At 45.6% G+C, this 57,671-nt stretch carries 51 protein-coding genes and 1 pseudogene (1 of these 52 cut by a window edge); 42 read left to right on the top strand and 10 right to left on the bottom strand.

The window, feature by feature from the left end; translation table 11 throughout:
- Nucleotides 1–36: 36 nt before the first annotated feature.
- Nucleotides 37–561: a type 1 glutamine amidotransferase domain-containing protein gene (locus tag MHH50_RS12170; protein ID WP_076189861.1), complete on the bottom strand. Its 525-nt coding sequence runs from the start codon at nucleotides 559–561 to the stop codon at nucleotides 37–39.
- Between the two features lie 209 nt (nucleotides 562–770).
- On the opposite strand from MHH50_RS12170, the gene MHH50_RS12175 reads away from it, so the two are divergent.
- From MHH50_RS12175 to MHH50_RS12185, 3 genes are all read left to right on the top strand, one after another.
- Nucleotides 771–1,235 (top strand): hypothetical protein, encoded by a 465-nt coding sequence (locus MHH50_RS12175; protein WP_076279819.1) that lies wholly within the window; start codon nucleotides 771–773, stop codon nucleotides 1,233–1,235.
- Between the two features lie 252 nt (nucleotides 1,236–1,487).
- The gene (ccpA, locus tag MHH50_RS12180; RefSeq protein ID WP_036686140.1) at nucleotides 1,488–2,498 is read left to right on the top strand and encodes a catabolite control protein A; all 1,011 of its coding nucleotides are present in this window, start codon (nucleotides 1,488–1,490) and stop codon (nucleotides 2,496–2,498) included.
- 92 nt (nucleotides 2,499–2,590) lie between these two features.
- The gene (locus tag MHH50_RS12185; RefSeq protein WP_340034379.1) at nucleotides 2,591–3,286 is read left to right on the top strand and encodes a 5'-methylthioadenosine/adenosylhomocysteine nucleosidase; all 696 of its coding nucleotides are present in this window, start codon (nucleotides 2,591–2,593) and stop codon (nucleotides 3,284–3,286) included.
- A 3-nt stretch (nucleotides 3,287–3,289) separates the two neighbouring features.
- On the opposite strand, the gene MHH50_RS12190 is transcribed toward MHH50_RS12185, so the two are convergent.
- Nucleotides 3,290–3,922 carry a GNAT family N-acetyltransferase gene (locus MHH50_RS12190; protein WP_076305210.1) on the bottom strand — a complete coding sequence of 211 codons (633 nt, stop codon included), beginning with the start codon at nucleotides 3,920–3,922 and terminating at the stop codon, nucleotides 3,290–3,292.
- A gap of 159 nt (nucleotides 3,923–4,081) precedes the next feature.
- On the opposite strand from MHH50_RS12190, the gene acsA reads away from it, so the two are divergent.
- Complete coding sequence (gene acsA, locus MHH50_RS12195; RefSeq protein ID WP_076129125.1) at nucleotides 4,082–5,806, top strand: acetate--CoA ligase; 1,725 nt, start codon at nucleotides 4,082–4,084, stop codon at nucleotides 5,804–5,806.
- A gap of 83 nt (nucleotides 5,807–5,889) precedes the next feature.
- Here acsA and MHH50_RS12200 read toward each other — a convergent pair whose 3' ends face one another.
- Together MHH50_RS12200 and rpsD are read right to left on the bottom strand one after the other, a co-directional pair.
- Entirely contained in the window at nucleotides 5,890–8,805 is a 2,916-nt protein-coding gene (locus MHH50_RS12200) for a transglycosylase domain-containing protein (protein WP_076308141.1), read from the bottom strand.
- 244 nt (nucleotides 8,806–9,049) lie between these two features.
- Complete coding sequence (gene rpsD, locus MHH50_RS12205) at nucleotides 9,050–9,649, bottom strand: 30S ribosomal protein S4 (protein ID WP_036686147.1); 600 nt, start codon at nucleotides 9,647–9,649, stop codon at nucleotides 9,050–9,052.
- Between the two features lie 400 nt (nucleotides 9,650–10,049).
- Between rpsD and MHH50_RS12210 the strand changes: the two genes are divergently transcribed.
- The 5 genes from MHH50_RS12210 to MHH50_RS12230 all read left to right on the top strand — a co-directional run bounded on the left by MHH50_RS12210 (nucleotide 10,050) and on the right by MHH50_RS12230 (nucleotide 15,810).
- Nucleotides 10,050–12,053, top strand: a complete 2,004-nt coding sequence (locus MHH50_RS12210; protein WP_076219420.1) for a sensor domain-containing diguanylate cyclase — start codon at nucleotides 10,050–10,052, stop codon at nucleotides 12,051–12,053.
- Nucleotides 12,054–12,842: 789 nt separating this feature from the next.
- Nucleotides 12,843–13,748, top strand: a complete 906-nt coding sequence (locus MHH50_RS12215) for a hypothetical protein (protein ID WP_076129129.1) — start codon at nucleotides 12,843–12,845, stop codon at nucleotides 13,746–13,748.
- 95 nt (nucleotides 13,749–13,843) lie between these two features.
- A complete protein-coding gene (locus tag MHH50_RS12220; RefSeq protein WP_036686152.1) occupies nucleotides 13,844–14,959 on the top strand; it encodes an aminopeptidase in 1,116 nt (371 codons plus the stop codon).
- Nucleotides 14,960–15,065: 106 nt separating this feature from the next.
- Nucleotides 15,066–15,311 (top strand): HPr family phosphocarrier protein, encoded by a 246-nt coding sequence (locus MHH50_RS12225; RefSeq protein ID WP_036686154.1) that lies wholly within the window; start codon nucleotides 15,066–15,068, stop codon nucleotides 15,309–15,311.
- A gap of 202 nt (nucleotides 15,312–15,513) precedes the next feature.
- Entirely contained in the window at nucleotides 15,514–15,810 is a 297-nt protein-coding gene (locus MHH50_RS12230; RefSeq protein ID WP_036686156.1) for a YlaN family protein, read from the top strand.
- 87 nt (nucleotides 15,811–15,897) lie between these two features.
- Here the strand turns inward: MHH50_RS12230 and cax are convergent, their stop codons facing one another.
- The gene (gene cax / locus MHH50_RS12235; protein ID WP_036686157.1) at nucleotides 15,898–16,968 is read right to left on the bottom strand and encodes a calcium/proton exchanger; all 1,071 of its coding nucleotides are present in this window, start codon (nucleotides 16,966–16,968) and stop codon (nucleotides 15,898–15,900) included.
- 154 nt (nucleotides 16,969–17,122) lie between these two features.
- Here cax and MHH50_RS12240 point away from each other — a divergent pair, with 154 nt between their 5' ends.
- Entirely contained in the window at nucleotides 17,123–17,488 is a 366-nt protein-coding gene (locus tag MHH50_RS12240) for an Asp23/Gls24 family envelope stress response protein (RefSeq protein ID WP_019911482.1), read from the top strand.
- Between the two features lie 88 nt (nucleotides 17,489–17,576).
- Here MHH50_RS12240 and ftsW read toward each other — a convergent pair whose 3' ends face one another.
- Both ftsW and MHH50_RS12250 read right to left on the bottom strand, forming a co-directional pair.
- A complete protein-coding gene (gene ftsW, locus MHH50_RS12245) occupies nucleotides 17,577–18,818 on the bottom strand; it encodes a putative lipid II flippase FtsW (RefSeq protein WP_081387320.1) in 1,242 nt (413 codons plus the stop codon).
- A complete protein-coding gene (locus MHH50_RS12250) occupies nucleotides 18,815–19,162 on the bottom strand; it encodes a YugN family protein (protein WP_036686159.1) in 348 nt (115 codons plus the stop codon). The genes ftsW and MHH50_RS12250 overlap by 4 nt, the downstream gene beginning before the upstream one ends.
- Before the next feature lie 239 nt (nucleotides 19,163–19,401).
- On the opposite strand from MHH50_RS12250, the gene MHH50_RS12255 reads away from it, so the two are divergent.
- From MHH50_RS12255 to MHH50_RS12300, 10 genes and pseudogenes are all read left to right on the top strand, one after another.
- Nucleotides 19,402–20,583: a M20 family metallopeptidase gene (locus tag MHH50_RS12255; RefSeq protein WP_340034381.1), complete on the top strand. Its 1,182-nt coding sequence runs from the start codon at nucleotides 19,402–19,404 to the stop codon at nucleotides 20,581–20,583.
- Between the two features lie 63 nt (nucleotides 20,584–20,646).
- On the top strand, nucleotides 20,647–21,078 hold the full coding sequence (locus tag MHH50_RS12260; protein ID WP_076129131.1) for a CBS domain-containing protein: 432 nt from the start codon (nucleotides 20,647–20,649) through the stop codon (nucleotides 21,076–21,078).
- Between the two features lie 119 nt (nucleotides 21,079–21,197).
- The gene (locus tag MHH50_RS12265) at nucleotides 21,198–22,910 is read left to right on the top strand and encodes a DNA repair helicase XPB (RefSeq protein WP_076280364.1); all 1,713 of its coding nucleotides are present in this window, start codon (nucleotides 21,198–21,200) and stop codon (nucleotides 22,908–22,910) included.
- Complete coding sequence (locus tag MHH50_RS12270; RefSeq protein ID WP_340034382.1) at nucleotides 22,907–24,832, top strand: helicase-associated domain-containing protein; 1,926 nt, start codon at nucleotides 22,907–22,909, stop codon at nucleotides 24,830–24,832. Before MHH50_RS12265 ends, MHH50_RS12270 begins: the two co-directional genes overlap by 4 nt.
- Nucleotides 24,833–24,852: 20 nt before the next feature.
- The gene (locus MHH50_RS12275; RefSeq protein ID WP_076129134.1) at nucleotides 24,853–25,290 is read left to right on the top strand and encodes a YlbF family regulator; all 438 of its coding nucleotides are present in this window, start codon (nucleotides 24,853–24,855) and stop codon (nucleotides 25,288–25,290) included.
- A 40-nt stretch (nucleotides 25,291–25,330) separates the two neighbouring features.
- Nucleotides 25,331–25,594, top strand: coding sequence for a YlbG family protein (locus MHH50_RS12280; RefSeq protein WP_036686170.1), 264 nt, complete (start codon nucleotides 25,331–25,333; stop codon nucleotides 25,592–25,594).
- 164 nt (nucleotides 25,595–25,758) lie between these two features.
- Entirely contained in the window at nucleotides 25,759–26,196 is a 438-nt protein-coding gene (locus MHH50_RS12285) for a hypothetical protein (RefSeq protein WP_340034612.1), read from the top strand.
- A 160-nt stretch (nucleotides 26,197–26,356) separates the two neighbouring features.
- Nucleotides 26,357–27,256, top strand: coding sequence for a selenium metabolism-associated LysR family transcriptional regulator (locus MHH50_RS12290; RefSeq protein WP_076129135.1), 900 nt, complete (start codon nucleotides 26,357–26,359; stop codon nucleotides 27,254–27,256).
- Nucleotides 27,257–27,279: 23 nt separating this feature from the next.
- Nucleotides 27,280–27,732, top strand: a pseudogene (locus MHH50_RS12295) (GNAT family N-acetyltransferase); the annotation flags it as partial.
- A 72-nt stretch (nucleotides 27,733–27,804) separates the two neighbouring features.
- The gene (locus MHH50_RS12300; RefSeq protein ID WP_076129160.1) at nucleotides 27,805–28,692 is read left to right on the top strand and encodes a PHP domain-containing protein; all 888 of its coding nucleotides are present in this window, start codon (nucleotides 27,805–27,807) and stop codon (nucleotides 28,690–28,692) included.
- Nucleotides 28,693–28,779: 87 nt separating this feature from the next.
- Here the strand turns inward: MHH50_RS12300 and MHH50_RS12305 are convergent, their stop codons facing one another.
- Nucleotides 28,780–30,669, bottom strand: a complete 1,890-nt coding sequence (locus tag MHH50_RS12305) for an NFACT RNA binding domain-containing protein (RefSeq protein ID WP_340034383.1) — start codon at nucleotides 30,667–30,669, stop codon at nucleotides 28,780–28,782.
- 291 nt (nucleotides 30,670–30,960) lie between these two features.
- Between MHH50_RS12305 and MHH50_RS12310 the strand changes: the two genes are divergently transcribed.
- The 5 genes from MHH50_RS12310 to MHH50_RS12330 all read left to right on the top strand — a co-directional run bounded on the left by MHH50_RS12310 (nucleotide 30,961) and on the right by MHH50_RS12330 (nucleotide 38,886).
- On the top strand, nucleotides 30,961–33,777 hold the full coding sequence (locus MHH50_RS12310; RefSeq protein WP_076129137.1) for a calcium-translocating P-type ATPase, SERCA-type: 2,817 nt from the start codon (nucleotides 30,961–30,963) through the stop codon (nucleotides 33,775–33,777).
- 137 nt (nucleotides 33,778–33,914) lie between these two features.
- Complete coding sequence (dapF, locus tag MHH50_RS12315) at nucleotides 33,915–34,751, top strand: diaminopimelate epimerase (protein ID WP_076183380.1); 837 nt, start codon at nucleotides 33,915–33,917, stop codon at nucleotides 34,749–34,751.
- Nucleotides 34,752–34,897: 146 nt separating this feature from the next.
- Nucleotides 34,898–36,559: a spore germination protein gene (locus tag MHH50_RS12320; protein ID WP_076183382.1), complete on the top strand. Its 1,662-nt coding sequence runs from the start codon at nucleotides 34,898–34,900 to the stop codon at nucleotides 36,557–36,559.
- A complete protein-coding gene (locus MHH50_RS12325; RefSeq protein ID WP_081388258.1) occupies nucleotides 36,477–37,763 on the top strand; it encodes a Ger(x)C family spore germination protein in 1,287 nt (428 codons plus the stop codon). The genes MHH50_RS12320 and MHH50_RS12325 overlap by 83 nt, the downstream gene beginning before the upstream one ends.
- A gap of 22 nt (nucleotides 37,764–37,785) precedes the next feature.
- On the top strand, nucleotides 37,786–38,886 hold the full coding sequence (locus tag MHH50_RS12330) for a GerAB/ArcD/ProY family transporter (RefSeq protein ID WP_076308137.1): 1,101 nt from the start codon (nucleotides 37,786–37,788) through the stop codon (nucleotides 38,884–38,886).
- Here the strand turns inward: MHH50_RS12330 and MHH50_RS12335 are convergent.
- On the bottom strand, nucleotides 38,859–39,116 hold the full coding sequence (locus tag MHH50_RS12335) for a hypothetical protein (protein WP_036686181.1): 258 nt from the start codon (nucleotides 39,114–39,116) through the stop codon (nucleotides 38,859–38,861). The genes MHH50_RS12330 and MHH50_RS12335 overlap by 28 nt on opposite strands.
- Before the next feature lie 185 nt (nucleotides 39,117–39,301).
- Between MHH50_RS12335 and MHH50_RS12340 the strand changes: the two genes are divergently transcribed.
- From MHH50_RS12340 to spoVM, 16 genes are all read left to right on the top strand, one after another.
- Complete coding sequence (locus MHH50_RS12340) at nucleotides 39,302–41,170, top strand: bifunctional homocysteine S-methyltransferase/methylenetetrahydrofolate reductase (protein ID WP_076308136.1); 1,869 nt, start codon at nucleotides 39,302–39,304, stop codon at nucleotides 41,168–41,170.
- 38 nt (nucleotides 41,171–41,208) lie between these two features.
- A complete protein-coding gene (locus tag MHH50_RS12345; protein WP_076308135.1) occupies nucleotides 41,209–42,102 on the top strand; it encodes a YicC/YloC family endoribonuclease in 894 nt (297 codons plus the stop codon).
- A gap of 48 nt (nucleotides 42,103–42,150) precedes the next feature.
- On the top strand, nucleotides 42,151–42,411 hold the full coding sequence (locus MHH50_RS12350) for a DUF370 domain-containing protein (RefSeq protein WP_006209218.1): 261 nt from the start codon (nucleotides 42,151–42,153) through the stop codon (nucleotides 42,409–42,411).
- 19 nt (nucleotides 42,412–42,430) lie between these two features.
- Nucleotides 42,431–43,000, top strand: a complete 570-nt coding sequence (gmk, locus tag MHH50_RS12355) for a guanylate kinase (RefSeq protein ID WP_076129144.1) — start codon at nucleotides 42,431–42,433, stop codon at nucleotides 42,998–43,000.
- A 51-nt stretch (nucleotides 43,001–43,051) separates the two neighbouring features.
- A complete protein-coding gene (gene rpoZ, locus MHH50_RS12360; protein ID WP_036686188.1) occupies nucleotides 43,052–43,252 on the top strand; it encodes a DNA-directed RNA polymerase subunit omega in 201 nt (66 codons plus the stop codon).
- A 216-nt stretch (nucleotides 43,253–43,468) separates the two neighbouring features.
- Nucleotides 43,469–44,704 carry a bifunctional phosphopantothenoylcysteine decarboxylase/phosphopantothenate--cysteine ligase CoaBC gene (coaBC, locus tag MHH50_RS12365; protein WP_076280821.1) on the top strand — a complete coding sequence of 412 codons (1,236 nt, stop codon included), beginning with the start codon at nucleotides 43,469–43,471 and terminating at the stop codon, nucleotides 44,702–44,704.
- Nucleotides 44,704–47,235, top strand: coding sequence for a primosomal protein N' (priA, locus tag MHH50_RS12370; RefSeq protein WP_076275857.1), 2,532 nt, complete (start codon nucleotides 44,704–44,706; stop codon nucleotides 47,233–47,235). Before coaBC ends, priA begins: the two co-directional genes overlap by 1 nt.
- A gap of 85 nt (nucleotides 47,236–47,320) precedes the next feature.
- Entirely contained in the window at nucleotides 47,321–47,800 is a 480-nt protein-coding gene (gene def, locus MHH50_RS12375) for a peptide deformylase (RefSeq protein ID WP_036686193.1), read from the top strand.
- Nucleotides 47,801–47,805: 5 nt separating this feature from the next.
- Complete coding sequence (gene fmt, locus MHH50_RS12380) at nucleotides 47,806–48,741, top strand: methionyl-tRNA formyltransferase (protein ID WP_076129147.1); 936 nt, start codon at nucleotides 47,806–47,808, stop codon at nucleotides 48,739–48,741.
- A 137-nt stretch (nucleotides 48,742–48,878) separates the two neighbouring features.
- Entirely contained in the window at nucleotides 48,879–50,210 is a 1,332-nt protein-coding gene (gene rsmB / locus MHH50_RS12385; RefSeq protein WP_256715957.1) for a 16S rRNA (cytosine(967)-C(5))-methyltransferase RsmB, read from the top strand.
- A 151-nt stretch (nucleotides 50,211–50,361) separates the two neighbouring features.
- Nucleotides 50,362–51,402, top strand: coding sequence for a 23S rRNA (adenine(2503)-C(2))-methyltransferase RlmN (gene rlmN, locus MHH50_RS12390; RefSeq protein ID WP_036686196.1), 1,041 nt, complete (start codon nucleotides 50,362–50,364; stop codon nucleotides 51,400–51,402).
- A 6-nt stretch (nucleotides 51,403–51,408) separates the two neighbouring features.
- The gene (locus tag MHH50_RS12395) at nucleotides 51,409–52,182 is read left to right on the top strand and encodes a Stp1/IreP family PP2C-type Ser/Thr phosphatase (protein WP_312148741.1); all 774 of its coding nucleotides are present in this window, start codon (nucleotides 51,409–51,411) and stop codon (nucleotides 52,180–52,182) included.
- Nucleotides 52,182–54,428 carry a Stk1 family PASTA domain-containing Ser/Thr kinase gene (pknB, locus tag MHH50_RS12400; RefSeq protein ID WP_076179563.1) on the top strand — a complete coding sequence of 749 codons (2,247 nt, stop codon included), beginning with the start codon at nucleotides 52,182–52,184 and terminating at the stop codon, nucleotides 54,426–54,428. The genes MHH50_RS12395 and pknB overlap by 1 nt, the downstream gene beginning before the upstream one ends.
- Before the next feature lie 96 nt (nucleotides 54,429–54,524).
- Nucleotides 54,525–55,430, top strand: a complete 906-nt coding sequence (gene rsgA / locus MHH50_RS12405) for a ribosome small subunit-dependent GTPase A (RefSeq protein ID WP_036686201.1) — start codon at nucleotides 54,525–54,527, stop codon at nucleotides 55,428–55,430.
- A gap of 4 nt (nucleotides 55,431–55,434) precedes the next feature.
- Nucleotides 55,435–56,100, top strand: coding sequence for a ribulose-phosphate 3-epimerase (gene rpe / locus MHH50_RS12410; RefSeq protein ID WP_076179561.1), 666 nt, complete (start codon nucleotides 55,435–55,437; stop codon nucleotides 56,098–56,100).
- 178 nt (nucleotides 56,101–56,278) lie between these two features.
- Nucleotides 56,279–56,359, top strand: a complete 81-nt coding sequence (gene spoVM, locus MHH50_RS12415; protein ID WP_020431362.1) for a stage V sporulation protein SpoVM — start codon at nucleotides 56,279–56,281, stop codon at nucleotides 56,357–56,359.
- A 102-nt stretch (nucleotides 56,360–56,461) separates the two neighbouring features.
- On the opposite strand, the gene rpmB is transcribed toward spoVM, so the two are convergent.
- Entirely contained in the window at nucleotides 56,462–56,650 is a 189-nt protein-coding gene (gene rpmB / locus MHH50_RS12420) for a 50S ribosomal protein L28 (RefSeq protein ID WP_036686205.1), read from the bottom strand.
- A gap of 190 nt (nucleotides 56,651–56,840) precedes the next feature.
- Between rpmB and MHH50_RS12425 the strand changes: the two genes are divergently transcribed.
- Nucleotides 56,841–57,671 carry the 5' portion of a DAK2 domain-containing protein gene (locus MHH50_RS12425; protein WP_076308130.1) on the top strand. Its footprint extends 954 nt past the window's final position, so 831 of the gene's 1,785 nt are visible here — the first part of the coding sequence; its start codon is at nucleotides 56,841–56,843; the stop codon falls past the right edge of the window.

Consider the following 57,671-nt stretch of genomic DNA (forward strand, 5'->3'; position numbering starts at 1 on the left):
AGGGCTTGTTTGATTTTAAACTATATACCTACTGTTTTATTCCCCAGCGAGTGCATCGCAAAAGGCTTTCCCGTATGGCGGAAGATCTGGCGGGCGGCGAGCAGAAATGATATGTCCATCCGTAACCACAGCTTCATCCTTCCAGATGGCTCCGGCATTCTCCATGTCATCACGGATGCCTGGCGTGGAGGTGACGGTTACACCTTCCAGAATTTTAGCGGAAATTAATACCCAGCCTGCATGGCAGATCTGCCCAATCGGTTTTTTAGCCGCATTAAAATCCTGTACGAGCTTTAGAACGGCACTGTATCTACGGATTTTATCAGGAGCCCAGCCGCCTGGAACCAAAATCCCATCATAATCTGCGGCATTAAGCTCGTCCCAGGAGTATTCTGCTTTAGCAGGTACGCCATATTTACCGATGTACGTCTTATCTTTTTCCAGACCTGCCAAATGAACCTCAGCACCTTCTTCTCTCACCCGATACACGGGATACCAGAGCTCCAAATCTTCAAATTCATCGTCTACGAGTGCTATGACCTTTTTACCAGCTAGTCTCATTTAGTTAAGCTCCTTTCGATTCCCATGATTCTTTCATTATTCTATCAAATTTAAAATATGAAGTCATCTTTAGGGATGCAAATTATAGACAAATTGCCAATTTAATCATTATATGCAATAAAGGAGGGTTTTAATCGAGTGGAGTCGAATATAGAAGTTGAAAAAGTCAAACTTTGTGCTTTATTAATTTTGTGCAAGAGGTGTAGAAGATGTATAAAGATAATTTGATGGAGAAGTTGTGCAGTTGTGGTGGCCTCATGAACTTACATATGCATTCTTTGATTTTTAATACGAAGATGAAGATTACCCATGTTCCTGTCTATACCTGCCCAGAATGCGCTAGTTATGAACCTTTGCAGTTTATTAAAGCAGATCTAGGCAAATTAGTAAAAGAACTCAGTGGAGAGGATCCGGGAAAAGATTTTTTGTTTACGGAGAGAAATGAATTGGCCAGTGTATTAAAAGAATCCTTGTCAGAAACTATAATAGGGGGAATATCAGAACTAGAGACAATAATCCGAGAGAGGATTCAGAGTCGAGTCGATATGCTTCTCGATATCTATCGTTTAGCTGAGAAGCTGTCAGACCAGCATTGGATGGAAGAAACTAGTCGAAGATTGTCTCAATTAACCTTCCAAATGGCTGAAAATGAAGATTATAAAAAAATTGTGTGAAAATAATGAAAATTTTTCACGGAATGTTGGATTTTTCACTCACTTTTTGTTACGATAGATAGAAGTTACATTATTGATGCTCTTGGACAGGTTAACCAGCACTGGTCACAATTTTAATCCAGGGTGACGTTTTCAGCCTTGAAAGAAATTTTGAAAGGAAAATGAAGCGTTATCATTGCACAAATGTACAAAGTGTCGTATCATATTTTTAATTAGTCGAACGATAAAATTTATCGCAATGGAGAGAGTAATTTGACGGTAACCATTTACGATGTAGCTCGAGAAGCAGGCGTATCTATGGCTACGGTATCACGGGTTGTGAATAATAACCCTAACGTGAAACCGCAGACCCGGAAGAAAGTTTTTGAAGCGATTGAACGTTTGGGATATCGTCCCAATGCCGTGGCAAGAGGTCTTGCCAGTAAGAAAACGACAACCGTTGGGGTTGTCATCCCTGATATTTCAAACTCGATTTTTGCAGAAATTGCACGCGGGATTGAAGATATCGCGAACATGTATCATTACAATATCATATTGTGTAACGCGGATAAGCGTAAAGAGAAAGAAATTCGTGTCATTAATACCCTTTTGGAGAAACAGGTCGATGGTCTGCTCTTCATGGGGGGTACAGTAACTGACGAACATATTCAAGCTTTCCAGACTTCTGCAGTTCCGATTGTTCTATGTGCTACACGGGATGAGAAGGGAACTTATCCTTCCGTTGACATCGATCATGAAACCGCTGCTTTTGATGCTGTGAACACATTGATTCGTCACGGTCATCGTGAGATCGCTATGATCAGTGGCACACTGCAGGATCCTGCAAATGGATATGCACGTTTCCATGGTTACAAGAAAGCATTGGAACAGGCAGGAATCGAGTACCAAGAGGATTTGGTACGCATCGGTAACTACCGCTATGAATCTGGTGTAGAAGCAATGAAGTATTTCCTTGGACTCAAGAAGAAACCAACCGCTATTTTTGCGGCAACGGATGAAATGGCTATTGGTGCCATTCACAGTATTCAAGATGAAGGTCTGAAGGTACCGGATGATTTCTCCATCATTAGTGTGGATAATATTCGTATGGCTTCGATGGTTCGTCCTTTGCTGACAACCGTAGCTCAGCCTATGTACGATTTGGGCGCAGTTGCGATGAGACTTTTGACCAAGCTTATGAAGAAAGAAACCGTTGAGAATCCGCGGGTTATCCTGCCTCATGAAACGATTCTCCGCTTGTCGGTTAATCATCTGAATAAGTAATTTAAGAACTGAACAATTATTCCGTAAAAAGCTCCTTATGGAGCTTTTTATGTTTTTATTTACTAAATAAATCATCAAAGGAGGTATTTACTGTGAGTGAAATCATCGGATTAATCGGAGCGATGGATGAAGAAATCAAGCTGCTTCTAGAGGGTATGGAGGACAAGCGGACAAAAGTTAAAGCAGGTATACAATATTACTTAGGAAACATATTAGGCAAATCCGTAGTGCTCTGTAAATCTGGCGTGGGTAAAGTAAATGCAGCAGTTACGACTCAGATTCTAATTGATAATTTTGGCGTATCCCGTGTGTTGTTTACGGGGGTTGCTGGAGCAGTACATCCTGAATTGAATATTGGAGATATTGTTATATCGTCTACATGTGTACAACATGACATGGATGCTACGGGGCTTGGATTCGCAAGAGGCGAAATTCCTTATCAGGAGACTTCCGTCTTTCAGGCAGACCCTGCGCTAGTACAGCTTGCTGAGAAGGCATGCAATGAGCTAGGTCAAAAGTACTTGATAGGCAAGGTGTTATCTGGTGATCAATTCATTTCTAATGCGGAGATTGTAGCTGAATTAAGAGAGCAAATGGATGGAGCTTGTGTGGAAATGGAAGGGGCGGCGGTTGCCCAAGTCTGTCATATGAACGCCACACCCTTTGTCATCATTCGCTCCATGTCAGATAAGTCTGATGGATCAGCTGAGGTGAATTTCAGGGAATTTACAGAACAATCCTCACAACGCTCGCATTCCATATTAGAATTTATGCTGCAGCATATTTAATGATCAATACATAAAGCGTTGTCTAAAACGTACTCTGTCAAAGGTCTCCTGGGAGGACATGGGCACCTCTTGTCCAATGCGAACCATTAGGCAGTTAGCGGGATGTGAACAAATTTCTGGATCATCCGTAGCATACCAAACCATATTAACCGTCTTCATCAGCCGTTCCATCATCTGGCGATAGGCCCATACGTCCAGCCCACTGCCTTTTAAATCCCAGTGCCAGTAATACTCTGTTGTAAAAACAATACAATTCTCCAATTGCTCCCGCTCAAAAGCAGTAGAAACCAGCAGCCGGCCTAGTCCGGCCCCTCTATAATCATTACTCACCTCTATCGCTCCAAGCTCAATAAGATCCTCCATACCACCCTGTGACCATAACTCCATTTCATCTGGATAATGGAAGGTCACATAGCCTACTATAACGTCATTCTCTACTGCGGTAATTACACGGCCCTCTGGCAAGCTGGCGATCTCTACGAGCGCCTCTTGCTGCTCTAAGGGCCTGCGGAAAGCATCAAGGTCCTGATGCATATGCAGGACTTCAAGGTCCTCGGGAGATCGGGGTCCGCTCACAGTTATCGTTCTACCCATATAGCAGAGAGTATGGGAAATAGGGATTTTGCGATGCTCCATGACAGTGCTCCTTTCAGATCAAAAAAATGGTATGTAAACGCTTGCTATGGTATACTAATTCAGACATAAAAAATTCACATTCATTGCATTGACATCATTATTTAAAACATGAGTCTTACCCTTAAAGCTTAAATCAAACGAGTGAGGGAGGCAAGAGTGATGGGTCAAGTCCATAGCGAAATTTTGCCGGGTCGTGTGCAGAGCTCCAATATGTCTGATTATGCGGAGGCAGTAGCCAATTTTGAGTGGGAGGATGTTGAACGTAATTTCTCATGGTATGAAACCGGCAAGGTTAATATGGCCTATGAAGCCGTTGATCGCCATGTGGATGAAGGGCGGGGAGCGGCAACGGCCCTACTCTACAGTGACACTGTACGGGAAGAATCCTATACATTTGCCGATCTGCAGGAGCGGTCGAACCGGTTCGGAAATGTATTGCGTAAATATGGCATCGGTAAAGGAGATAGGGTATTTATTTTTATGCCTCGCCAACCGGAACTGTATTTCAGTCTGCTAGGTATTCTCAAAATCGGAGCCATAGCAGGACCCTTATTTGAAGCCTTTATGGAAACAGCAGTTAAGGATCGTTTGGAGGATAGTGGGGCTGTTGCGCTGGTAACTACGCCTGAATTGCTGCATCGGGTCAAGCGAGAAGAGCTTCCTGAGCTGCGTCATATTTTTCTAGTAGGTGGAGCAACTGATATTGAGCAAGGAAACTTAGGATTCGCAGAAGAGATGGCTAACGTTTCTGCTGATCTTAATTTAGAATGGCTTGATTTGGACGATGGCCTTATTATGCATTATACTTCTGGTTCTACAGGTAAGCCAAAAGGCGTTTATCATGTGCATAGAGCAATGATTCAACATTATTATACAGGTAGAGTAGTGCTAGATCTACGTCAAGACGATATATACTGGTGTACGGCAGATCCTGGCTGGGTGACCGGAACTTCATACGGCATATTTGCCCCTTGGTTAAACGGGGTGACCAATGTAGTCAGAGGCGGCCGCTTTAGTCCTCAGGATTGGTATAAGACAATCGAACGGAATAAGGTATCTGTATGGTACAGCGCACCTACAGCTTTTCGTATGTTGATGGGTGCAGGGGAGCACTCTTTACAGGGGATTGATTTAAGCAGTTTGCGCCATGTTCTATCGGTTGGTGAACCGTTAAATCCGGAAGTAGTACGTTGGGGAGATAAATTTTACAATCAGCGTATTCATGATACTTGGTGGATGACTGAAACAGGGGCACAATTGATTTGTAATTATCCGTCAATGGATATCAAACCAGGCTCGATGGGCCGTCCGTTACCGGGGATTGAAGCAGCGATTCTGGATGACCGGGGAAATGTTCTCCCGCCTTTTTCTATGGGGAATCTTGCGATAAAAACTCCGTGGCCATCCATGATGAAAACGATCTGGAACAATCAGACGAAGTATGAGGAATATTTCCGGATTCCTGGCTGGTACATTTCTGGCGATTCAGCTTATATGGATGACGAAGGATACTTCTGGTTTCAGGGACGAATTGATGATGTCATCAACTCTTCTGGTGAGCGTATTGGTCCATTTGAAGTGGAGAGCAAATTAGTGGAGCATCCGGCAGTGGCAGAAGCGGGTGTAATCGGCAAACCGGATCTTGTGCGGGGGGAGATTATTAAGGCTTTTATCTCGCTTAGAGAAGGTTATACTCCAACTGCTGCCTTGAAAGAGGAGATCGCCGCTTTTGTCAAAGCGGGTCTGTCTGCACATGCTGCCCCGCGGGAAATCGAGTTTAAGGATAAACTTCCGAAGACACGATCAGGTAAAATCATGCGGCGTGTACTGAAGGCATGGGAGCTGCATCTACCGACAGGAGATCTATCCACGATTGAGGATTAGAATGAATTGTAAAAAAACACCGTTCCCCGATGAATTCATGGGAACGGTGTTTTGCTGTGTAAAATTATTTAATGATCTTTGGGTTAACGTGTCCCTGCATTATTACCTGCTGTGGTATTATTACTGCCTCCAGTACTGTTACCTCCGCCGGCTGGTGTTTCCGTCGGTAGTAGCGGGAGAATGTTACCTGGATCCTCAATAACGTCTCCTGGTGTCGTCTCAGGCTCTGTAGGCGCCTCTGTACCAGGTTGTTGATCAGGTGTAGGAGTTGCTTCGGGTGTTGGTGTAATCCCTCCAGCAACGCTGCCAGAAGCCGTCTCATTACCTGCAACATCCACGGCGGTTACATAAAAGGTTGCATTAGCACTTGCAGGTGTACCCGGTGTGAATACCTTGTTCTCATCTGCCATGAGTATAGATTGCTTCTGGAAAGAACCTCCGTTTAATGAACGATATAAGCGGTATCCCACAACATCTGCCGAGCTGCTAGCGGAGAAGCTGATGACCGCTTTACCAGTGCTATAAGAGACGTTAACATTTCCGGGAGCAGCAGGGGAAGCCCCATCGTCCACACGTGGATCAACTTCTGTTGGGAAATCCGTCTTGGCATCGGCTGGCATATAATACTCCAGTGATTTATGATCCTTCATCTTAGGGAAGGCAGCCAGGAGTTCTTTGACTAGTTCCTGTATCGGCTTCTCGCGTTTAACGACGATTTTTTCCTTTAGGAACTCCTCTGGAGTGCCTTCCAACGGGATATAATTGACGCCTTTGTAAGTAATATACTTGGCTTTGGAAATCCCGTCGTCGCTCTCTTTTGGCACATATTTTGTATTAAATATATCCGTTGTGAATTTATCAGTCAGAGATGTTGGCAGTTTGCCGCTATATGCGGAAACTGTCTTTTTGATAATTCCCTCAGGTTGTGCAAATTTGTCTGTGACGAATAGTTCCGGCTGCTTATCAATGACAGCATTCAACACTTTTGCCCATAATGTTTGGGCTTGACGTTTTTGTGTATCTCCCGTAAGGGTGTTGATTTGCTCTTTGTAGCCGACCCACATTCCCAGTGTGACATCAGGAGTGTAGCCCATAAACCATACGTCTCCATAATTCTGGGTAGATCCAGTCTTACCGACAATCGGAATTTCTTTAGAGTGTTTATATTCTCTTTTTACGGTGCTGGCTGTACCCTCTGTAATTACAGTTCGCAGCATATCTGTCATTAGGTAAGCTGTTTGCTTAGAGAATACTTGCTCAGGATTAACCTTGTGCTGATAGATAATTTTGCCCTCTGAATTGACAATTTTCTCAATCATGTAGGCATCATTAAAGGCACCTTGGTTGCCGATAGCGGAATAGGCATTGGTTAACTCTTCTACGGATACTCCGTATTTGAGACCACCTATAACCCCAGTCTGCGCGCTGTAATCATCATCTGTGAGGGTGGTGATCCCCAGCTTTTTAGTAAAGGCCCAAGATTTCTCTATTCCGACCTTTTCATTAAACAGCTTAAGCGCAGGCAAGTTGAGCGATTTGTTAAGTGCGTAACGGGCAGTGACCAGACCTTGATAGCGATTATTGGCATTCTTAGGAATGTGGAATCCTTTTCCGCCGTCTTTTAGAATAATTGGCGCATCATCCACAATCCCGGCAGGCTGAATTAGCCCTGCATCTAAGGCTGGTAAATAAGCTGAAATTGGCTTCATGGTCGATCCGGGCTGACGGATCATTTGGGTAGCATAATTCATCTGCTCAATATTGAAGTCGCGACCCTCAATCATGCCGAGAATGGCTCCGCTTTTGTTGTCGATTAACATGCCAGCCGTTTGTTCCATACCTTTGGTTTTGCTGTCTTTAGTAAAATTATTGCTGTCTTCTGAGACACTATGCATTGCATTGTAAACTTTTTTATCAATGGTTGTGTAGACTCGATAACCGCCGGTCATGAGCTGCTGTCTTGCTTCCTCAAGTAACACGGCATTGTCAGTAGTGCTATTGGCATCCGTTGTGCCATTTTTCTCTGCATTCAATGATAGAAGGATCTCGGATGCTTTACGCTCAGTCTCCATCATCAGGTATGGATAGGTAGCATAGGCTTTTTTGGTGTGCGGCGCCAGAGAACTCTTGATATCAAATTGAAGGGCTTCATCATATTGAGAGGTAGTGATCTTATTCTCCTCAAGCATACGACGAAGTACAAGATGTTGACGGTCCATAGCTCTATTGAAAGCTTTTTCGTTGAATTCACCTATGCCATTAAATGCAGAATAAGTGGAAGGGAGCTGCGGAAGACCAGCCAAATAAGCTGCTTGAGCCACGTTCAATTTGTCCAGATCGTCTAGACCGAATATCCCTTTGGCTGCTGCTTTAATTCCGAATACATTGTAGCCATTCGAGCCATTGCCGAAAGGAACCTTATTCAGATAAGCCGTTAATATTTCTTGTTTGGTCAAGAAGCGTTCCAATCTAAGAGAAAGTAGAATTTCTTTTACTTTGCGATCTTCTGTCCGATCCAGATTCAGGAATACACGTCTTGCGAGCTGCTGGGTGAGTGTACTGCCTCCGGTCTGAACGGATTCATTGAGAAGCTTTTGTTTGACGGCACGCAAGGTGCCTTTGAAATCCACGCCATTATGCTCATTAAAATTATTGTCCTCTATAGCGAGAACTGCATCGATAATAAGCTGGGGGATATCGTTGAATTCAATGAGCCTTCGGTCTTCTTCTGTCCGAAGCTGGCCGATCGGTGCGCCGTCTCGGAAATAAGCGAATCCGGTGATCGCATTTTGACTGACCTGCTGCTGAATCATTTCTTCGGAGCGAACAGGTTCATCCTTCACAATGGAAGCGACATAACCTGCTACAGCACCACCGGCAAATAGAACGCCTATTATTCCAAGAATAAACATCCACTTAACTACAGAACCGAACCTGCTTAGGGCGGATCTGCGGGGTGAAGGCTTCTTAGCGTTTTTTTTCTTGTTCTCTTGAGCCATCGACGATAATTCCTCCTTTTAACGGAATTATTATAGCATAAATTGGCGTTTTTGAATGCGCTTCTACCTGATTCTCATGGACTTAAGATTCGACTTTTGTGCAAAAATTATAAATAAAGTAATTTAGGGTATGATTTGCGGAAGCATAACCTTTTACAAACGGCATGGAATTTAGGATATTGACATAACAAAAAGCCCCCGGATTAATCCGGAGGCTTCGGTCATACCCGCTAAAAGCGAGATATTAACGGTTGTAGAACTCGACGATTTGTTTCTCATCGATATCCTGGGAAAGCTCGGAACGTTCTGGCAAACGAATATATTTACCTTCGAAAGATCCTTCAGCATATTCCAGGTAAGCTGGAAGGTGGTTACGGTTAGCAAGAGCTTCTTTAATGGAAGCCATGCCTTGGCTCTTCTCGCGAAGACCGATAACGTCGCCCAAGCTTACACGGTAAGAAGCGATGTCGACTTTTTTGCCGTTTACAGTTACGTGTCCGTGGGATACCAACTGACGTGCTCCAGCACGGGAGTTAGCAAATCCAAGACGGTAAACTAGGTTGTCCAAGCGGCTTTCAAGCAAGAACATGAAGTTTTCGCCCGCAAGACCTGGAAGTTTTTGTGCTTTAGCGAAGAGAGTACGGAATTGTTTCTCTCCCAAGCCGTACATGTGACGCAGTTTTTGTTTTTCCAAAAGCTGCATTCCGTAGTTACTTACTTTTCTGCGTTGGTTAGCGCCGTGTTGTCCTGGTGGGAAAGGGCGTTTCAGGTCTTTGCCTGTACCGCTAAGGGAAATGCCCAGACGGCGGCTGAGTTTGAATTTAGGTCCGGTGTAACGTGCCATGTTATAGTAGACTCCTTTATATTTGAAATTTCAGGTTAGGGCTCTATTTGCGCCGCATTTCGTATCCGTGATTAGCATTAATGGCTTCCACACTACCAGGGAAGTTCAGCCGCTGCCCTGGCAGTAACGAAATGCGTGAGGGTGACACAACGTTACGCCCAAGTAAGACTTGTTACAGTCTTGTTCAACAATAAATATTATATGAAAGTAGCATATAAAGTCAAGCGCATATTAAAAGAGTTTTTGTCATTCTTTGTCGTTAGTTCTTTGGTCCTAAAAAAAATCCCGGAAATAAGGAAAATATAATGCAATACACAAAGAAAGGGAGTAAAATATAGTTAATTAGATGTTAATTGGGAAGGTTTTTTTTCTTAAATGAGAAGCAAAGGGGATCTTCGTTATGTCAGAACAGAAAGCATACGCTTCTCAAGACAGTCGTATGCTGATACAGGACAAATTGCACACTAGTAGAGATTCCGAAGATCCCACCGCCTGGCTTAGGGAAACGGAAATAGTGTCCCATGACTTCCCATATTTGGCCAATCTGATTGCAGACAGCTTCGAGGAATGGATCGATGGGCTAGAGGCTCTACCATTCGCTAAATCATGGGATTGGTGTGTGCTGAATTTTGAAGGCAGATATTTTGCTAATATTGCCGATCAGCAAGAACGATGGAGGCACCAATGGGAGCAAGCGGCTGCAGCTAGTTTACTTTCTGGCGCAACCTCATCTGTTCAACTTACGGTGCAGGGTCAGGATATGAGCTTTTTTACTATACCGCTCATCACTCGCGTTGACAAAGAAATTTTTGCCTTCCTGGGCTGTGCTATGCCGACACAACAATATTTAATGGGTGGACGAGATACTGCTGAGGCTATATCTTTGCAGTACAGGACCATATTCTATCATAAGTTTGAACATATTTTTGTAACTGATCTTGCGAGTGTTCATCAACATGCTGAACGTGAGAGCAATCGCCGCTCCTTGTTATTTCAGATCGTTCAGCGGATGCATGACAATATTGATGTGAACGCTGTGCTTACGGAGGTTATAGATAGCATTTCTGCAATGTACCCTGGTGCTAGGCTTGAGCTGTTTATGTCGCAAGATCACCGCAGCACTCATCCGCAGGTCAAACCTTTACCGTTTCAGATGTCCAGTGATGATGTCTGCGCTAGAGCATTTAAAGACGGCCGTGTTGCTCTGAACACCAACACTGAAGATCAACACATTGTAGAGATTGGTCTTCCGCTAGGCGGGAAGCAAGGGGTTTATGGCGTATTCCACATGGTGATGGATAACTCGATCTTTATGGATGTAGATTTACGGTTTCTCTCGATGGTGGCGGATACCGCAGGTACTGCTTTTGAGAATGCCAAGCTGTATGAACGCTCCAATCAGCTCATTCGTGAGCTGCGTATGAGTAACGAACTTACACAACGGCTGAATCAGAGCTTGCGTTTAGGGGATATTTTTCAATTTGCGTTTGAAGAGCTGCTTGAGATGTTTGGCGCTGACTACTGCTGTATTTTACATATGAACGAAGAAAAGGGCGGGCTAGAGGTTATTGCTTGCAATCATTCCTCCTTGCAAAATGAAATTTTAGAAGTAGGACAAGGTTTAGGCGGGAAGGTCTATACTACTGGGGAATCATTAATCATGTCTAACTACATAGATAATCCTAATACTACTTCTCGTTTAATGAATGCTACCGGGTCGCAGTCGCTGATTGCCACACCTTTAAGTGTAGGTGGTGAAGTGCGTGGTGCCATCATGTTGGCGCATCGCGATGCCCATTATTTCTCTTATGACAATTACAGATTGCTTCAGGCGATGGCGGGGCATATTGGACTAGCTGTAGGGAATGCAAGGCTGCATGCCGAAGTTAGACGTCTAGCGAACAGAGATAGCCTAACTGGACTTTATGCTCGTCATTATCTGGACGAAGAAATAAAGGAACGGCAGTCTACAGATTTTTGCGGTTGCTTAATTGTTGTGGATATCGATCAGTTCAAGATGGTGAATGATACCTATGGTCATCAAAAGGGCGACAAGATCTTAAAAGAGGTCAGTGAAATTGTGAAGTCCTCCATCCGTCAAGGGGATATTGCTGCGAGGTGGGGTGGAGAAGAACTGTCGGTCTATTTACCATTAATGGGAGTAGAACAGGCAGTAAATGTGGCTGAACGTATTCGTAAGCGAGTGATGAATGAGACCGAACCTAATGTAACAGTGTCCTGCGGTATAGCGGAATGGAGCTGGATGGACGAACGTGTAAGCGTCGAATCCCTGTTCTATCGAGCAGATATGGCACTGTATAAAGCTAAGAACAATGGGCGTAACCAAGTGATCGTTGACACTAAAGAGAATGGCAGCGGTGTGAAGGGATTGCCTCATAAGTAAAAAAAATAGCAGAGCAGCGGTTCTCCCGTTATTGGAGAGTCGCTGCTTTTTGTTTTGGCAGATGGCTTGCTGCTTCGACTGTGTATCAAATATGCCGCTGCGATGCATTCGGACTCAGATGACGCTATTGGCGTGTATTTTGCCTTTGGGGCATGTTTTCGGACACCAGAGACACTATTGCTTGGAAAAAGACTCATTTTGTGCGTTTTTAAGGTCAATAGCTGCGCTGGAGTCCGTTGGTATGGGAAATATCGGGAAATGCTGCGTTAAGGGTCAGCTGTGTCCGATAGAGATAACGGCGTGGCGACTGCAACGGTCATATTCGCGCATTAGCATTTGAACAGCGGTTCTCCCGTAATAAGGAGTTGCTGGTCATTGTTTTGTTAGTTGGCTCGCTGCTTCGACTGGTGTATTCATCATGCTGCGAGGCCTTCGGACTCAGATGACGCTATTGGCGTGTATTTTGCCTTTGGGGCATGTTATCGGACACCAGAGACACTATTGCTTAGTAATGGGGGCATATCGGGCACAATTCGGGTAAATAGCTGCGCTGGAGTCCGTTGGCATACGAAATACCGCAAAATACTGTAATTAAGGTCAACTGTGTCCTATAGAGACAACGGCGTGGCGACTGGCAGCGGTAACTTCGTGAGTCTGAAGGTGGTATGTACTGACATTCAGAAGCAAGCGACGAACGCGCATAAGCTAGAGCTTAGAGCAATGTATGAAAACCGATAGCAGCAACGTATTTGCATCTGTATAAGGCGCGCAGGAAGGGAGAACCCTATAGTGGGCTGTAAAGTAAAATACTCCAAGAAAGGCCTGATGACCGTGAGAAAGTCATTATTACTGAAGGGGTTAGTTCTTATGATTTTTACCTTGTCCTGCGTGTTCAACAGCGGTTGCAGTGTTATTAGAGACAAACCAGCCAAGGAAGATCTAAGTTTGGTGTTAGCGGGTATAACGGGCAGCGATGGGGTTACTTTTAAAGGGTCAACCATGCTTACAAAGGGTGGAAAGACCGTTCCGGAATCCATGATATTTTACGAAGGCACAGTACAGGACCATAAGAAGGTCAATCTGTATACACTGCTTCCTGATAAATCCTCATCCACAAAAAAATCAGCAAATAGCGCTAAAGATTTAAAAAGCAGCATCACTTCTATGAAAGCTTTCCATAGTCAGCTAGAGAAAAAAGAGGGGGAATGGGTAGCGTTGACCACTGAAGGTTCCTCTGAGGACGGAAATCCGCTTGCTTTGCTTAATCCGTTGAAACAGCTGGAGGAGCTGCAATCCATGGAGGCTAATGTGACTGAAGATGCGGGTGCAGGCAGAGGGACAAATGTGCTGCGGATCGAGCTGACGCCTGCTGAGGCCAGAAAGCAGCTGACTGCTGAATTGGAAAAAGAGATGCAAGACCTTCGACCTGAAACACCAGATTCTGCTGGAAAAATAACAAAGAACGATCAGGCGGTTACGCAAGCTTTAGTGGAGCTATGGGAGAAGAAAAATAATGAATTACAGCAAAAGCTGAAACAAGCTAATGTTGAGACTGTCTACCATTTAACCGTTGATACAAAACATAATCTGCCGAGAAAGCTCACCTTAAATCGTAAGGTTACCTATTCGGAAGCGGGGAATGAATCTGATAATGAAACTTATGTATCACAGGTGAATTTTTCAGGCTTTCGTTGATTTTCACATTATCCCACAGGTCTTGCGCTCCATACAGGGCGTGCTACAATAGAAAAGCTTGCTTATTTTTTAGACAGAGGAAGGAAGAATACACAATGAAAGATCCCAGAATTCAAAAGCTGGCAGCTAACCTAGTCGGTTATTCCGTAAATGTCCAGCCAGGCGAGAACGTGCTCGTCGAAATGATTGGCAATGAAAGAGATTTAATCAAAGCTGTTGTAGAGGAAATCGGCAAGGCCGGCGGTCATGCTTTTGTACAATTAACAGATCGTACAGTCCTGCGCAGCATGCTTAAATACGCAACTCGTGAGAGTCTTCAGACATGGGCTGAAATTGACTTGAACCGGATGAAGCAAATGGATTGTTATATCGGGATTCGTGCAGGTGAGAATGTGAACGACCTGTCCGATGTTCCTGAAGAAAATATGAAATTGTATAACTCGTTGTACTCTCATCCAGTGCATAGCGAACAACGTGTGAAGCATACGAAGTGGGTAGTACTGCGTTATCCGAATGCGAGCATGGCTCAGCTTGCGAATATTAGCACTGAAGCGTTTGAGGACTTTTATTTCGAAGTGTGTAATTTGGATTACGCCAAGATGGACAAGGCTCAGGATGCTTTAGCTGATCTCATGCGCAGAACGGATAAGGTACATATTTTGAGTGCTGGAACAGATCTTAAGTTCTCGATTAAAGGAATCGGTGCAGAGAAATGCTCCGGGCAAAAAAATATTCCGGATGGCGAGGTTTACAGCGCCCCAGTTCGCGATTCTGTAAATGGAACGATCAGCTATAATGCACCGTCAGTATATAATGGAGTGACCTTTGAAAATATCAAATTCAAATTCGAAAACGGAAAAATTGTTGAAGCCACCAGCAATGACTCCGCTCGTTTGAACGAAATTTTGAATTCAGATGACGGCGCGCGTCATATTGGCGAATTCGCTATTGGTTTTAACCCTTACATTCTTCACCCGATGAATGATATTCTTTTTGACGAAAAAATCGCAGGCAGCCTGCACTTTACGCCAGGACAAGCATATGATGTTACAGATAACGGTAACCGCTCCTCCATTCACTGGGATCTTGTGTTGATCCAACGTCCCGATTATGGCGGCGGTGAAATTTATTTTGACGATGTATTGATCCGTAAGGATGGAATTTTTGTGTTGCCGGAACTCGAAGGTCTGAATCCTGAAAACTTGAAATAAAATGTAATAACAAGAAAACTCCTTGCACAAGTAAGCGGATTCAATGTATCATAAGAAATGATAACAAAAGACTAAAGTTTTATAATCAAGTTGCGGAGGGATTTCTATGTCCAGTAACAATGCGGCAATTGTCGATATTGCCCAAACGGCAGGCCAGTTCAACTCTTCAATCGTTCTTCAAGCGGACAACAAGTACATTGATGTTAAAAGTATCCTTGGTTTGTTCACTACTTTGGTATCCAGCCAAAGCTATGAGCTTCATGTTCATGGGGCAGATGCTGAAGAAGCTAAGAAGGCAATGACTGAAGTGTTTGCAAAACACGGTTTGAAATTCACAGTTGTTGCTGAGTAATAGTCGTGCTAAAAACGTCCTACCGGTTTTCGGTGGGGCGTTTTTTCTAGAAGTAGATACGAAACTTGATAGGATAACGCAGCAGGTTCTTTTAAATATATGGTTAGTATAAACTGAATTGTTGTATTGATACCGGATTTCGTCTAATATTAAGTAAAATAGTAAAAGCAGCTTAACTTTTGGACATGGGGGGGATAGAGGCATGACTTCATCGGAATTACAGGAACAGTATAATCTTAAAGCAATCAATCTTCTACAAGAAGATGCCGATAAAATTCAGCAACTTATAGAAGTGCAGATGGAGAATCTGGCAACACGCTACTGCCCTCTCTATGAGGAAGTGCTGGATACCCAGATGTACGGTTTCTCCAGAGAAGTGGATTTTGCGGTTAGAGCAGGTTTGGTCCCAGAGATTACTGGTAAGATGGTACTAAGTAAGCTGGAGCGTAACTTAGCAGTACTCTACGAGGCTTTGAACAACAAAGCGAAGGAAGAATAAATATCGGTTTCTTAAGTATTTATAGAAGCGCACATGAGGACGAATCGCTCATGTGCGCTTTTTGTTGTGTACAATGGTTAATAATGATTATACGAGATAGAAGGAGACTCCTAAAATCAGGTAGACCGTTAATAACAAGAGACCCTCATACCAGTTAGTTGAGCCGTCCTGAGTAATTGATTTGGCAATAAAGACGGCTACACCGATGGCGACGATTTCGATGGTCGTAAAAACTATGTCCATTGTATCACCCATGAAATAACTGGCGAAGATTAGGACAGGTGCTACGAACAGGGCGATTTGCAGACTGCTTCCAACCGCAATTTCTACTGCCGCACCGATTTTGTTCTTCATGGCCAGCATAATGGCTGCACTATGCTCTGCGGCATTACCGATGATGGCTACGAGGAACGCACCTACAAACAGCTCGCTGAATCCGAAACGCTCTGTCAAAGTCTCTAACGTTCCTACCAGCCACTCACTCACGAAGGCTACCATTACAGTGGCAAGCACGAGATAAAGGATGGATTTGTTTTTGGACCAAGCAGGGGCATGTTCATGAGCTAATTCTTCTTTACCCTCTTCTGTAACGTCCTCTAGATGTTTCTTATGCGTGATCATGGAGAAGATTAGCCAAGCTATGTACGAAGCGATGAGCAGCCCGGCAACGATTAAACTGAGCACATCGGTATCCTTCTCCGTAATAGAGTGGGTGGTAAAGAACATAGCGGGAACAAATAAGGCAATGACGGCAACGATCATCAGGGAGCCATTCATTCCGGCAAGGGTTACGTTGAAGTTCTGAACTTTGAACTTCATCCCGCCGGCGAAAATACTCAATCCTAGAACAAGCAACAGGTTGCCGATAATAGAACCGGTAAGACTGGCTTTGACCATGTCGAACAATCCTTCCTTAACCAGGAAGAAGGCAATGATTAGCTCAGCAGCATTGCCGAAGGTGGCGTTTAGGAAGCCGCCCAGTCGTTGTCCGGCATAATGAGCTACACTTTCAGTGGCCCGGCCGAGAAAACCAGCCACAAACACCACAGCGATTGCTGAGAGAATGAACTGCAGGGTATGATCCCAATCGGCATAATGGCCGATCGCACTAAGGATAAAGGCGATACCCATCAGTGATGGTGAAATCCATTTTTTCAATGTAAAGGACACTCCTATCTATGTATTTAGATTGAATTCATAATCAATATACCCAAATTGTTCCTAGGTGTAAACGAGAAAGCGATAAAGTGATTTGCTTTTTAGCCTGTTTTGGAATTACAATAATTGATAATGAGTGTAGGGGGGATATGGCATGGCAGAACAACTTCAACTGGAAATGGGAAATATACGAATTTCAAATGACGTCGTCTCAAAAATTGCCGGTTTGGCTGCCTTGGAGACTCCGGGAATTGCAGCCATGTCTGGTGGCCTGTCAGAAGGCTGGGCGAAACGTCTAAGCGGTAAGAACGTTCAGAAGGGCGTTACCGTTGAAGTAGGACAGCTGGAAGCAGCAGTAGATCTACGAATTATCGTTCTCTATGAAACACCGATCCACGAAGTGTGCCGGATGCTTCAGCAGAACGTACGTGAAGCTGTGGAGAGCATGACTGGACTTCATATTGTTGAGGTAAATGTCAAAGTTGAAGGCGTAGCTTTCAAGAATGATGAAATCTCTTAAAAAACTTGTACACAAAAAAGCAGTCCAAGGTTAATTCCCTGGGCTGCTTTTTTATGTGTATATTCCCTAACCTCCGGCTTTATAAAGCTTACCGGGAACGAACCTGTCTAACCGTTGTTACAGATTTCGTTACTTCCTCTTTGGCAGGAAGGTTGGTTTCTCTTGAGATGCTTAGCATAATTCCCATGCACAGCATGCTGACAAGGAGTGAAGAGCCCCCGTAGCTGATAAACGGCAAGGTAACGCCGGTAAGAGGGATTGTATTGGTTACACCGCCGATATTGACAAAGGCCTGAATGGCTATGAGGCCCATAATCCCAATTCCGACGAGCGTACCAAAGGGATCCTTACACCTTAAAGCGATTAGAATACCTCGCCAGATAAAATACAGATATAACATCAAAAATATGGAGGTCCCAAGAAAGCCGAACTCTTCTCCAATTACGGGGAAGATAAAGTCCGTATAAGGGTATTTTAGATAGTCCAGCTTTTGAATACTTTTGCCGAAGCCGGAACCACTTACTCCACCTTGGCCAAGAGCGGTTAAGGATTGAATAATGTTATAACCATCACCCTCAGCAACCTGATAAGGATCTAAAAAGGCAACGATACGACCTTTTCTATAATCCTGAGTGTCAGTGGCTTTATCGGATGGAGATAAGGAATCAATCGCTGCTTTGGCGCCTACAACTAGTCCTACACCCAGCACTAGCAGTGCTATAGAGCCCAGAATATGCTTCATGCTGGCACCACCGGCATAAATAACAAGTCCGCTGGTAGCTACGAGAATGAGGCAAGAACCTAAATCCGGCTGCATCATTATAAGTCCGGCAACAATACCCACGATGACCATTACAGGGATATATCCTGTACGGAAATCTCTAAACCGTTCACCTTTTTTGGTGATGAGTGCTGAGATATACAGGATAATCGATATTTTGGCTAATTCGGTGGGTTGAATTCCAAGTTTTCCGATACTAAGCCAGCTCTTGGCACCATTAATTTTTTCAGAGAAGGCTACCACGAGCAGAAGTATAACGGTGATGATAAAAATAGGTACATACCACTTCTTAAACTTACTGTAGTGAATGTTCATAGCTATAAACATAACAACGGTTCCGAGTACGATCCAGATCACTTGGCGTTTAATGAAATATAGAGGGTCATTACCGAACTTCGGGCTTGCTAAGGTTAAGCTTGAGCTAGCACTGAAGACCATGACTAGACCGAAACCCACAAGTAGTAGTGTTAAGATAAGTAGTTGGAAATCGGGTGTTCCTCTTTTGGGCAGGCTGACATTTTGTTTCGTCGTTCCCTTTTTGTTACTCAAGCCTCTAACAGCTGCTTTAATTCAAGAATCCGCTTAGCAGCAGTGTCCAATACTGGTTTTGGCACCGGAGATTCATATTCCAGGCCATGAGGGAAGGTTGCTTTTCCTAAGTATACGGCTTCAATTGCAAGTACGGCATCAGACTTCTCTAGCTTTCCCTCGACAGCGCGAGTGTTAATGCGTAGGAAGTATTCGCCACCATCCTGTGGGTCTTCAATTTTGCAGTCGTAAGTGGCACGATAGTATTCCCATTGCCAGCGGATGAAGCCAGCTTTTGTGGCACTCTCGTCCAGATAGAGAAGATCACTCTTCAATCCTACGAGGCCCGTGTTCTCAAAAATCATAGCACGCATATCCCCCTTATGAAGTATAATGATGAATTTCTGATCCGATTGCTGATGTTCTACCTCATGATAGTATGTTTCTAAAGGTTGTGCAAGAGTAGGCAGTGCCTAACAATACCCAGTTTTTTGCGTTTCTGCTACAATAAAAGAATTATAGTCGTTCGCGGCTGGAACAAAGTGAACAGGACTGCTATCGCTTGCTATGGATGCGGGTTTATCGAGAAGGGGATGGAGAACTTATGAAGAGCTTAGCGGTTGATTCGCTCATGCCGGAGATCGTGGAATGGAGACGCCATTTGCATCGTCATCCGGAGTTGTCTTTTCATGAAAAGGAAACGTCAGCATTTATAGCAGATAAGTTAGCCGAATTTGGAATTGAAGTCAGAAAAAGCGGGAAAGGGTATGGTGTGCTTGGCATACTACGGGGAAAGCGGCCGGGGAAAACTGTGGTTCTTCGTGCGGACATGGATGCCCTACCTATTAAAGAGGAGAACAAGAAGGATTACGTTTCGCAAAATGAAGGGGTAATGCATGCCTGTGGACATGATGGCCACACTTCCATACTGCTCGGTGTAGCCTCTTACTACAGCAGCCGGCTTGAGGAGCTGGAAGGGGAGCTGCGTTTTCTTTTTCAGCCCGCAGAGGAAGTATGCCCAGGAGGGGCGCAGGGGATGATTGCCGAAGGCATGTTAGAAGGAGCGGATGCGGTGTATGGTCTGCATCTGTGGACTCCATTGCCTATGGGAACTGTTGGGAGTGCTCCGGGACCGTTGATGGCGTCTGCGGACGAGTTTTTTATAGATATCATTGGCAAAGGCGGACACGGCGGCATGCCGAACCGTACCATTGATAGCATCGTGGCGGGAGCGGCGCTGGTGACCCAGCTGCAGAGCATTGTAAGCCGCTCTGTGAACCCGCTGGAGCCCGCTGTACTCAGTGTAGGAACCATTCAAGGGGGATTCGCCCAGAATGTCATTGCCGAGCAATGCCGGATCACAGGGACAGTGCGGGCATTCGACGAGGAGACACGGCATTTGATACGCCAGCGAATCGAAGAAATGACCGTTTCTATTGCCAGCGCTTACGGGGCAGAAGCTAAGATAGATTACGTTATGGGATATCCTCCCCTCGTAAATCATGATGGTGAAGTGCAGCGGTTTTTCGAGGTGGTCCCAGCGGCTTTAGGAGAATCTGTTGAAGTGATTCGGATGGAAAAGCTGATGCCAGCTGAGGATTTTGCCTATTATGTTAAGGAGATTCCAGGCTGCTTTATGTTTGTGGGTGCCGGAAATCCGGATAAAGAGGCTGACTATCCACATCATCATAGCAAATTTGATTTTGACGAAGATGCCATGCTGTACGGAATGAAGCTGCTCATTGCTATGGCGAATTCCTGTATGCGTGAGAACACAATCGTATAATTTCGTTTCATAGAGGAGAACCTATTCCCATAACATGGAGACCATGATTAGGAGGGTTCATTCTTGAAAACAGTGAAAGAGGTTATGACGAAGGAGCCTGCAACGGTTACGCTGCAAGATAATGTGTATGAAGTTGCCGTGAAAATGCGAGATTATGACACTGGATTTATACCTGTTGTTGATAATGAAGAACATAAGACACTGCTCGGTGTAATTACTGACCGCGATCTCGTGATTAGAGGTTATGCGGCTAAACATCCTGGTTCAACCTCAGTGGAAACTGTAATGAGTAAAGAGATTCAGGCCGTCTCGGAGAATACTTCAGTAGATGAGGCTGCAGAGTTAATGGCTGGCTGGCAAATTCGCAGGCTGGCGGTGACACGTGACCAGAAGCTGGTGGGCGTAGTGTCGATTGGAGATCTGGCTGTGCGCGACATTTTTGCGGATGAAGCTGGTGAAGCCCTCCATGATATTTCGCAGCAGCACTTACATTAAATAGTCAGATAGGGAAGCTCATGACCGTTATGCGGGGATGGGCTTTTTCCTGTTATATGAAAATAAACAAAATTACATAGCGCAAGCTTAAATCACTTGAACACTAGGGAGGAAAAGCTATGAATGGATCAGGAGCTTGCATCGTACGCAGGGACCGGACAATTTTACTGGAATGTGCTCATCCGGATTTTGAGGTGGCAAGGAAAAAGCTAGGGACCTTCGCGGAGCTGATAAAAAGTCCTCCTGCTTACCATACCTACCGAATTACCCCTTTATCTCTTTGGAATGCAGCTGCGCTTAATTATACTGCTGAGGAGATTATCACTAGCCTGCATCACCTTGCACGCTGGGGTGTTCCCACAGGATTGGAGGAGGAAATTGAAACTCTTTTGTCCAGATATGGAAAGCTGACTCTTCATGGCCAAGAGACTCAGAATGAGGTCGTTATGTTAAGAGCGGATGCTCCTGAGCTTTTGAATGAATTGAGTGATGTACAAGGTCTAAAAGCGTTGGGTCTACTGAGAATAAATCCTCTGGAATGCTCGTGCCCCGCGGAGAATAGAGGGCTTTTGAAACAAGAGCTGATGAGATTGGGGTATCCAGTTCTCGACTACGCCGGATATCATGAAGGGCAAGCGCTTAGCTTGACCTGGAAGGAGAATCTCGATACCTGCAAGGCTGATTCGGCAAACGATTCATTTGGCTTACGTGAATATCAGCAGGAGGCCGTTCAGCTGTTTCAAGGGACAGAAGGACAAGGGGGAAGCGGTGTGGTGGTGCTGCCTTGTGGCGCAGGGAAGACAATTGTAGGAGTAGCAGTACTTGAAAGTCTCCAATGTGAAACCCTGATTTTAACTTCAAATACAACGTCCGTAAGGCAATGGATGGATGAATTGCTGGAGCGAACAGATTTGGCTGGGGAGGCAGTTGGTGAATATTCGGGTGAAAAAAGAGAAGTGCGGCCAGTCACCATTGCCACCTATCAAATATTAACGCATCGTTCGTCCAAAGACGGTCCGTTTCTCCATATGAAGCTGTTTAACGAACGCAATTGGGGCTTGATTATATATGATGAGGTTCACCTGCTTCCAGCGCCTGTATTTCGGGCTACAGCAGACATTCAGGCTACACGTCGACTGGGGCTTACAGCCACTTTGGTTAGAGAAGACGGGAAGGAAGGGGATGTGTTCTCTTTAATCGGACCGAAACGCTACGATTTGCCTTGGAAGGAGCTGGAGCAGCAGGGCTGGATCGCTGAAGTGGAATGTGTAGAGATCATTGTGCCGATGAATCCGGAGCTTAAACAAGAATATATGTACGCGGCGGCAAAAGAAAAATTTCGTATGGCTTCCTGCAATCCTGCCAAAGCTGAAATTGTAGCCAAGCTTCTAAAGGTCCATACAGGTTCTTCGGTGCTGGTTATTGGACAATATCTCGACCAGTTAAGTGAACTGGCTGACAGGATCGGGGCGCCTTTAATTACCGGCAAAACGAAGCAGCGTGAAAGAGACGAGCTATATGCGGCTTTTAACGAGGGAGATATACAGGTACTGGTGGTGTCAAAAGTAGCGAATTTCGCGGTGAATTTACCTGACGCGTCAATTGCTATTGAAGTCTCGGGAGCTTATGGATCACGGCAGGAGGAAGCCCAGCGACTAGGTCGAATCCTCCGTCCCAAAGCGGGGGAGAATAAAGCCTATTTCTATACACTGGTATCTGAAGATAGCCGGGAACAGGATTTCGCTTTGCGCCGCCGGATGTTTTTGACTGAGCAGGGCTATGAATATGTCGTTAAAAAGATGCCGAGTGGAGAGGAGAGAACCATCCATTGAACCAGCTGTCTACAGAAGCATTAGAGGTCTTAAAGCGATTATGTGCAGCTTATGCTGCCCAGCCGTTTGAGGAAGGGAAGGAAGAACGATTGCGCCCTGTGGCGCTTTGTCGTGCTGAGCAAAAGCTTGCAATGAACGAATTGCGCCGCGAGGGGCTGTTAACTGCAAGGCATAAAATATTAGGCGAAAAGCTGTACCAGATTCCTGTTGATCAGCTGCCGGCAATTGAACAAGAATTTTTCCCGTATCAGCCGCAATTCATTGCCGGGCATTTAGTGAGTCTTACCATGGAAGCAGGAGCCGGACTGGCGATAGATTTGTTTCGGGCTTTGCTGTTCACCGCTTGGGAAGGGTTGCCGCTGACAGCCAAGGGGATTATTCATAAAAAGCATCTTAACCGCTTAGCGGCGCAGCTTTCTTTTGGGGAGGAGCATTTGCAAGGGCTCTCCGTAGGTTCTCTTTTAGAGGAACAGAACACACTTTCTGTCATAGCGACGGTGGATATCCTGCTGTGTCTTGGACTTATTCGCAGGCAGAGTGCCGGATACACGCTTGATCTGGAGCTGTTGGATCGTTGGCTGCAGCTTCCTGAAGCGACGATGAGTGACATTCTTTATGGGATTGTAATTAATCGCTCTGGAAGCGTGGGCCCAGCCGATCAACATTTTCGTTATATAATTTCTAATGCAGATTTTATCCCCGGGAAATGGATAATGCTGCCCGCACTATTAGACTGGATGATGGCTTCTAATCTCACAGGTAACATTGCCCGTAATGAGCTTGAGAAGTCAAGCTTGAACTGGTTACGTTGTTTAACAGGCTTTGGCTGGTGTGAACTGGGAGAAACCGCTGAGGGCATGTTGTGTTTTCGCTGGACCGCTGCTAAGCCAATGCTATCTGCTGAGAGGGGATCATTCGCTGCTGTTGGGTCTGGAGATACACAGGAACAGTTTATTGTGCAGCCGGATTTCGAGGTGCTGGTTCCACCGGAAGTCCCCTATTCTGTACGATGGACACTGGCTGGCTGCGCTGAGCTCCAGCAAAGTGATACGATATGGAGCTTCCGGCTGACGAAAGAGAGGTTGGAACTTGCAGCTGAGCGTGGAATGTCACCGAATGACATCATCTCCTGGATAAGCGAGCATGCTCTGGGCGGGCTTCCTTCGGTGGTTCAAATGTCCCTTGAGCAATGGGCAAAAAGCATTGGCCGTACTTCACTATCGCAAGTAATTCTCTTGACCTGTCAGACGGAAGCCGATGGAGCTGCTATCGCAGCTCACCCGCGTTTACAGGAGAATCTTGAACGTATCGGTCCTTTACATTTCATAGTGGACCCGGAATATATGGAACAGATACGAAAAGAACTGTACTCCGCGGGGCTAGCGCCTTCCAGAATCATTGGAGGACAAGGGGAGGATCCAAACGTATGGTGGAGTTGGTTTCCTCATGAAACAGGAAACCCCGAGGCAACGTATGTTCTTCCAGAGCTGAATGTAGAACTAGGATTGCTGTCCAAAGGGAATCCTTTTCTTAACCTGCCGGTTATTGCTCCTGAACAAGAGGAGGAGATTCTCTTCGGTGGAGAAAATGTACCGCAGATCTGGAGCAAAGAATGGCGGCATTATCATAGCTCGACTGCACAAAAGGTGATGGAGCAAGGGTTAAGATGGGGAGTCAAAGTGCGTTTTGCACTAAAAGATCAGATGTTAGATTTTATCCCTTCCCGCATAAGCGGAAATCCATGGAGAGTTTCCGGACAGCTGCTCTATCACGATGGTGAAACGGTTGAAGATATAGAGCTCACTCCGGAAGACTGGAAGGAAATGAAGTTAGTTATTCCCAAAGGACGAAGAAATTCCTCTTCTGCTCAAGCGAGTGATTATGGTATGATAGAAAAGTCTACTGAATCGGTAGATCATTAACGAAGAAAAGAGCTGAGTTCATGAGCGTAGCTGAAATAAATACGGTCGATATGGCTGAAGTGCTGACATACGCCTATGAATTAGGCGATATGATTAATCAATCCGCCGAGGTGTCGGATTACTTATACTGGAAAGGACGGGTTGATACGAACCCCGAAATTCAGGCCATGGTCAAACGACTTCAGACTAAGAAGGAGTTGTTTGAAGAAACACAGCGATTCGGACATTTCCACCCGAATTATCATTCAGCAAAGGATGAGGTTTCGGCAGTAGAAGCGGAACTGGAGCGGTTCGAAGAAGTTGTTCGTTTCAAGCTGGCAGAGAAGACCCTTGACGACATTCTGCATTCCATGTCGGAAGCGATTGCTTTTTCAGTATCCGATAGCATTAAAGTACCAAGTAATGATCCTTCCCCTAAAGGTGGATGCGGCAGCGGGGGAAAATGCTCCTGCGGATAAGCTTCCCTTAGGATTTAGAGAGAGAAAGGCGGTTTAGCTTATGTTTGCGGAACGGACAGGATACATCATTTGGGTAAGTGACGTTAAAGCGGCACGTAACCTTGAGAAATACGGAACATTACATTATGTTTCTCGGAAAATGCATTATGCAGTTATGTATGTAAATGCAGAACGGGCCGAGGAAGTTATGAAGAATGTCCGCAGACTCTCCTATGTGCGAAAGATTGAAAGATCTTATCGTAACGAAATTAAGACAGAGTATACTAGTAATGGACCGGACAAGTCCCGTAATTACAGTATGTGATTCCAGGAGATAAACAGGCGCTTAAACAGCGCCTGTTTTTTTTATGCTTATTTACAAAAAAACGCCATTACTCTCGACGGTAGAAACTTGTACAACTTTCGGCAATGAGGTAAGATGACAACATTAAGTGCATACTAAGACCCTTATGGTGGAGTGTGATGATGATGCGCAACAAGGGGACGGATTGGCCCAGCACTTATGAGCCCTTCCACATCATGCTGAACAATTACAGGGTCGCCGATATCGTTATAACCAATCATGCGAAGAGCCGTTATATGGATCGCATCAGCAATGGTGCAAGCAATGCCGAAGAGGTCGCTGCATGGATGTGGCAGTGCCTAATGCAGAATCGGATCAAGCCCTTTTCAAGCAGTGATTATAACGCATATTTAATTGACGATGACTCTGTAGTAATCGCTGAGTTTACGGAATTGACAGGTGAGAGAGATCTCTCAGGCCAGCCATTATATTCTATGATCATCGTTTCGTTTCTTGGGAGAATCTCGGAGATGCCACAGTTGAGAGATTTAAAGACCTATTTTTCACTGCTGCGTAATTCTCACCGCACAAAGCTGTCGAAGAAGAAACGAAGACGCAAATAGTTTATAAAGAAACGGGCAAGAGGCATGCGGCGAGTCTGCATGTCCTTTTTAAAAATATAAGAATTTATATACAGCACGATTATAATATTCTTAAGTTTCTACGAGAAACGATTGTCGTCTTTAAAGGACGTTCTTTTTGTAATATAAGGAGTTGCGAAGCATGAACTTTCATCAGCTGCATATTTTTTATACGGTCTCCGAGCGGGGAAGCTTCTCGGCGGCGGCGCAGACTTTACATATGACTCAACCAGCTGTGACCATGCAGGTACAGGCACTGGAGGATTATTTTGGCACCAAATTGTTTAACCGTTCCACCAAAAAAATCGTACTCTCCGAAGCAGGGCACACCCTGATGCCATACGCGTTGCGCAGTATTCAGCTGATGCGTGAGACGGATCAAGCGATGTCAGCATTCACACATATGCTGGAGGGGCGGCTGCAGCTTGGGGCGAGTCTTACGATAGGAGAATACGTGCTGCCACGGCTGTTAGGCCCTTTCGGAAAGCAATATCCTAACATTTCAATTATGATGAAAGTGATGAACACCTCGCAAATTATGGAGGAAATCCTCAAGCATCAACTGAATTTTGGTTTAATTGAAGCCCCGGTCACACATCCGGACATGGAGATCGAGCCCGTGATGGGGGATGAACTGAAGTTGATCGTGCCACATGATCATCCACTTGCGGAGCAGCAAGAGGTTACTTTGGAGCAAGTGCTTCAGCATCCTTTTGTATTGCGTGAGCAGGGCTCAGGAACGCGGCGTGTGATGGAAGAGCAGCTGTTCTCCAAGGGACTTGATCCGGGAACTATGAAGATCGTGATGGAGCTTGGAAGTACGGGAGCTGTGAAATCAGCGGTGGAAGCAGGTCTTGGCATAACGATCATATCGACCTCTTCGGTTAAGCATGAAGTTGCGCTGGGACTGTTGAAAATTGTGAATATCTCCGATGCCTCTTTTAAAAGACAATTCTACGCCATTCATCTAAAATCAACACTGCTGCCAATTTCTGCAGTAACCTTCCTGACTTATTTGCGTGAGCATTCGAATCAAATCTGATAGTTAAAGCGGGGGATATTACAATGTCAATTGTTCTACGTGGAGAAAAGCTAGTATTGCGCGATATTACAGAGGCTGATTTTCAGAAGCTTTATTATCACTATCATGAAGCTGAAGACCGTGAACACTTGAAATGGGATGGTCCCTATAAATCTTTGGCACATCAAAGATTCGAAAAGTTTACCGAGGACTACATAGGTCATTTGGCGTTAGTTGAGACGGAAACCCCGCGTAACCTGTTGATCATAGAAATAGACGGCAAGGTAAAGGGGAAAGTAGGGCGCTACTGGATATCGCAAGAAACCAACTGGATGGAGATTGGTATAGTAATCTTTGATTCTAGTTATTGGTCAGGTGGTTACGGTACGGAAGCGTTTAAGATGTGGATAGATTATTTATTTAATTCTCTTGATACAGTCCGTCTTGGAATAGGCACCTGGTCAGGGAATAAAAGAATGATCGGGTTGGCAGCGAAATGTGGCATGGTGGAGGAAGCTCGCGTCCGTAAAGCACGAATCGTGCGAGGAGAATACTATGATGCCATAAAAATGGGGATTCTGCGGGAAGAGTGGGAGAATGCAGGTAACCTATCTGCTAAGGATGTATGCGACCTCCATACCCATACTCAAGCCTCTGACGGCATGCAGCCGCCAGCGGAGAATGTACGTCTTGCTAAGGAGAAGGGGCTAAGCGCTGTTGCCATTACGGATCATGATACAGTAGCTGGCGTGAAGGAAGCCTGTGAAGCAGGAGAGAAGTACGGAATAACCGTTGTGCCTGGTGTAGAGATCAGTACGCGTGCTGGTGGCAAAGACATTCATGTGCTGGGCTATTATGTTGATCCTGAGAATGAACAATTTCTCTCACGTTTGGAAGGGCTAAGAGATACCCGGGCACTTAGGAATGAAGCGATAATTACCAAGCTGCAAGACCTTGGGATTGCGATTACCTTGGAACAGGTTATAGCGGGGATCGGGCGGGAATTGAAGCCTGACGAAAGCATCGGCCGGCCACATATTGCCGACGAGCTGGTTCGGCTTGGGGCAGCTACCGATATGAGAGATGCCTTCAACAAGTATTTGGCCGAGGGTGCAGCAGCCTATGTGTCACCTCCCAGAATCACACCGGAGGAAGCTTGCGAGTGGATCATTGAGGCAGGAGGGTCTCCAGTATTAGCCCACCCGGGCTTGTACGGGGATGACCTTCTGGTGCGAGATATTCTGGAGCAAGGCGCTTTTAAAGGGATTGAGGTCTATCACTCTGATCACGGACCTGCGGAAGAAGAACGTTATCAAGTTATGGCTGAGGATTATAATCTGTTAATAACCGGAGGTTCTGACTTTCATGGTGCCCGTCAAGGCGTAATTTTTCACGGGGATATCGGCAGTGTTACGGTTTCTACAGAAGTACTGAAGTTTTTAAACAAGAAGGCATGAAATTAGTCGATTTGCGGAGCGAATTATAAAAACCTCCAGCCTTAGATGTTCAACATCTGCAGCTGGAGGTTTCTTTATATCTAGTAGTTAGCTTCTCAAAGTATTTGGAAGACTCTTAATTCTTTCCTCATTAGGTGTGACGAACAGTGTCTTTTGATGATCATAGATTACAAATCCCGGCTTGGAACCGCTTGGCTTACGTACATAGCGGATCAATGTACAGTCCACAGGCACACTGCTGGACTGTTTGGCTTGGCTGAAATAAGCGGCAAGTTGAGCGGCTTCTTCTAGCGTTGCATCTCCAAATTGCTCACTTCGGATGACCACGTGTGATCCGGGGATGTCCTTGGTATGCAGCCAAGTATCATTCGGAGAAGCCAGCCGATTGGTGACGTATTCGTTCTGCAAATTATTTTTGCCGACATAAATATCGATTCCTTCCGAAGAGGTGAAGACCTGTAATGTGGGTCTGGTGGCCTTTTTCTTCTTTTTACCCTTTTTGCTCCGGTCACGCAGATAACCTTGGCTTACAAGCTCGTCGCGGATCTCCTCAATGTCGTTGAGGGAAGCGTGGGCAAGTTGCTGCAGCAGACTCTCCATATACAAAATTTCCTCATGCGTCTTCAAAAGCTGTTCATTAATAACAAGCAGGCTGTTTTTATATTTGTTGTATTTTTTGAAATAACGTTGTGCATTGTCCGAAGGATTTAATAACGGATCGAGCGGAACCACCATTTCCGCCTGATTTTCATCATAATAATTGACCAAGGAGGCTTCTTTATCCCCTTTGGATACCGCGTGTAATGAAGCGAAAAGCAACTCACCCCAAATGCGGTAACGATCAGCATCCTGAGCTTCGTCGAGATCCTTCTGCAAATTAGCGAGTTTTTTAACGTTTTTGCTCCGTTCATTGCTGAGGAAACGGATCAAATCACTCACCCGTTGCTTTACAGTATCGCGCTCGGCTTTATCCCCGTAATAATCCTCCATACATTCACTGATGGAGTTGTAATGTTTCGCACTCTCACCCAGAAGTGTTAAGGGGATCGCAGAAAAAATCATTTTACCTTTTGCGTTTGCACCTGCAACAGGAGAAAACTCGTTATCGCATACGGGTCCCATTACGGAATGGAAGGCAACCCATAATTTTGTTGGAAACGCTGCTTCGGTTTCTGTAACTTCGCCTTTATCCAAGGTGTTTCTCAGACGAAGAGCAATTTCACCAGCAATCAGCGGGCTCATTCCGCTGAAAGCATGTACCATCCAGCCTACCGGGTCAGCTGAGGGAGATGGACCGCCAGAGCCGTCAGGTTTTTGCTCTACTGCTTCTTTTGTGATCAGATTAGCAAGCTCTCCCTCAATGATTTCTTCTGGCTCAGCTTCCTCCTCAACATCCTCTATCAGCGCAGCTTCTTCAGCAGCCGAGATTAAATTGAGAAATTGCTCCTGGCCGATTTCCAAAGGGTTCAGCTTATGCTGCTGAGGCGGCTCTGTGTAGGCGATGCCGGGCATCACAATCCGATAGCTGCTAATCGATGGAGTTACATGATGAATGCCGTCTATGATCGTTCCAGAGCTGAGATCAGTAAGAATGATGTTACTGTGCCGACCCATGAGCTCAATGATGATCTTTTTGGCAAATACGTCGCCAAGCTCATCTCTAGTCTTGACGTTTATGTGAATAATTCGTTCCATGCCTACCTGCGTAATGCTTTCAATGGTCCCTCCCTCACAATGCTTCCGCATAAGCATGCAGAACATGGGGGCTTCCGAAGGATTAATGCTGTTTCTTTCGGTAAAATGCACCCGAGGATACGTTGGATTAGCAGAGAGCAGCAGCTTGCCGCCGCCACCTGCGCCGCGCAGGTTAAAAATTAAATCGTGATTGTTCGGTTGATATATTTTTCCTATACGTGCACCTATGAATGATTGCAATTCGTGCACGATAGCTCGGGTAACAATGCCGTCTAATGCCATGATAAAGCTCTCCTGTCGCCGTGAAATGAATTTCTTAAATATAAGAAAGTAAAAGTTTCACACAATACTTTATGTCTTATATTTCTCGCTCAAACGCCTACCTGTCCTTATAAGGACGCCAAAGATGTTTATGCTTACCTCTCTATGATGCCATACTTTAGGACATTCGCGCAAAAGGGGAATTGGATAGGGGTGATATTATTGGACGACCTTGAATACATTTGTCATGAACAGGTGGAAAAGCTGTGCGCCGCCGGAAGTAAAGAAACGACCGGGAGGGAAAGAAAAGTCATGGAACAAAACAGTTGGCACCGTCTCGGTGCAGAAGAGCTGCAGAAAATGTTCAATGTCCAGCCAAGGACGGGCCTCAGTGATGAGGAAGCCGCGGAGAGACGAAAGGAGAACGGGTACAACGAGCTGTCGGAAGGAAAGACAGTATCTCCGTTTACCCTGCTGTTGAACCAGTTCAAGGATTTCATGGTGCTTGTGCTCATGGGTGCAACGCTTGTATCCGGGTTGCTAGGCGAATACTTGGATGCCATCACGATCATCGCGATTATCCTACTGAATGGAGCGCTTGGATTTGTTCAGGAGTTTCGCGCCGAACGTTCGCTAAGAGCTTTAAAGCAGCTCTCCGCACCTTCTGCCAAAGTGCTACGTGGAGGGAATAGCGAGATTATCCCAGCCAAGCTGTTGGTGCCAGGCGATATTGTCTTGCTGGAGAGTGGTGATCGGATTCCTGCTGATGTACGTTGGTTGGAATGCAGTGCTCTATATGTGGAAGAATCCGCACTTACTGGGGAATCATTGCCTGTCTCGAAGCATTCGGAAGCGATCCGTGCAGAAGAGATTCCGCTTGGTGATCAGAAGAATTTAGGCTTCATGGGCACAATGGTAACCAGAGGAACAGGGCGAGCTGTTGTAATCCGTACCGGTATGAATACGGAAATGGGTAAGATAGCAGATCTAATCCAAAATACGGATTCTCAGGAAACACCTTTGCAGCATCGGCTTGAGCAGCTAGGGAAGATTCTGATCTACGTATCTCTGGGATTGACAATTGTAGTTGTGGCAGCAGGTATTCTGCATGGACAGCCTGCCACCTCCATGTTCTTGGCGGGTGTGAGCTTGGCAGTTGCCGCGATTCCGGAAGGGCTCCCCGCTATTGTAACTATTGCGCTTGCGCTAGGTGTGCAGCGGATGATCAAACGCAAAGCTATCGTTCGTAAATTGCCGTCAGTGGAAACGCTGGGCTGTGCCTCGGTAATCTGTTCAGACAAGACAGGAACTTTAACGCAGAATAAAATGACGGTGACCCGATTATGGACAGGTGGACGTGGTCTTGAGGTATCAGGCGAAGGGTATGCTCCAAATGGACAGGTTCTGGAGAAAGGTAAAGCAGTGGATCTAAAACATGATCAAAGCTTACGGCGGATGTTGCAGGTCGGCGCATTATGCAGCAACGCAGAAATCATCGAGACCTTCCAGTCTGAAGTGCGAGGCAAACGCAAAGGGAAGGATAAGGATGCTATTCTTGAAAAGTCTGCAGACAACACTTCCGTTTGGGAACTGAAGGGCGACCCGACTGAAGGAGCGCTCGTGGCACTTTCAGGAAAGATGGGACTTACCGCTCAGACGCTTGCCGTAACCTACACTCGTGAACAGGAATTTCCGTTTGATTCTGAGCGGAAGCTGATGTCTGTGATCGTAGGCCATCCTGGAGGACGGATGGTATGTACGAAAGGTGCGCCAGATGTATTGCTGAATCGCTGCTCATACATGCTTTGGGAAGGCGGTGTTGTGCCTTGTACGCCGACTTTGCGGCAGAAGGTGCTTGATGCCAATGAGCAGATGGCTTCTGGAGCCCTTCGTGTGCTAGGTATGGCTTACCGGGATATGCGTCCAAATGAACATGTGAATAGTGAAAAGGATGCGGAGAATCAATTAGTCTTTATTGGTTTGGCTGGAATGATTGATCCGCCACGTCGTGAAGTCCGCGATGCCATCAGCGTCACACGCCGGGCCGGGATCAAGACGGTTATGATTACCGGTGACCATGGAACAACTGCCGAGGCTATTGCTCACCAGCTGGGAATTCTGCAACGTGGTGGAACGGTGCTGACAGGCGCTCAGTTAACCCGGATGGATGATGATGAACTGGATAAGGTATCGGACAATGTGTATGTATTCGCCCGCGTATCTCCAGAGCATAAGCTTCGGATCGTTAAATCGCTACAACGTCATGGTCACGTAGTGGCTATGACCGGAGATGGAGTGAATGACGCTCCAGCCATTAAGGCTGCGGACATCGGAATAGCCATGGGTATCACAGGCACAGATGTGACCAAGGAAGCATCATCACTTGTTCTCGGAGATGATAACTTCTCTACGATCGTTGCTGCCATCGAAGAAGGCAGAAACATCTATGAGAATATTCGTAAATTCATTCGTTATTTGTTGGCATCCAATGTAGGAGAAATTCTGACAATGTTCTTTGCCATGATGCTCGCTCTGCCATTGCCACTCGTTCCCATTCAAATCCTTTGGGTCAATCTGGTGACAGACGGACTGCCAGCGATGGCCCTTGGCGTGGATCAGCCCGAGAAGGATTTGATGGAGCATAAACCGCGTGGTGCGAAAGAGAATATTTTTGCCCGCCGCTTAGGCTGGAAAATTATAAGCCGTGGACTCTTAATTGGCTTATGTACGCTAGGAGCATTTTGGCTAACTTTACGTATAGCACCAGAGAATCCTGCACAATTGATTCGCGCACAGTCGGTGGCTTTTGCGACACTCGTTATGGCACAGTTGATCCACGTCTTCGATTGCCGCAGCTCGCGCTCAGTGTTCCACCGCAATCCGTTCCAGAATAAGTATCTAGTGCTTGCCGTATTGTCATCAGTCTTACTGATGCTGGCCGTAATGTACGTGCCTGTGCTCCAGCCTGTCTTCAAAACAGTGCCGCTCAATTTCCGCGAATGGTGTCTGGTGTTTGTAACAGCGGGGATCCCAACCTTCTTGATGGGTGCCGGCAGTGTTTGGGGCGGCAAACGTAATCGTGGGCGCAGCGGCAGTACGATGATAAAAAGTACAAAAATTTCAGCATAAAGTCAATACTAATGCTCCATTCCTAAAGGTATACTTGTTGCAGTTAACCGCTCATATGCTTGCGAAATGCTAAATTACACAGAACCTTAAGCTTAAGCGAATGCTAACATAACATAACCTTTAGGAGTGGACTTTTAATGGAATTTACAAAAATGCACGGCCTCGGTAATGACTTCATCGTTGTTTTCGGTGAGCAAGAGCTGCCAAGTAATGCAGCGGAGCTTGCTGTAACCCTATGCAACCGGTTCTTTGGAATCGGTGCTGACGGACTGGTATATATCCTTCCTTCTGAGCGTGGCGATTTCATGATGCGTATTATGAATTCTGATGGTTCGGAGGCGGAGCAGTGCGGAAATGCTATTCGCTGTGTCTCTAAATATGTATATGACCACGGACTGGTAAGCTCAGAGCAGATTGTAATAGAAACGATTGGTGCCGGAGAACAAAAGGTTACATTAAACGTGAAAGACGGTGTTGTGGAGACTGTAACTGTAGATATGGGCGAACCTGTATTGTCCGGTCTGCAAATTCCAGTATCTATTGATGCAGAGCCAGTGCTCTCTCAGCCGATTGAAGCGGACGGAACCGAATTTACGTTCACAGCGGTATCCATGGGAAATCCTCATTGCGTGATTTACGTAGAAGATGCAGTGAATTTTGATCTTACCACATGGGGACCTAAGCTTGAGGTACATCCTTTGTTCCCGAGAAAAGTAAACGTTGAATTCGCAACGGTACTGGATCGGGGGAGAGTGGATATGCGTGTCTGGGAACGTGGGGCAGGACCTACGCTTGCCTGTGGCACTGGAGCCTGTGCAACCCTTGTCTCCTCTGTGCTGAATGATCTTACAGACCGGGCAGCTTGGATTAGTCTAAAGGGCGGCGATCTCTATATTGAATGGAATGAAGAGGATAATCATGTTTATATGACTGGACCTGCTGAGGTCGTATTCACGGGCAGTGTAGCAATATAAAAAATAATAAAAAAGGCAGTCCAAGAGCGCATTCTTGGACTGCCTTTTTTGTGTTTTTAACCTGATGTGACTTTAAGCAGCCGAATAATGGAAGGAGTAACCGAGAATAATACTACAATGTTTATGAGAGAAAGGAGGGGAGCTTGTTGAACATCAACGGGTTAACTAAAAGAAATAAATCCGGTAAGGGACAGCAAGCAGACCCGGCGGGTTCAGGTTCGGGAGCCAGATTAACCATTCATCTGGAGCAGACACTAAACAATATCATTACCGAGCTGGGAGATAGTCCGGATCTTAGAATCCGCCAGGTAAAGCTTGGTGAGCAATCCTTTGTTGAGGCTGCTGCGGTACATCTTAATGGTCTAGCTAAGACAGAAACCGTGAATCAATTTGTAATGGGTTCATTGCTCTCCATAACAGATGAGATGCTTAAGGAAAGTAATACTGCAGCAAATAATCTGAATGACCTCATTTTAAACCGTGCCCTGGAAATAGGTGAAGCGCAGCTGCAGGAGGATTGGAACGAGGTGCTGCTCGGAATTCTTTCTGGGAAGACACTGATTCTCATTGAAGGTTATGACAGTGGCATCATGTGTGAGACTGAAGGAGGGGAAGCTCGTTCTGTCACTGAACCCTCCACTCAGCTAGTTGTGCGTGGTCCAAAGGATAGCTTTGTTGAATCTTTGGCTACGAATGTCTCATTAATACGCAGAAGAATAAGATCACCCAAACTAAGACTCGAGCATGTGAAGATCGGGGCGGTAACTCAGACCGATGTGGTTTTTATGTACATCAAGGATACTGCGGACGAGAAGCTGGTTGAAGAAGTTAGAAAACGGCTGCAGCAGATTAATGTAGATGCCATCATGGAATCCGGTTATATCGAAGAGCTGATTCAGGATAAGACCTTTACCCCTTTTCCAACGATCAATAACAGCGAGCGGCCAGACGTGGCTGCAACGAATCTGTTAGAAGGGAGGGTAGTGATTGTCGTTGATGGCACCCCCTTTGTATTGATTTTGCCTGCGGTTTTCACTCTTTTTTTTCAGTCAGCTTCGGATTATGCGCAAAGGTTCGATATTGCTATTCTGATGCGAATTATTCGGTATATCAGTTTTATTGTGCTTATTCTAGGGCCTTCCGTGTATATAGCTTTGACGACGTTTCATTATGAGATGATCCCTACGACTTTGCTGATCAACCTGTTATCGCAACGGGAAAATGTGCCTTTCCCCGCTTTTGTCGAAGCTATTCTAATGGAAGGTGCGTTTGAAATCATCCGGGAAGCGGGAGTAAGAATGCCGCGTGCAGTTGGGCAGACCGTATCTGTAGTAGGTGCTCTGATTCTTGGTCAGGCTGTGGTAGAGGCTGGAATTATTACGCCCGTTATGGTGATTGTGGTCGCGTTGACCGGGATTGCGAGCTTTGCCATTCCAGCGTATAACATGGCGATTGCGGGCAGAATTATCCGCTTTGGTTTTTTGATATTGGCTGGTATGTTTGGTTTTTACGGGATTACACTGGGTTTAATCGTACTGGTTGCACATATGAACAGTCTGCGGACTTTTGGCGTTCCTTATTTGTCTCCAATCGTGCCTTTGTCATCCAGAGGTCAGAAGGATGCCGTCTTAAGGCTGCCTTTGTGGGCGCTTGGCACAGCAGAACCAGCTCCTGCTACTGCGCAGCAAGGGAACATTTCAGAAGGGAAGGAGATCACAGCCGGACATGAACAGAACCTATCTCCAAAAATTCTTGATAAGACTAAAGGGACACAGCCGCATAAGAAAGGAAAGCAAGATTCTGAGTAAATGCAATTTTTTCTTAGCAGGACTTTTACCTTGCGTATTGATCTGTCTTAGTCTCACAGGCTGCTGGGATAGTGTGGAATTAAACAGAAGAGCCATCGTTTCCGGTGTGTCCATAGATAGAGGACCTACAGAAGAAGAGAAATACGTAGTATCCTTTCAGGTTATCGTTGCTGACGAAATCTCTGGGAAGAACGCTAGAGGGACTTCACCTGTTTCGGTATATAAAGGTAGCGGCCGCTCTATGTTTGAAGCATTAGCCAATGCCTCGCGTCAGACTGCACGTTTTTTGTCTTTAGGACATATTCGGGTGGTCATCATTTCCGAGAAGTTCGCGCAAGAAGGCATCAAGGATATCATGGATGTGCTGGAAAGGGAAAGTGAAACCCGGCTGACAAGCCTGATTTTTATTTCCAAGGGACAGCCTGCTAGTGAATGTATGACGACTATGACCGTGTTCGGAAGAATTCCATCCAACGATTTGGTGGAAAAGCTGCAGACGACCTCCAAGCAATTCGGATATAACTATCGGATGGAAGTGGATGATATTATCCGGGGGATACAGGTTCCTGGTGGAGGGCCAGTGATCAATGGCGTGCTAGTGACTGGAGATTTGGAGCAGAGGGAAAGTAATGATAATTTAAAAAAAATAAGACCGGAGGCCATAATAAAAGTTACGGGTCTTGCAGCTTTTAAAGAAGACAAGCTTAAAGGGTGGCTGCAAGGGGAGGAGGCGATCGGTACCGTTCTGCTTAAGAATAAAATCTCTCAGATGCCGGTACTGGTCTCGATAGGTGAGAATGATTATATATCGTTTAATGTGTATTTATCACAGGTACATATCCACGCTGATGCGAAAGACATAGAGCATCCTATCTTCACGATTAACGTCACTCAGCAGGCTGGATTAAAGGAATCGCCCAATGGCTTGGATCTAACAGATCCAACCGTGTTAAATGATCTTTCGAAGCTTTTGGAAAAGAATATTCAAGAACAGATCCGCGCTGCCATAGCAACTGCCCGTTCGTTAAAAAGTGATTATCTAGGTTTTGGTGAAGCAGCAGAAAGAGCTAATCCACGTGGCTGGAAACAAGTAAAAGATCATTGGGACCGTATATTTGAAACCTGCCAGGTTAATATCAATACGGATGCTGTGATCAGGCATACGGATATGCGGAGTGATTCCTTTCAGTCCAAGAATAAGTAATGACAATAAAGGAGGGGCAGCTATGGGAAAAATAAAAATAGGACTACTCCAATTTTTCACGTTGACTTTGTTGTTTGAACTAGGAACAGCGCTGGTAGTGAATCTTGGGATGGAGTCTGGTAAAGATGCGTGGATATCCATACTGCTCGGAAATTTGATCGGTTTGATTATTTTTTCGGGGTACACTTATTTGTACAGAAAGTTTCCGGATCTGCCCTTAACAACCTATACACGCAAGCTGCTGGGAAGATCCATCGGTACGGTGATTTCTGTTCTCTACATTATCCTTTTTCTCAATTTAGCGGGTCGTGATTTACGGGATGGAAGTTCCATGCTGGTTATGGCTACCATGCATCGCACACCTTTATTTGTTATATCTACGTTGATGATCTTATCTTCTGCGTATGTTTTGCATAAAGGAGTAGAGGTATTATCCCGAACTTCATTGGTATTCGCAACTCTCGTAATGCTGATAGGTATATTTTGCTCGATCATGCTGATGTTATCGGGCTCCATTAATTTGAATCGATTGCTTCCTGTTTTTGAGAATGGGTTCCAGCCTGTGATCGAATCTGTCATTCGCCAGAACTATATGTTCCCTTTTGGTGAAATGATTTGTTTTACCATGCTAATGCCATATCTGAACAATGCTAAAAAAGGTCCTTGGGTCATCGGAGCAGGGATATTTGTTTCAGGTTTGCTCTTAAGTCTGACTATGATGCTGAATATCTCCGTGCTGGGCACAGATATTGTGAAACGTTCACCCCTACCTCTGATGCCCACGATTAGCAAGATTTCAATCTCCGATTTTATTCAACGGGTGGATATTCTAGTTGTTATGGTGCTGATTATCGGCGTTTTTTTCAAAATGTCAGTGTTTTTTGCGGCCGCACTTATAGGGATTTCCGAATTGTTCAAAATTCCTTACCGGAGAATGGTCTATCCCTGTGCTCTGATCATTCTGTTCAGCTCGATGTTGAACGCGCGGAGCTTTACTGAACACATTAATGAGGGAGGGAGATTGTTATATACGATTTTTCCCTTCTTTATGGTGTTGATCCCTGTAATTCTTGTCATCGTTGCGGCGATAAGAAGTCATCTTTCCCCGCCACGTTCTGGTTGATGTCCTGTTTTCCAGTAATAGATATCGGGGATGAACAAGCAGAGCAGCAAAATACAAGCAGTAGCTTTCTCTGAGGCGGTATAGAAGAGATAATTAAGGATATAGCCGACGTTACCCAGCCCATAGCCATACAGCCAATCTAGCAAATAAATATACAGTAAGCAGAGAGTGGCTAGCAGTAAAGTTACAGCGTATTTTCGGATCAGAAACTTTCTTGTTTTTTTCTTCAAAGTATTCTCTCCTTTATGGAAATAACAGCATTAACGTTAGTATGAAGCTTTTTATATATGAACATGCATGGTGGATATTTTGGTCTCAATGCATTTCTTTTGGAAAGCTTATCATCCATACCGATTTATGTTACATTAGTATGAAACTAAAGTTAGAAACTAATGTGGCAGGGGAGGATCTTGTTGTGAAGCCGGATTTACGTTCCGCATGGGGAAATAAAGTATTAGTCGGAGACGGAGCGATGGGGACCTACTTATATCAGAAGGGTTTCCCGGTCGGCATTTCCTATGAAGAATTAAATTTGACCTCTCCGGGGGTAATCGAAGATGTTCACCGCAGCTATATTGAGGCAGGGGCAGTGCTGCTGGAGAGCAACACCTTCTCGGCGAACTATGACAGGCTCTCTAAATATGGTTTAGAATCTAAGGTTGAGGAAATTAATCGAGCCGGGGTTAGAATCGCTCGCCGGGCTGCTGGAGATCATGGGTATGTATTAGGAGCTGTAGGATCTATTCGCGCGGGCAAACGTGCGAATCTCTCTTCCACAGAGCTGAAAAAATATTTTACACAGCAGATTGCTGCATTGTTAGAAGAGGACGTAGATGGCATTATGCTGGAAACCTTCTACGATGTTGAGGAACTGCATTTAGCTCTAAGAACGCTCCGCAAGATCAGCTCGCTTCCTGTAGTTTGCCAATTAGCTGTCGATGAAACAGCACGCACATTAGATGGATTAACTTTGCCGGAAGCTTTTCGTATCCTGGAAAGCGATGGCGCTGATGTTATCGGATTTAACTGTAACACAGGCCCGAACGGAATGAAGCGGGCGCTCAAAGCTGTACAAGGGAGCCTGGTTTTGCCAGCTTCTGTGTATCCAAATGCGGGTGTAGCGGATTATGTAGACGGAGAATACCGGTACGGGGCTTCTCCAGAATATTTTGGGCAAATGGCGCAGACTTTTGCGGAGATGGGCTGCCGGATAATCGGTGGTTGCTGTGGTACAACTCCGCAGCATATCGCAGAAATCTCGTCTGCACTGAAGAATTATGTACCGCAACCGCTTCCTAAACCGTTGCCACCTACTGTGGAGCGTGTATCGCTGCAAGATAATTTTGGCGATGATGATAGAGAGGGTAGAGAGCCGAACCTGGTTGATCTGGTAAAGGAACGACATACGGTTATTGTTGAGCTTGATCCACCTCGTGAATTGGATATCGCAAAGTTTATGCAGGGCGCAGAAGCGCTAAGAAGAGCAGGCGCGGATGCGTTGACACTCGCCGACAACTCTCTGGCGGTTACACGGATGAGCAATATGGCGTTGGGGCATTTGGTGCACGCTAAAACCGGACTTCGTCCGCTAGTGCATATTGCTTGCCGGGATCGTAATTTGATTGGTACTCAATCCCATTTGATGGGTTTTGATGCGCTTGGAATTGATCATGTGCTGGCCGTAACAGGTGATCCTGCGAAATTTGGAGATCTTCCCGGCTCAAGCTCGGTTTATGATTTAACTTCTTTTGAGATAATTAGAATGATCAAGCAGCTGAATGACGGGATTTCCTTCTCAGGTAAACCTTTGAAACAGAAAGCGAATTTTGTAATCGGAGCTGCGTTTAACCCGAATGTTAAACATTTGGATAAGGCAGTGCAACGTCTGGAGAAGAAAATCGCCTCTGGTGCCGACTATATTATGACCCAGCCTGTCTATGATCAGGAACTTATCGTGAAGATAGCTGAGGCAACAGCACATCTGGAAATCCCTGTATTCATTGGGGTTATGCCACTGGCAAGCGGACGAAATGCAGAGTTTCTACATAATGAGGTTCCCGGTATTCAGCTTACGGACGATGTCCGCATCCGCATGAAGGGACTTGAAGGGGAAGCTGGAAGAGCAGAAGGTGTCGCTATCGCTAAGGAACTGTTAGATGTTGCTACTGCCCATTTTAATGGGATCTATCTGATGACTCCGTTCATGTTCTACGATATGAGTGCACAGCTAATGGAGTATGTGTGGGAGAAATCAGGACGCAAATTGTCCCCCTTGTTTCGCTAGTAATAATCAATTACAATAGTGTAATGGATGTGATTCCGTTGTCATTTAGCATGACCGGATACGGTCAATCGTCCCTGCAATTCGGCGGCTACAAGATTATGTTCGAAGTGAAATCGGTGAATCACCGGTACTGCGAAGTTGTACTGCGGATGCCCCGGGATTGGACGGGTTATGAGGATGTGTTGAGAAGAAAGGTTCAACAGCACATCAAACGGGGAAGAATAGATGTTACCATCAATAGAGAGCACGATGAGTCGACTGTTAGACCGGTTCTGAATCACTCTGCTGTAATGACCTATCTAAAGGCAGCAGAGCAGCTTAAGAATGAATATGGTTTGAGTGGTGAGTTGACTTTACGTGATATACTTTCTATACCCGGTATTATGGACAGCAAAGACGAGGCTGCGGGTGCCGTGTCTGCGACATTAGAAGACTACTCCGAAGTATTGGAGGCGGGACTTGAGCAGTGTTTGCAGTCTCTGCTGGAGATGCGCGCCCGTGAAGGCAGTTATCTAGCCGCAGATATTGAACAGCGCCTGAACCATCTTGAGAACATGCATGCTGAAATGGTTGAACTTGCACCTGTCGTAATCACTGAATATCGAGAGAAACTTCGACATCGGTTAAATGAACTAAATGATGGGACGTTCGCTTTTGATGAGCATAAATTCGGGATGGAGATCGCTATTTTTGCAGATCGCTGTAATATTGATGAAGAGTTGACCCGGTTGTATAGTCATTTCGAGCAATGCAGAGCCCTCCTGAAGGGGAAAGGACCGGTAGGACGCAAACTGGATTTTCTCATTCAGGAGATGAACCGTGAGACGAATACAATCGGATCGAAATGCAATCATCTAACTCTCGTGGGTCTTGTGCTAGATATGAAAGCAGAACTGGAGAAGATTCGAGAACAAGCTGCGAACATAGAGTAATCGGGAATAGGTAATAGCATAGAACTTTATGGGGGGAACTACCGGAACATGGCAATCAAACTTATTAACATTGGCTTTGGAAATATTGTGTCTGCCAACCGCATTATTTCTATCGTCAGTCCGGAATCTGCACCAATCAAACGTATTATCCAGGAGGCACGTGATCGGCATATGTTGATCGACGCCACCTATGGCCGACGGACTCGTGCCGTAATCATTACAGATAGTGATCATGTCATCCTATCGGCTGTACAGCCGGAGACTGTGGCGCATCGCTTATCCAGTAAAGATGACGACAACGACGAATAACAACTAAATGGAGTGTATTATGTCAAAAGGATTGCTCATCATATTATCCGGACCTTCCGGCGTAGGTAAAGGTACTGTTTGTACAGCACTACGTCCGAAGATGCCCGAACTTGTCTACTCAGTTTCTGCTACTACTCGCAGTCCGCGTGCGGGTGAGGAAGATGGCGTCAACTATTTTTTCAAAAGCAAAGATGAATTTATGGCAATGATCGAAGCCGATCAATTGCTTGAATACGCGGAGTACGTAGGTAATTATTACGGTACTCCACGTGATTTTGTGGAGAGAACTCTCAATAGCGGCAAAGACATTATTCTCGAAATTGAGGTTCAAGGCGCTCTCAAAGTTAAAGAGAAATTTCCTGAAGGGATTTTTGTGTTCCTTCTTCCTCCATCCATGGACGAGTTGAAAGACCGTATTCGCGGACGGGGTACTGAGCATCCAGATGTGATCGATCACCGCATGACTGTAGCGGAGGATGAGATCAACTTAATGCAGCATTATGATTATGCTGTTGTGAATGATGAGATTGATCTGGCTTGTAAGAGAATAGAAAGCATTATTATCGCCGAACATTGTAAAGTCAGATAATTTATGCTGAAGGTCAAATGTATTAACAGTAAACTATGAAGAGGTGTCCCAGTGCTATATCCATCCATTGATGAAATGATGACTAAGGTTGACAGTAAGTATTCGCTCGTTGTCGCTGCTGCACGTCGTGCTAGACAATTGCGTGAGGGTGGCAAGACAGATGTGAAGAATCCTAGATCGCATAAATTTGTTGGTGTTGCTCTTGAGGAAATTTACGAAGATCGCATTACTCTAACCCGCGGTGAAGAGTAGTCTCAAGCATAAGTAATAATGACCTATTGTAGAAACGGATGCCGCCTATTTGTTTTGAGGCGCTGCCGTTTCTTCTTGGGTTATGGAGCATTTACGGGTCTTAAATTTATGATGAAAGCCCAGAACCGGGCTCTTTATGACAACCGGAAGGTTGTTATTTTTTTCTCGTCGTAAAGATAGCCATTCGTTGTAAGAGTAGGGAACAGGGGGGAGATCATGTTGAAGAGCTTGAAGGGGAAGACTATTTTACTTGGGATCACAGGAGGAATTGCTGCTTATAAAGCGGCGTCCTTGACCAGTAAGCTTGTCCAAAAAGGTGCCGAGGTCCATGTCATTATGACAGCTTCGGCGAAGCAGTTCATTACAGAATTAACTCTACAGTCACTATCGAAGCAACGAGTATACAGCGATACATTCCAGGAGAGAGATCCATCCTCCATTTCACATATTGATCTGGCAGATGCTGCGGATCTTGTGCTGGTAGCACCCGCGACCGCAAATATGATTGCCAAAATGGCGCACGGGATCGCCGATGATATGTTATCTACAACGCTGCTAGCTACTACGGCTCCTATTATGGTTGCACCAGCTATGAATGTTCATATGTATCAGCATCCAGCTGTACTTAATAATTTGAATATTCTAGCTACTCGGGGCATTCAATTTATTGAGCCTGGTGAAGGACTGCTGGCATGTGGATACGTTGGCAAAGGTCGGCTAGAAGAGCCAGAGGCTATTGTGAGTGTGGTTGAGAATTTTTTTGCACATCAAGCAAGCGTCGCATCCAAACCTCTTGTGGGTAAAAAAATCGTCATCACAGCGGGTGGAACGGTAGAACGCATTGATCCAGTACGTTATATCTCCAATGATTCATCAGGTAAAATGGGCTTCGCATTAGCACGTACTGCGCGCGCAATGGGAGCTGAGGTAACGTTGATTGCTGCGCGTACAGATGAGGCCCCTCCACAGGATCCAGAGATTTCAGTCATTCGTGTTCAATCTGCACAGGAAATGTATGAAGCAGTTACCGCACAGTGGGACAGCTGCGATATTATGATCAAGGCGGCGGCTGTATCGGATTACCGTCCGAAGCATAGTGAGCCTTCTAAGATTAAAAAAAGCGGAGAGACGATGACGCTTGAGCTTGTGAAGACAACGGATATTCTGGAAACACTCGGTAAGAACAAAAACAAGCAGTTTTTGGTTGGCTTTGCTGCGGAAACGGGCAATACGGAATTTTATGCTAAGGACAAGCTGGTCCGCAAAAACTGCGATCTCATCGTTGCTAACAATGTAGCGGCTGCAGGAGCCGGATTTGGAGCGGATACGAATATCGTTTCGATATATGATGTGAATGGATTGGTGCTTGAATTGCCACAATTGTCGAAGGATGAGGTTGCTCGTCGTTTGCTGACGCTCGTGGCAGAGCGAATTACTGGAGCTTCATTATAATGGATATCGCCAAGGTCATTGTGGATGTGCCTGTACGCAGCACTGACCGGCCATTTGATTATAGTATTCCAGAATCCCTGAAATTATGGATTGAAGTGGGCAGTCGGGTAGCCGTTCCGTTTGGGCACCGGACAGTCCAAGGTTTTGTAGTTTCTTTAGAATCAGGCGAGACCCTAGTGAATCCTAGCCTGAAGCCAATCCAAGAAGTGTTGGATCTGCTCCCGCCTTTATCTCCTGAATTAGTTGAGCTTGCGGACTGGATGAGTAAAAGATATGCATGTAGACGAATTTCAGCACTGCAGGCGATGTTGCCCACCGCTCTAAAAGGGAAGGCAGAACGGCTGATTTCACTTGGAGATGTGCAGGAAGAGACAGCATTTCCAGAGGATGAATTGTTCCCAATGTTTGCGGACACAGGGGATGAGGAACGGCTAATCACAGAATTTATTGGACGTAGTGGCGAAGTTTCCATGAAGCAGCTTACTCGTGCATTTCCTGAGGCTGCTGAGACGGTGAAGTTCATGCTGCGGCGTGGAGTACTTATAGAGAGTCAATCCATTAAGGATAAAATGGGCAAGAAAAAGCTCAAGGCAGTCGATCTGGCGATAGGTGTCACTGCTGCCCGGGAGGCTTTGAACAAATTTCCGAAAAAATCAGCACGCCAGAAGGAAGTTCTGAGCTTTTTAGTTGATATGGAAGCTACACTCCCCATGGCCCTTAAAGAAGTTTTGTCTGCACTCCAAGTAACGGCAAGTACTGTAAAGGCCTTGGAGGAAAAAGGATTTATCGAGATCAGTGAAATTGAAGTCTATCGCGATCCTTATCAAGGGCGAGATTTTAAACCTACCGCACCTCTACCGCTCACAGCGGAACAAGAGGTCGTATATACAAGGATTTCTCGAACCGTAGAAGAGCAGCTTCACGAAGTATTTCTGCTTCATGGCGTTACGGGTAGTGGTAAGACAGAGATCTATTTGCAGTGTATTAAACGTTGTTTAGATCAGGGTAGACAGGCTGTTGTTCTTGTTCCAGAGATTGCTTTAACGCCACAAATGGTGGAGCGGTTTAAGGGACGGTTCGGCAGCGGGGTCGCGGTTATGCATAGCCGGCTGTCTGTTGGTGAGCGATACGATGAGTGGCGTAAAATCCGTGAAGGAAAGGCCACAGTCGCTGTAGGCGCAAGATCGGCCGTGTTTGCTCCTTTCTCCAACTTAGGGCTGATTATTATGGATGAAGAACATGAGACCTCTTATAAACAGGAGGAGAATCCGAAATATCATGCCCGTGATGCTGCTATTCGTAGAGCGGAGCAGTGTGGGGCAGCTGTGATTCTTGGATCTGCCACGCCTTCGCTGGAAAGCTATCATGCTGCAAGATCGCAGAGTGATATTCATTTTTCACCGGTACTGCTGGAGATGCCTACCCGTGCGCTTGGAAATGAACTTCCAAAGGTGAACGTAGTAGACATGCGGGAAGAGCTTAAAGAAGGCAACCGTTCGATGTTCAGCCGAAAGCTTCATTCAGCACTGGAAGAGAGGCTGGAACGCGGAGAACAGACGGTGCTGCTGCTTAACCGTAGAGGTTTCTCAACCTTTGTCATGTGTCGTAGCTGTGGTTACGTAGCCGGTTGTCCAGAATGTGATATCTCACTAACATATCATAGCCGTAGTGACAATTTGCGTTGTCATTATTGTGGCCATGCTGAACCAGCACCTAAGCTTTGTCCGGAGTGTGGGAGTGAGCATATCCGGTTTTTCGGAACGGGTACACAGCGTGTGGAAGAAGAGCTTGGTAAGCTGTTCCCAGGCATAAGAGTGATTCGAATGGATGTGGACACAACAACAGAAAAAGGCTCACATGAGAAGCTGCTGAACCAATTCCGGGACAAAAAAGCGGATGTTCTCCTGGGGACTCAGATGGTAGCAAAGGGACTGGATTTTCCAGATGTCACTCTTGTTGGTGTAATCACAGCAGATTCAGCGTTGAACCTGCCCGATTTTCGCGCAGCAGAGAAGACATTCCAATTGCTTACACAAGTTGCAGGCAGAGCAGGCCGGCATCAGCTTCCAGGCGAAGTGGTCGTTCAGTCCTATACGCCAGAGCATTATTCCATTATTCATGCCAGCGGACATGACTATCTCTCTTTTGTACGTGAAGAGCTGAAGCATCGTAGAGGCCTCCATTATCCGCCGTATTGCAGACTCATCCTGGTCACATTGTCTCATGAACAGCTGCCGCTTCTACTGCGGATGGCAGAGAATTATGCTCTGAATCTTCAAGGAAAAGCCAGACAGCTAAGATGGTATGGAAGTCTCGATAAGCTAACCAGTGATGTGTTAGATCTGTTGGGTCCTGTGGCTTCACCTATCCCTCGATTAAAGGGTAGATATAGATTCCAGTGTATGATAAAATGGCGCGGCGCCATCGATGTAATTGGACTTGTCCGCCAAGTGGCTGAAGAGTTAGAGGATTCTGTACGGGATACTGGTCTTCAGATCAGCATTGATGTGGATCCGCAGATGTTGATGTAAATCCGTATCATGTTACAATGTAAAAAAAGAGCTTTATCAATTGACTTTAAATATAGAAATGTTCAGAACGGGAAGGTGTTTTGTAATGGCTATACGTTTGATCGTTAAGGAACCGGATGAAGTATTGCACAAAAAAGCTAAAGAAGTAGCTGTAGTTACTCCTAATGTTAAAAAATTGCTGGATGATATGGCACATACGATGTATGACGCTGAAGGAGTAGGGCTGGCGGCACCCCAAGTCGGAATTTTGAAACGTCTAATTGTGGTGGATGCGGATGAAGAGCATGGATTGATCAAAATGATTAACCCTGAAATCATCAGCATGGAAGGTGAACAGCTAGGGCCAGAAGGATGTCTTAGTATTCCTGGCTTGAATGGTGATGTACGCCGTGCGGAGACTGTAACTGTACGTGGCCTTAACCGTGAGGGAAAAGAGATTACGATAACCGGCAGTGGTTTACTTGCCCGGGCTTTTCAGCATGAGATTGACCATTTGAATGGAGTTCTGTTTACAGATATCGCTGAAAAAGTGTACGAGATGACTGCTAACGAGACTGAGGAGTGAGGAATATGAAGATTGTTTTCATGGGAACTCCAGCCTTTGCGGTGCCAAGCTTGCAAATGCTGGTAGATGAAGGCTATGAAGTTGTAGCTGTCATCACCCAACCGGATCGTCCGCAGGGGAGAAAAAAGATCTTGGCTCCTTCACCAGTTAAGGAAGCCGCATTAGCTCTTGGATTACCTGTGCTTCAGCCTGAACGCATGCGTCGTCCTGAGGCAGTCGCTGAGCTGGCTGCATATGAGCCGGATTTGATCGTCACGGCTGCTTATGGTCAAATTTTGCCTAAAGCTGTGTTGGACTTACCGCGGAATGGTTGTGTGAATGTACACGGTTCGTTGCTTCCTAAATATCGGGGAGGTGCTCCGATTCAGCGTAGTATCATCAATGGTGAGAAAGTGACCGGCGTTACTTTGATGTATATGGCGGAAGGGCTGGATACCGGTGACATGATCTCTCGTGTCGAAGTGGCTATTGAGGCTGAAGATACCTCTGGAACTCTTTTTGAGAAGCTAAGCCTAGCGGGACGAGATCTGTTAAAGTCTGAAATGCCACGTTTAGTGAGTGGAAAAGTTCAAGCTGTTCAGCAAGACGATAGTGAGGCAACTTATGCTCCTAACCTTAATCGCGAGGATGAACGTTTGGATTGGAACGCGAGCTCGCGTGATAACTATAATCGAATTCGTGGATTAGTTCCTTTTTCCGGCGCATTTACGCTCTGGAATGGTGAGACCTTTAAAGCTTGGGCTTCTAAACTGCCTGAAGAGCAGAAAGCAAGCGATAGTGCTCCAGGAACGGTGCTTTCTGTAACCGAGCAAGGTGTCGAAGTGAAAACAGGTGACGGAAGTCTGCTGCTGACAACGGTTCAACCTGCTGGCAAAAAAGCAATGAGTGCGGCCGATTTTAGCCGTGGTGCTGTTATGAAGCCAGGGACGGTGTTAGGTTGAGCGGCGGTGGAAATGGTGTTGGCCGATCAGCTGTAAATCCTAACGGTGGTAAGAGACAGGGGAACAATTCCAAAGCAGTTGGCAACAACGGCAGAGCTGGCAATAAGGGTAAGGTTGCCCCTGCTTCTGCCCGGGAAATCGCGCTTGATATAATGGTTAAAGTTGAACAGCAAGGTGCATATAGCAATTTGCTGCTCAACAGCAGTCTACAGAAGGCGACACTTAGCAAAGAAGATGCCGGACTGGTCACAGAACTTGTTTATGGCTCTATTTCGCGGATGAACACCTTGGATTATGTGCTTGAAGGATTTGTTAGTAAAGGGATAGCTAAACTACAGCCATGGGTCCGTAATTTACTGCGGTTAAGTTTATATCAAATTATGTATCTGGATCGTATACCGTCCCATGCAGCTGTAAATGAGGCTGTTAATATAGCGAAGAAAAAAGGCCACCAGGGAATCTCAGGGATGGTTAACGGTGTGCTGCGCAGTGTGTTGCGCGCTGGTGATCTACCGGTTCTGCCTGAGGGGCTGAGTCAAGCGCAGCGGATATCGATATTATACTCACATCCGTTGTGGTTAGTGGAACGTTGGATTACCGAGTACGGTGTCGACACGGCGGAAGCGATTTGTGCATCTAATAATGAGCCGCCTGCGGTCAGCGTACGTGTGAATACAACGATGATCAGTCGTGAAGCTCTGCTGAACCAGATGATTGAACAAGGTCTGCAAGCTTCAGCATCTGAGGTTAGTCCCTATGGCATTGTTGTGAAAGGCGGCGGAAACCTGGCGCTCACCTCTTGGTATCGTGATGGATATCTCTCCGTTCAGGATGAGAGTTCTATGCTAGTAGCTGAAGCGGTAGCTCCGGAGCCTGGGATGAGGGTGCTTGACTGCTGCGCTGCTCCGGGGGGCAAAACAGCACATATGGGCGAGCTCATGAAAGATGAAGGATCAATTTACGCTAATGATCTGCATTTGCATAAAGCGAAATTGATCTCAGATCAAGCAGAACGTTTAGGTCTTGATTGCGTATCTACAGGCAGTGCAGATGCGCTGGAGCTGGAGCACACTTTAGAGCATCAATCCTTTGATAGAATTCTTCTCGACGCACCTTGCTCTGGACTCGGCGTAATTCGCCGTAAGCCAGACCTCAAATGGCGTAAGCAGCCGGAAGATGTGGCTAGCGTAGCGTCATTGCAACGGGAATTGCTGCAGTCGGTCTCTAAACTGTTGAAACCGGGTGGCATTCTGGTATATAGTACCTGTACTACTGAACAAGCGGAAAATAGTGAAGTAGTAGCTGACTTTTTGAAGCAGAATCCTGACTTCACCGCTGTAACTTTTGCCTCCCCATTATGGGACAGGCTGGAGGGTACTGCGCTGGCTGAGGGTGAGGGAATTCAGCTGCTGCCTCATCATTATGGGAGCGACGGGTTCTATATTTCCAAGCTGCAGAGAGTCTTGTAATATAGCAAATTTTCTGACAATTGTAGTATCCTCCGCCCGCCGGGCTACCGTACGGCGGGCGTTTTCTTTTACCGTCTCTGAAATTTGTGTTAAAATAGGAAGAATGAGAAATAATACGCATATCCTTATGAAAGAACAGGTGTAGATAATAATGAAACCTTTAATATATGATTTTTCTTTAGAAGAGTTACAACAGTGGGCGAAAGACAATGGTGAGCCTGCTTTTCGTGGTGGACAAATTTTTGATTGGCTGTATGTAAAACGTGTGAATGACTTCGAAGCAATGAGCAATTTGTCCAAAGGGCTTCGCCAGAAGCTGAATGAACAATTCTCTATTGCAGCACTAACTGAAATTACTAAAATGGAATCTAAAGATGGAACTGTAAAATTCCTGTTTGGATTGCATGACGATCATGCTATCGAAACAGTTATCATGAAACATAATTATGGCAATAGCGTTTGTGTAACAACCCAAGTAGGGTGCCGAATCGGCTGTACTTTCTGTGCCTCCACACTCGGTGGATTAAAACGGGATTTGACAGCGGGAGAAATTGTAGCTCAGGTTGTTCGTTCCCAACAAATCCTTGATGCGCGCGGCGAACGTGTCAGCAGCATTGTTATCATGGGTACTGGTGAGCCGTTTGAGAACTATGATGCAACAATGAGATTCCTGCGTCTTATGATTCATGAGAAGGGCCTAAATATCGGACAACGGCATATTACTGTTTCCACCAGCGGTATTGTACCGAGCATTTATAAATTTGCAGAAGAAGATACCCAGATTAATTTGGCGATTTCGATTCATGCGCCTAACGACGCCTTGCGTTCAAAGCTAATGCCTGTTAACCGCCGTTTTCCGTTTGATGATGTAATTGAATCATTGCGTTATTATCAAGCTAAGACGGGACGACGTGTCAGCTTTGAATATGCCTTGATCGGCGGGGTAAATGACCAACCGGAGCATGCTGAGGAATTGGCCGGGGTGCTTAAGAGCATGCTGTGCCACGTCAATTTGATTCCGGTAAACCATGTGCCTGAGCGAAAATATGTACGTACTTCACGCAATGATATCTTTGAGTTTCAACGTATTTTGGCTGATAACGGGGTGAATGTTACTATTCGCCGTGAGCAAGGCCATGATATCGCGGCCGCATGCGGACAGCTGCGTGCCAAACATATGGAGTTGGGGTGAGGATATTTGATCAGAACAGTTCATGCCAGCGATATTGGCCGAGTGCGCTCTGTCAATGAGGATTCGGTCTGGATCGGCGCGACGCGCCACGGTTATACACTCGGCATAATTGCCGATGGGATGGGTGGACATCAGGCTGGTGAAACCGCAAGCAGGCTCGCTTTGGAGACAATGAGGAATAACCTGGACGGGTTAGAGCCTGAACTTCAAGACGAAGCTCTGCGTGATGCGTTGTCAGCTGCTATTTTGGAAGCTAACAGCACTGTGTTCAGGGAGGCTTCCGGTGACGATAAGTATCATAATATGGGTACTACTGTCGTTGCTGTTCTTTTGAATGGATCAAACGGATATATTGGCCATATCGGAGACAGCAGAGCCTATTTAATAAAAGACAGTGCGGCAGTTCAACTAACCGAGGATCATACGCTAGTCAATGAGCTGTTCAAGAACGGTCAGATCAGTGTGGAGGAATTGGATAATCATCCGCGTCGTAATGTGCTGACGAGGGCGCTTGGAACAGATGCTGAGGTTGAGGTTGATATGGCGCCTATAGCTCTGCTACCAGGGGGAATTTTGCTTCTATGCAGCGATGGTTTAAGCAACTTTGTCACAAATGAGCATTTAGGCAAAGTAGCAGGTATACATGAGATATCGTTAGAGGAAAGAGCGGACCGTTTACTTCAGCTGGCACTGCTCGCCGGCGGTGGCGATAATATTAGCGTCGCTTTGTTAGAACATCATGGAGAGGCCGCTGTGCCCGAAACAAAGGAGTGGGATTGATGATCGGTCACGAATTGGGCGGCCGTTACCAAGTCATCGAACGGATCGGCGGAGGTGGAATGGCGCTCGTCTATAGAGCACATGACATTCTTTTAAACCGAAATGTCGCCATCAAAGTATTGCGCAATCAGTTTGTGCATGACGAGGAATTTATTCGCCGTTTTAGGCGTGAGGCGCAGTCTGCCGCATCTTTGTCTCATCCGAATGTCGTCAGCATATACGATGTAGGACAAGAAGACGAAATTCATTACATTGTCATGGAGTATATTGAGGGTCAGAATCTTAATGAAATTATAAAAGAACGAGCGCCATTGCAGGTTGATGAATCCGTACGGATCGCTTCACAAATCTGTGATGCCCTAGATCATGCGCATCAGAATCAAATTATTCATCGTGATATAAAACCACATAATATCCTGATCGGACGCAATGGACGGGTGAAAGTAACCGATTTTGGGATTGCCCGCGCAGTTACGTCAACAACCATTACACAGACCGGTTCTGTGGTTGGTTCAGTACATTATTTCTCGCCAGAGCATGCCAAAGGTGTCTCTACAGGAGAAAAGTCTGACTTGTATTCATTAGGTATTGTACTTTATCAAATGCTTACTGGAAGCCTGCCCTTTTTGGGAGAGAGTCCGATTAGTGTAGCTTTAAAACATCTGCAAGAAGAGTTTGAAGAGCCAAAACTTCTGAATCCACTCATTCCGCAAAGCGTTGAGAATGTAATTCTGAGATCAATGCGTAAAAACCCGGAGGAGCGATACGACTCTGCCAAAGAAATGTTACAGGATTTGGAAACATGTTTATTGCCGGAGCGTCGCAGTGAGGCGAAGATTCTGTTCAACGATGAAGAAGACGAGGATCGTACGAGGGTTATCCCGGCGATAAAACCGATTCAAAGAAGCAATGGTAATCGTAATCATCGTGAGGAACGGATGGTTCGTGATGAAGATGATGAACCGGTGCCTTCAAGCAAAGGTAAAAAACAATGGGCAAAACCCACATTATGGATTGGGCTTACCTTACTATTGCTGTTGGCTATGGCCAGTCTCGTATGGTACGTTAAATCACAGCTAGTTGTTCCTGAGGTTTCCGTTCCTTATGTAGTAGGTAAACAGATAGAACAAGCACAAACTGAGCTTGAGGATTTGGGGCTTGAGGTTGCTGATCCTATTCTGTATGACTACAGTCCGAATTTTGAAGAGAATGTGGTCATTAAGCAGAGTAGGGAAAAGGATGCCAAAGTGAAAAAAGGAGCGTCCCTTATACTCACTGTGAATACGGCTAAGCCATTACCCAAGATGCCAGATGTAGTTAACAAGAGCTTTGATGATGCGGTTAAGGCATTGATGGCGCTGGGTGTAGCCCAAGACAGGATTGATAATAAACCTCTCTATGACGAAAATACAGATGAAGGTCTCATTGTAAAATCTGACCCTGCATTAAATACTGAATTCGATCCTGAGACGGTTCAAATCACCCTTTACGTTAGTAAAGGAGAAGAAAGTGTACTGTTGCCAGATCTCATCGGTAAGACGGAGAGTGAGGCAAAGGCGCTGCTTGAAGGTGCCAAGCTTGTTCTTGGAGAAGTGAAGAAAGAATCCAGCTTCAGCATTGAAGAAGGTAAAGTAACAAAGACTTGGGCATTTGATAAAGGGACAGGTACTTCTGTTCCACCTGGAACAGCGATTACGATTTACTTAAGTACAGGTTATCCACCTGAAGCCCTGAATTATACCTTTAATGTGCCAGTCGCTCCTGCTCAGGATGGGAAAAAGAGCAAGATTCGTATCGAATTCGTGGATGCGCGCAATAATGGAGAGAAACAGGATTGGGGAACACGTACCATTGGAAAGAGCCAAGTGTTATCCGTTAATCTAGTATTGGCTCCTAATAAAGATGGTTCGGTTATTGTTACCCGTGACGGTGTGCTTTTGGACACTTATGTCATTCCTTATATCGATGCGAAGAACGGAACCGTTCAGGAGCCTGAACCACCAGTTATAGCAACACCACAGCCAACTCCAACACCTTCTGCTGAACCTACGCCTACAATTGAACCTACGATTGAACCGGAGATCTTGCCGGGTTCAGGTTCAGAGAATGACGGAGGGAATAACGGGGCGGTGAATCAGACAGGGTTCGTAAACAATAGTTCTATAAATAGTGAATCGACTAATAATGGCAATAATAAGCACAACAATAAAGGCAAGGATAAATCTAAAGATAAAAACAACAACTAAACAGGGTTTAACCTGAACGGTTGGCGTAGCGAAATGACCCGGGGATATCAGACTTGGGTCATTTTCGCAAAATCAGGAGAGGAAGGCTCACTATGTATGCCTGAAGGAATAATTGTTAAGGCGTTAAGCGGTTATTATTATGTGAAACCGCTCCGCGAAGGATTAATTGCGACTGAAGAGCATTCTGTTCAATGCAGAGGCCGAGGAATTCTCAAGAAAAAAGGGATCGCTCCGCTAGTTGGAGATCGGGTTATTTATATCCTTACTGAGCATGGAGAAGGAATGGTGGATGAACTTCTACCTAGAGAATCTGAACTGATTCGTCCACCTGTAGCGAATGTTAAGCTCGCAGTGCTTTTATTCTCCGTTCGGGAGCCCGATATGAACCTGAATCTGTTGGACAAGTTTCTAGTTCATATTGAGCATTCGGGTCTGGAACCCCTAATTGTTCTGACTAAACAGGATTTGGCGGATGATGATGGTGAAGCTACCCGTTATGTTAAAGAACTTTATGAGGATATCGGATATGAAGTGATGGTCACAAGTTCACTTACTGGTGCCGGAAGCGATGAGCTAAGACAAAGGCTTACTGGAGGCATCAGCGTATTTGCGGGTCAATCCGGGGTTGGTAAGTCCACCTTATTGAATCGTATTGTTCCAGGGCTTAAACTGGAGACTGGAGAGATCAGTTTACGATTGGGACGTGGTCGTCATACGACCCGTCATGTGGAGCTGATGGATATTGGTGGTGGAGGTTTTGTTGCAGATACCCCAGGTTTTAGTCAGCTTGATTTCTTGGAGCTTGGTGTAGAAGAGCTGTCCACTTGTTTTCGTGAATTTGCTCAATACGCATCCGATTGTAAGTTCCGGGGCTGCAGTCATCAGCATGAACCAGGCTGCCGTGTAATAGAGGCTTGGAAAGCAGGGAAAATTGCGGATAGTCGCTATGATCATTACAAACTGTTTTTTAATGAAATGAAAGATAAAAAGCGGAGGTACTAACATCATGATACGAATAGCACCATCTTTATTGTCGGCGGATTTCGCGCGTTTAGGTCCAGAAGTTGCAGAGGCGGAAGCCAGTGGTGGAGATTGGATACATGTGGATGTAATGGACGGTCATTTTGTGCCGAATATCACGTTGGGTCCACCTATTGTAAAAGCTGTATCGTTACATACCAAGCTACCTCTTGATGTTCACTTGATGATTGAGTCACCAGAACGTTATATCCCTGATTTTGCTGCAGCAGGTGCAAGTGTGATCACCGTTCACGCTGAGGCATGCGTTCATTTGCATCGTGTGGTTCATCAGATCAAGGAACTGGGGCTGAAGGCAAGTGTAGCAATTAATCCGGGTACTCCGGCTTCAGCGGTGCGTGAGGTGCTAGAGGATGTGGATATGATTCTGGTGATGACCGTTAATCCAGGCTTTGGTGGTCAAGCATTCATTCCTAACACTTTGCGCAAAATCACTCAAATTCGAGAATGGGCGAATGAAGTGAATCCAGATTTATTGATCGAAGTAGATGGTGGAGTATCGGAAGATACAGCACCATTGGTTGTGGCAGCTGGAGCCGATGTTTTGGTAGCGGGGAATGCAGTTTTTGGCCGGAGTGATCGTGCTGCGGCGATCCAAGGAATTCGAGAAGCAGCCGAATCAGCACTGCGTTAAAAAATAGGCGATTGAGACTAGAGGTATAGGCCAAGTCCTCGGTGCATAAATATGGTTACATGAGCAGAAATCTCATGTAGCCTTTTTTTTGTTTTGGCAGGGAGGACTGCAGTTCGTTTCCGTTATTGACAAGAGGAAAGTCTCCTGCGTACGGCATGAATTGATGGGAGGGTAAATCATGAAATTTTACACGTTTAAGCTGCCAAGGTTTTTGGGAGGTTTTGTTAAAGCAATATTGAACACATTTCAGAAGAGTTAAGCCTCTAACAGAAAAGAAAACATGAAAAAAAGCACCTTACAAATGTAAAGGGTGCTTTTTGCTTCATATAAGTTATCGTTCGGTCTTAAAAATTGCTAAAGACTAAACGCGTTCAACTTTACCGGCTTTCAAAGCACGGGTGCTGACGTACACGCGTTTTGGTTTACCGTTCACGAGGATACGGACCTTCTGAACGTTAACTCCCCAAGAACGACGGTTGCGGTTATTAGCGTGAGACACGTGGTTGCCGCTGCTCGGTTTCTTGCCTGTTACTGCACATTTGCGGGACATAGATTACACCTCCTTATTCCTAACACCTGCATAAACAATACTTATCTATAATATCACAGCAAATTTTGCTACGTCAACCGATTCAAAAACATTTATTTCTTTTAATACTTATAGTACAATGTAAATTAGTGCATTATGTCCTGTTAATCATAGAATGATTAGGCATGAAGTTAGGAAGGGGAATTCTCAATTGAGTAAGCGTTCTATAAACGGAACAGATTTTACCGCTATGGTATTGGCTGGAGCGGATAAGCTGCAACAGCATGCAGAACACGTCAATTCCCTAAATGTTTTTCCGGTCCCAGACGGAGATACCGGTACAAACATGAATTTGACGATGACCGCAGGTGCGAATGAATTAAAGAAAAATAACACCACTTCTGTGGGCCAATGTGCAGGTGTACTCTCCAAGGGCTTATTAATGGGAGCTCGCGGGAATTCCGGCGTTATTTTGTCCCAGTTATTCAGAGGGTTTAGCAGGTATGCGGCTCAACATGATGAGCTTAATACACAGCAGTTCGCTGCTGCGCTGCAAACCGGAGTGGACGCTGCGTATAAAGCAGTTGTAAAGCCTGTAGAGGGAACTATTCTTACTGTAGCTAAAGAGGCTGCAAGACATGCTGTTTATTATGCCCGCCGTACTACTGACGTTGTGGAGCTGATGACAGAGGTATTAGCCAAAGCAAAAGAAGCCTTAGCTTATACGCCTGAGCAATTACCTGTATTGAAGCAAGTCGGTGTTGTAGATTCTGGCGGTCAAGGTTTGGTCTACATTTATGAAGGGTTTCACCAGCATCTGACGAACGGAAGTACCGGTCTGTCTGAATCTGTGCAAGGACAAACCCACACACCAGTTGCACCAGCGCCTAAACCCGTGTTAACGAAACCTGAAAATGAACTGTTTTCTGTACAGTCTTCTGCGCAGTCACAGCTATCTACTGAAGATATAGAATTTCTATATGATATGGAGTTTTTCATTAATCGCCAGTTAGGCGCTAACGTGAGAAGTAATTTTGATGAG

It is taken from the genome of Paenibacillus sp. FSL H3-0302 (genome assembly GCF_037982245.1).
Taxonomy (GTDB): domain Bacteria; phylum Bacillota; class Bacilli; order Paenibacillales; family Paenibacillaceae; genus Paenibacillus_AQ; species Paenibacillus_AQ odorifer.

Excerpts from the sequence above, each read along its gene's own strand:
- MHH50_RS12170 (WP_076189861.1), bottom strand. The coding sequence starts at position 561 with ATGAGACTAGCTGGTAAAAAGGTCATAGCACTCGTAGACGATGAATTT.
- MHH50_RS12175 (WP_076279819.1), top strand. The coding sequence starts at position 771 with ATGTATAAAGATAATTTGATGGAGAAGTTGTGCAGTTGTGGTGGCCTC.
- MHH50_RS12190 (WP_076305210.1), bottom strand. The coding sequence starts at position 3,922 with ATGGAGCATCGCAAAATCCCTATTTCCCATACTCTCTGCTATATGGGT.
- acsA (WP_076129125.1), top strand. The coding sequence starts at position 4,082 with ATGGGTCAAGTCCATAGCGAAATTTTGCCGGGTCGTGTGCAGAGCTCC.
- MHH50_RS12200 (WP_076308141.1), bottom strand. The coding sequence starts at position 8,805 with ATGGCTCAAGAGAACAAGAAAAAAAACGCTAAGAAGCCTTCACCCCGC.
- rpsD (WP_036686147.1), bottom strand. The coding sequence starts at position 9,649 with ATGGCACGTTACACCGGACCTAAATTCAAACTCAGCCGCCGTCTGGGC.
- MHH50_RS12210 (WP_076219420.1), top strand. The coding sequence starts at position 10,050 with ATGTCAGAACAGAAAGCATACGCTTCTCAAGACAGTCGTATGCTGATA.
- MHH50_RS12220 (WP_036686152.1), top strand. The coding sequence starts at position 13,844 with ATGAAAGATCCCAGAATTCAAAAGCTGGCAGCTAACCTAGTCGGTTAT.
- MHH50_RS12225 (WP_036686154.1), top strand. The coding sequence starts at position 15,066 with ATGTCCAGTAACAATGCGGCAATTGTCGATATTGCCCAAACGGCAGGC.
- MHH50_RS12230 (WP_036686156.1), top strand. The coding sequence starts at position 15,514 with ATGACTTCATCGGAATTACAGGAACAGTATAATCTTAAAGCAATCAAT.
- MHH50_RS12240 (WP_019911482.1), top strand. The coding sequence starts at position 17,123 with ATGGCAGAACAACTTCAACTGGAAATGGGAAATATACGAATTTCAAAT.
- MHH50_RS12250 (WP_036686159.1), bottom strand. The coding sequence starts at position 19,162 with ATGATTTTTGAGAACACGGGCCTCGTAGGATTGAAGAGTGATCTTCTC.
- MHH50_RS12255 (WP_340034381.1), top strand. The coding sequence starts at position 19,402 with ATGAAGAGCTTAGCGGTTGATTCGCTCATGCCGGAGATCGTGGAATGG.
- MHH50_RS12265 (WP_076280364.1), top strand. The coding sequence starts at position 21,198 with ATGAATGGATCAGGAGCTTGCATCGTACGCAGGGACCGGACAATTTTA.
- MHH50_RS12275 (WP_076129134.1), top strand. The coding sequence starts at position 24,853 with ATGAGCGTAGCTGAAATAAATACGGTCGATATGGCTGAAGTGCTGACA.
- MHH50_RS12280 (WP_036686170.1), top strand. The coding sequence starts at position 25,331 with ATGTTTGCGGAACGGACAGGATACATCATTTGGGTAAGTGACGTTAAA.
- MHH50_RS12285 (WP_340034612.1), top strand. The coding sequence starts at position 25,759 with ATGCGCAACAAGGGGACGGATTGGCCCAGCACTTATGAGCCCTTCCAC.
- MHH50_RS12290 (WP_076129135.1), top strand. The coding sequence starts at position 26,357 with ATGAACTTTCATCAGCTGCATATTTTTTATACGGTCTCCGAGCGGGGA.
- MHH50_RS12300 (WP_076129160.1), top strand. The coding sequence starts at position 27,805 with ATGGGGATTCTGCGGGAAGAGTGGGAGAATGCAGGTAACCTATCTGCT.
- MHH50_RS12305 (WP_340034383.1), bottom strand. The coding sequence starts at position 30,669 with ATGGCATTAGACGGCATTGTTACCCGAGCTATCGTGCACGAATTGCAA.
- MHH50_RS12310 (WP_076129137.1), top strand. The coding sequence starts at position 30,961 with ATGGAACAAAACAGTTGGCACCGTCTCGGTGCAGAAGAGCTGCAGAAA.
- dapF (WP_076183380.1), top strand. The coding sequence starts at position 33,915 with ATGGAATTTACAAAAATGCACGGCCTCGGTAATGACTTCATCGTTGTT.
- MHH50_RS12325 (WP_081388258.1), top strand. The coding sequence starts at position 36,477 with ATGAACAGAACCTATCTCCAAAAATTCTTGATAAGACTAAAGGGACAC.
- MHH50_RS12330 (WP_076308137.1), top strand. The coding sequence starts at position 37,786 with ATGGGAAAAATAAAAATAGGACTACTCCAATTTTTCACGTTGACTTTG.
- MHH50_RS12350 (WP_006209218.1), top strand. The coding sequence starts at position 42,151 with ATGGCAATCAAACTTATTAACATTGGCTTTGGAAATATTGTGTCTGCC.
- gmk (WP_076129144.1), top strand. The coding sequence starts at position 42,431 with ATGTCAAAAGGATTGCTCATCATATTATCCGGACCTTCCGGCGTAGGT.
- coaBC (WP_076280821.1), top strand. The coding sequence starts at position 43,469 with ATGTTGAAGAGCTTGAAGGGGAAGACTATTTTACTTGGGATCACAGGA.
- priA (WP_076275857.1), top strand. The coding sequence starts at position 44,704 with ATGGATATCGCCAAGGTCATTGTGGATGTGCCTGTACGCAGCACTGAC.
- def (WP_036686193.1), top strand. The coding sequence starts at position 47,321 with ATGGCTATACGTTTGATCGTTAAGGAACCGGATGAAGTATTGCACAAA.
- fmt (WP_076129147.1), top strand. The coding sequence starts at position 47,806 with ATGAAGATTGTTTTCATGGGAACTCCAGCCTTTGCGGTGCCAAGCTTG.
- rlmN (WP_036686196.1), top strand. The coding sequence starts at position 50,362 with ATGAAACCTTTAATATATGATTTTTCTTTAGAAGAGTTACAACAGTGG.
- pknB (WP_076179563.1), top strand. The coding sequence starts at position 52,182 with ATGATCGGTCACGAATTGGGCGGCCGTTACCAAGTCATCGAACGGATC.
- rsgA (WP_036686201.1), top strand. The coding sequence starts at position 54,525 with ATGCCTGAAGGAATAATTGTTAAGGCGTTAAGCGGTTATTATTATGTG.
- rpe (WP_076179561.1), top strand. The coding sequence starts at position 55,435 with ATGATACGAATAGCACCATCTTTATTGTCGGCGGATTTCGCGCGTTTA.
- spoVM (WP_020431362.1), top strand. The coding sequence starts at position 56,279 with ATGAAATTTTACACGTTTAAGCTGCCAAGGTTTTTGGGAGGTTTTGTT.
- rpmB (WP_036686205.1), bottom strand. The coding sequence starts at position 56,650 with ATGTCCCGCAAATGTGCAGTAACAGGCAAGAAACCGAGCAGCGGCAAC.